The sequence below is a fragment of the Acinetobacter sp. YH12236 genome, from assembly GCF_013417645.1.
Taxonomy (GTDB): domain Bacteria; phylum Pseudomonadota; class Gammaproteobacteria; order Pseudomonadales; family Moraxellaceae; genus Acinetobacter.
Window position 1 is genome coordinate 173,015 of record NZ_VPDM01000002.1, and the last position, 57,671, is coordinate 230,685.

Here is a 57,671-nt window from a genome sequence, read left to right on the forward strand (position 1 = left end):
AATAGAAATAAAAAAAAGCCCCATGCTGAGATGGGGCTTTTTTTATACTTAATATTTTAAACCGATTCAGGCTCACCGAATAAATCACGGAAAGCATGATCTGGACGTGGCTGTTTCATGAAACTTTCACCGACTAGGAAGGCATGAATATCATGTTCCTGCATCATCGAAACATCAGCAGGGGTCGCAATACCGCTTTCAGTGACCAGCAGGCGTGAAGGATCCAGTAATTTTTTCAGACGTAGTGATGTATTCAGGTCGACATCAAAAGTTTTTAAATTACGGTTGTTCACACCCAGCAGACAACGATCAGACAGTTTTAAAGCACGTCCTAATTCTTCTTCATCATGCACTTCAACCAGTACATCCAGATTATGCTCAAATGCGGTTTTAGACATTTCTTCTAACTGCTGATCAGATAGACAGGCCACGATCAGCAAGATACAGTCTGCATGTAGTGCACGCGCTTCAATCACACCATAAGGATCGATCAGGAAATCTTTACGCAGCGCAGGCAAGTCACAGTGCGAACGGGCGATCTGAATATTTTCATCAGCACCCTGAAAAAAATCCACATCAGTCAGTACAGATAAACAGGCAGCGCCGGCATCCTGATATTGCGCCGCAATTTCTGCAGGATTGAAGTTTTCACGAATCACGCCTTTGGACGGAGAAGCCTTTTTAATTTCAGCGATTACACCCGGACGTTTAGACATTAAAGATTGAGCAAAACCACGTACAGGTGTCGCGCCTTGAGCTAACTCTTCTATATCCTTATAGCTTTTCTGCTTCAAACGAAGAGCGAACTCTTCTTTCTTACGATCAACAATTTTACCCAAAATTGTATTTGCAATATCAACCATGATTCAAATTCCTGACCGTATTAAGCTTCATATTGTTTGATGGTTTTGGTGAATTCAGACAGCACGCTCATTTTTTCCAGTGCCTGGCCACCATAAATAATATCGTGTGCCAATGCCACACCTTGCTTATAGCTTGAAGTCAGGCCTGATACATAAATACCAGCACCGGCATTTAGGGCAATCATATTGGCAGCCTTATGACCGATCTCAGATTTCTTCTTGCCTAAGGCATCTTTAATCAGAGCCAGACTTTCTGCTGAACTTTCAATAATTAAGCCAGTTAAGGTTTGCGATTCAATGTCGACCTGTTCAGGAATGATTTCCCATTCAGTGATTTCACCGTTTTTCAGCTCAGCCACATGCGTCGAAGAAGCCAGACTGATTTCATCTAAGCCATCACGTGAATGTACGACCATGACATGTTCAGCACCGAGCTGTTTCATGACTTCTGCAATTGGGCGGCAAAGTTCATTGGAAAATACCCCGATGACCAAACGTTTTACGCCGGCCGGATTCGTAAGCGGGCCGAGCAGGTTGAAAATACTGCGAATACCCAGTTCTTTACGTGGACCAATCGCATATTTCATGGCTTTGTGATGATTCGGTGCGAACAGGAAGCCCACACCAATATCACGGATACAGCGTTCGGTTTGCTGCATATTCAAATCAAGATTAATGCCTGCCTGTTCCAGTAAATCTGAAGAGCCTGATTTGGTAGAAACACCACGGTTACCATGTTTGGCAATCGTTGCACCAGCTGCTGCAATTACAAAGGCTGAAGCGGTAGATACGTTAAACAGGTTTTGTCCATCACCGCCTGTACCGACGATATCCACCAGATGAGGGACATCACTGACATCAATTTTGGTTGCCAGTTCACGCATGACACGTGCTGCAGCAGTAATCTCGTCAATACTTTCGCCTTTCAGGCGTAGACCCATGAGCAGAGCACCGATCTGGGCATCGGTTGCTTCGCCAGACATAATGGTGCGCATCACGTCTTCCATTTGTTCCTGAGTCAGGTGAATGTTTTTAGTAATATTGCTTAAAGCTTGTTGAATATTCATGACTTGCGTTTTGCCCATTATGCGTAAATTTCAAGAAAGTTTTTAAAGATCTGATGACCATGCTGGCTCAGGATTGATTCCGGATGGAACTGCACGCCTTCAATCGGTAGTGTCTTATGTTTAATCCCCATGATTTCTTCCATAGAGCCATCTTCTTCATTGGTCCAGCAGGTCACTTCCAGGCATTCTGGTAAAGTGGCCTGATCAATCACCAGCGAGTGGTAACGCGTCGCAGAGAAAGGATTCGGTAGGTTGCTGAAAATACCTTTATCACTGTGATACATATCAGACAAACGACCATGCATGACGCGTTTGGCACGAATAATATCGCCGTCAAAAGCCTGACCAATACTTTGATGTCCCAAACAAACACCGAGCAGGGGAATCTTGCCGCCAAAATGCTGAATGGCAGGAATCGAAATTCCCGCTTCACTTGGCGAACATGGACCAGGACCAATCACCAGATACTTGGGTTGCCATCGCTCAATATCCTCCAATGTCACGGCATCATTGCGGACTACTTTTACTTCTTGATTCAGTTCGCCAAAATACTGGACGATGTTATAAGTAAAGGAGTCATAGTTGTCGATCATTAGAAGCATGAGCTTAACCTATTGAAATTATTGCACTTAACTGTGCTAAAGTGATCCAGATTGAGCTTTATCGGGACTTGTTGCAAGTCTAGGGAATACACGACTAAATCGTTGATTTCATTGTGTGAAAATAAAGCACGCCTCATCATAGCAAAAAATAGCCACATCGGGCGCAATAATTTTTCAATTTTCAGCCTGGTGAGTAGCTCACAGCCTTTTAAATATTTTAAATGTGCGTATAAGTAATTAACTGACGAAAAGTAAGTTTAAATAAATATCGCAGTTATTATTTTTTTAAATTAAAAATAAATAGGTTTTAAATTATTAAAGTAATGATGCTGAAAAAAACATCATTTGAATAATAATGCATGGGATAAATCAAACGATAAGATCGGCAATTTGAATAAAAGTGACTCAAAATAGTGATATTTTTAAGTACATAAACCTACATATTGCGCTTTGTAACTGGTAAAAATTAACCAGAATTAAACGAAATTGAATATTTTTTAAACTAAATTAGCATAAAAACGCAAATCCTCACTGAAAAGTGCTCCTATTCTTACCTAATATGAAATCGTCGCACTATTTAGGTGCGCTAAAAAAATACCTGCAACAAATCTCAGGAAGAATGCTTGAATATAGTGCATTTAGTTTAAGTCACAGTATAATAGCGACAAGGTATTTTTATCTTCCTATGTTTTCTTATAAAGATTTCAAGATTTTAGATATACTTTTAAAAGTTGGTACGCTAATTGCTTAATAGATACCAACTTCTAACACGCACTTTGCGAGTGCAACAAAAAACATCGGAGCAAAATGAGCATGGCGAACAAGGTCCTTCAACTCATACAAGAAAGTGGCGCGAAATGGGTCGATTTTCGCTTTACTGATACCAAGGGTAAAGAACAGCACGTTACTTATCCAGCAGACAGTATTGATGAAGATACGTTTGAAGACGGCAAAATGTTTGACGGTTCTTCAATCGCAGGTTGGAAAGGCATCGAAGCATCGGACATGATCTTACGTCCAGATGCAGAAACAGGTTTCATCGACCCGTTCTTTGCAGAGCCAACTGTTGTTGTGACTTGTGACGTTATCGAACCATCAACTGGTCAAGGTTATGAACGTGACCCACGTTCGATTGCTCGCCGTGCAGAAGAATACCTGAAATCTACAGGTATCGGTGATACTGCATTCTTCGGTCCAGAACCAGAATTCTTCGTATTTGACGAAGTGAAATGGGACATCGACATGTCTGGCGCGCGCCACACATTGATCGCTGAAGAAGCTGCTTGGTCTACTGGTAAAGATTACGAAGCAGGTAACTCAGGTCACCGTCCACGTGTTAAAGGTGGTTATTTCCCAGTTCCTCCTGTTGATTCTCATCAAGATATGCGTGCAGACATGTGTGCAAAAATTGAAGAAATCATGGGCCCAGGTCGTGTAGAAGTGCATCACCACGAAGTTGCATCTTGCCAGTTAGAAATTGGCGTGAGCTTCAACACAATGGTTCGTAAAGCTGACGAAGTACAACAGTTCAAATATGCTGTTTGGAACGTTGCGCACCAATACGCTAAAACTGCAACCTTTATGCCTAAACCAATGGTAGGCGACAACGGTTCTGGTATGCACGTTCACATGTCGATCTCTAAAGATGGCAAGAACCTGTTTGCTGGTGATGAATATGCAGGCCTTTCAGAAATGGCATTGTACTTCATCGGTGGTGTGATCAAACATGCTCGTTCATTGAATGCGATCACTAACCCATCTACAAACTCATACAAACGTTTGGTACCTCACTTCGAAGCACCGATTATGCTTGCTTACTCAGCGCGTAACCGTTCAGCTTCTATCCGTATTCCTTATGTTTCTAGCCCTAAAGGCAAACGTATCGAAGCACGTTTCCCTGATCCAATGATGAACCCGTACCTAGGTTTCGCTGCATTGTTGATGGCGGGTATCGACGGTATCCAAAACAAAATTCACCCAGGTGAAGCTGCTGACAAGAACCTGTACGATCTTCCTCCTGAAGAAGAAGCGAAAATCCCTACAGTGGCACACAGCCTTGAAATGGCACTTGAATCTCTTAAAGAAGATCATGACTACCTGCTTAAAGGTGGCGTGTTTACTAAAGAAATGCTTGATGCTTACATCGAACTTAAGACTGAAGATGTACGTCGTCTGAACACGACTACTCACCCAGTTGAATTCGACATGTACTACAGCCTGTAATTCTGATCTGAATTTCACTGTAAAAAAGACCCGCCTTTGTGCGGGTTTTTTTGTATGATGCTGTTATTGATCAAAGATATGAAGTTATGGCACAACGTAAAAGACATACCGGCTTTTTTCCCTGGATTGATCCTCAGGATCATAGCAAAGGCTTTAAACTGAATTTTTCTGAAGTGACCTATGTAGAAGTAGCGCGTACACCTGAGGGTTATAAGCAGGTCGAGTTTGTGGCATTACGTCATCCTGAGCTGGCTCTGAACTATGACTATCCACAAAGTTTTTATCTCACCACAGATGGCATGATTTTGAAAAAGCTGCCAAGTGGAAAGTATGAAGTGATTGCCAAGACAGATAATGCCTAATCGTGAAGTTGATAACGTTGTGAGTGTAAAATTTAAAAATCTGCATGGACCGCATATACCCGCCGCGCTTCGAGAATGGCTGTATGCCTCGGGATCATTGACGCAGCAGTTAACAGATCTGGCCGGTGGACAGTTTCGGGTAGAACCACAGCACGAACATTTTCAGCGTCTGGAATTTGTGGATGCGCGGTGGATGCAGATGCCACATCAGCATACGTCCTGGGTGCGAGAAAGTTATTTATATGGCTGTGAAGAGCATCCATGGGTCAAAGCAAAAAGTATATTTCCGATATTAAGCTTGCAAAAACGTGCGCGGATTTTTCAGCACATTGGATCGAAGCCTATTGGCTGGCTATTATTCCAGCGGACCAATCCACAGTGTGAGCGACGTGTGATTTATCTGGAAGAGGGTTGGACCCGTCAGAGCTGCTATACTTGGCATGGTTGTAAATTTATCGTACAAGAAACATTTTTACCGGCATTTGAACACTTTATACAAAATCAACAGGCTTAACTTGATATGGCAACTGCACAAGCAATTACCTGGCGTGAACGTCTGAGCGCCTATTATTATCTTTGTCGTTTTGATAAGCCAATTGGCACAGAGCTGGTCTTTTGGCCGACCATGTGGGCGCTATGGGTCGCAGCAAAAGGTGTTCCTGATCTCAGTATTCTGGTGCTGATGATTCTAGGTGTAATTTTTATGCGTGCAGCGGGCTGTGCCATTAATGACTTTGCCGACCGTAAAGTGGATGCTCATGTGGAGCGTACCAAAACCCGTCCCTTAGCCACCGGTATTATTAGTGCTAAAGAAGCAGTGATGGTCTTTCTGGTGCTCGTCGCAGCCAGTGCCTGCCTGTTATTTTTCCTGCCGATTGAAACCTTTTACTGGTCATTTGGCGCGTTATTTTTAGCGTTCATTTATCCATTTATGAAACGCTATACCCATTTGCCGCAGGTATTTTTGGGAGCTGCGTTTTCCTGGTCCATTCCTATGGCCTATACCGCAGTCGGGCAGACACCGGACTTAACCTGCTGGTTACTGTATTTTGGCAATCTGGCTTGGACTGTGGCGTATGACACGCAATATGCAATTACCGATCGTGAATACGATTTAAAGATTGGGGTAAAATCCACAGCCATTTTATTTGGTCAACATGATATTCAGATCATTAGTGCCTTACAGGCTCTAAGTCTGGTCTTGATTGGCGCAGCATTATGGATTGAGGATTTGCTGATTCCATTTGGCCTGATGGGGCTTCTAGCCGTCGCAATTGATTTTATTTATCAATGGTCAAAAACTCGAGATAAGGACCCGCAGCGCTGTTTCTGGGCTTTCCGTCATAACCGTTGGGTGGGGCTGATGATTTTTCTTGGAATCTTTGCCGCGCTTCTGTAACTGCACCTTGTCGATTCATAACAAAAGCATCCTATAAGGGTGCTTTTTTTTATGCTTAATTCAAGATTCTTCATGAAAATCATAAACAACAATAAGGGATTAGAATATGAATAATGTAGTGAAAAACGGTTTCAAAAAAACCTGTCTGGCACTGGTATGTTCCATGTCATTGTTCATGACTGCGTGTAATGACGATGATAATGATTCGTTCCGACCACAGGAAAGGGTATTTTTAAGTCAACAGTCTTATGATGAGGATACCTTGCCTGAAGCATCGGATATTCAAGTCATACGCTATAATATGCCAAACGTAAATGGTGAACGGGCTGAAGCGACAGCCATGGTGTTTTATCCAAATATACCTCAACCTCAAGACGGATGGAGGGTGGTGGTTTGGGAACATGGCACGGTGGGTAGCGGTGATTCTTGTGCACCAAGTAATAACCAGCTGAATAATAATTTTAGAGGATTGGCCAGCAGCTTGCTTGCACAGGGATATGTGATTGTTGCACCCGATTATGAAGGATTAGGTACTCGGGGGATCCATCCTTATTTAAATTTAAAAAGTGCCGCACAATCGGCTATCTATGCAGTAAGAGCCTTTAAAGAACAGCAAGGAAATCGATTTAATGGTGCCTGGGTCTCAGTGGGACAATCCCAGGGAGGACATGCATCACTTGCCACAGCCCAGTTTGCTGATGAAGATCCAAATTATAAGGCAGCAGTTGCAGCAGCTCCGGCCTCAAGTCTGGGTTATATTATCAGTGAAGTAGCACCGCAAGCGCTTAGTGCTTTGGTTGAGGCTGGACAAGATAATGCTGCGAAAGCGGTCTATGCAGAATTATTGGCATATGCGGCTTATGTGGCTGTAGGGATTAAAGCTTATGAACCAGGCTTTAACTATCGCAATATATTTTCAAGCCGTGCAGGGATTGTGGCTGAAAAGGCAGAAGGCACGACTGGAGAAAATGGACTTTGTTTAGGGCCGCTGATTACTGAATATATGCAAGATATTGATGATTATCTGGTGAATAATCCGGAAAAAACGGTCGTGGACTATCCGGGATTAGTAGAAAACTTCCAGAATAATTCGTCGGTTGAAAAGTTCCTTCAGAATAATCAGCCTGCAACTGAAAAAATTAATGTTCCTGTGATGATCATTCAAGGTACTACAGATAGGGCTGTTCCGTATCCAGTGACAAATACTTTACAACAAGGCTTGGAAGATATGGGAACCGCAGTGACTTTTGTACCGGTACAAGACGCATCACATACCGAGGCCATTGTACAAAGCAGAACCCAGCTGCTGACCTTTATTAATACCTATATGCCTTCAGGTATTTCTGTCAATCCTTAATCCTAAAAGGAGCTTCGGCTCCTTTTTATTCCTTGTGATGCTAGGCCTTGAGCAATCATTTAAGTTTGTTATAGTGGCTTAAGATTATAGGTTATCAGTGTAGGCTCGTTATGTCGGAACAGACAAAACCCCGCAGTATCAAAAAACTGCTTATCTTTGGAACCTTGGCTTTATGTGTTCCGATTTTTTTGGTGACCATGGCATTTCTGGCTGTTAATAGTGATGCGAAAAATCAGGAAAAATATAAACAGCAACAGGCTGACATGATTGCCCGGATTGAAGCACGCGAAGCGGCTGAAAAATCAAAGGCAGAGCAGGAGACTCAAGCAACTCAAGCTGCTTCCGAAGCTGAAACAAATTCCTCTCATTAAACTATTTATCTCAAATCTCTTTGAAGCTGCCGGATCGTTGGAATTTCAGTGTAGCGGATGACTGTGTAGCCGGCAGCAATCAGCATCGCATCGCGTTCCGCATCTTCCTGTTCCTTGCCAATATGGCTAGGGTCATCCAGTTCTATAATCGCCACCACATTATATTCCCGGTCCATCACCACAAAATCGGTCACTTTACGGTTGAACTTGCTGCGCATTTTCATATTGTCATGTGTGATCAAAGCACTAAATGCGACCTGTGCCAGAATGTGATGATGCGGAAAAGCATCTTTCAGGCGAGTAAACATCTTGCTTTCGAAAGCTGTAATGACACGCTTGGGATAGAATTTCGTCTGGCGGGTAAACAGATGAGGGAAGAATAGGCAAATTAAGGCAAAGCTTGCCAGACAGCCAATCACAAAGAATATAAACTGACTCAAATCAAACACGGATCATAAAAGAGAAAAGAATAAAAAAACCCACTTCGTAATGAGTGGGTTTTTTCAGAATCTTGGCTCTCCCACCTGGGCTCGAACCAGGGACCTGCGGATTAACAGTCCGTCGCTCTACCGACTGAGCTATGGGAGAATAGATTGGCTCTCCAACCTGGGCTCGAACCAGGGACCTGCGGATTAACAGTCCGTCGCTCTACCGACTGAGCTATTGGAGAATCTGAAAGCGATTATAGAGAGATTTAAAAAGGGGTCAAGGCACTTTTATAAAAAAGCTGAAAAAACTGAATCAAGTGTTTTAAAAATAATCAAAAATGATTGTAGTTCAAAATGTTATGTTTATGTAAACCTAGATTAAAGGTAGAGGGGAAGCGTGATTATTCTCTGCCATGGTTGCGAGTCGCTAACACTACAAACAAGACACATATAGATATTTAATCCCAAAAAGACAGATATAAAAAAACCCACTTCATAATGAGTGGGTTTTTTCAGAATCTTGGCTCTCCCACCTGGGCTCGAACCAGGGACCTGCGGATTAACAGTCCGTCGCTCTACCGACTGAGCTATGGGAGAATAGATTGGCTCTCCAACCTGGGCTCGAACCAGGGACCTGCGGATTAACAGTCCGTCGCTCTACCGACTGAGCTATTGGAGAATCTGATGCGCATTTTAGGCAGGAAAACAAAGACCGTCAATCAATTCCTGTAAAGAAATGAATCATTTGCTTTTTTAATATGCACCTCAGGCCTAAAAATAAAAAAATCACCCATAAAGGGTGATTTTTTAAGCTGGAAATAAAAATTATTTCTCAACACCAGCAGGTTGACCTGCATATTTCGCGTTTGCGTAGTCCCAGTTCACCAGGCTTTCTAGGAAAGTAGAGATGTATTTAGGACGAGCATTACGGTAGTCGATGTAGTAAGCATGTTCCCAAACATCGATTGTCAACACAGCAATTTTACCGTGCGCCATTGGAGTGTCGGCATTTGAAGTTTTAAGGATAGACAGGTTACCGTTTACTTCATCAGCAACTAACCAAGCCCAACCTGAACCGAACTGAGTTGCAGCAGCAGTTGCGAACTCTTCAGCGAATTTTTCGTAAGAACCGAAAGCTTCGTCAATTTTTGCAGCCAAAGCGCCAGTTGCTTTACCGCCACCGTTTTTAGTCAAGCAGTTCCAGTAGAATGTGTGGTTCCATACTTGCGCAGCGTTGTTAAATACACCTGCTTTAGATGAATCACCAGCAGTTGCTTTGATGATTTCTTCTAGAGTTTTGCCTTCAAGCTCAGTACCAGCGATCAGGTTGTTCAGGTTAACCACATAAGTGTTGTGGTGTTTGTCGTGGTGGTATTCTAAAGTTTCTTTGCTGATGTGTGGAGCAAGAGCGTCGTAGTCGTATGGTAATGGTGGTAAAGTAATGGTTGTCATGTTTTCAATTCCTTGCATTTTGCTGGGTTTTGACAATAAGTGGCGTTATTGTAATAGATTCTTAGGCAAAAATGGGCACTGTGTATAAATAACAATACAGAATAAAGCCTGAAAATTTAAAGATAAAGCCACCAATGTACTTGCCAATCGAAATTAAATCGGATTGTTTAATTCGAAATAACTATACTCAATATTAAATTGTTCTGAAATAGCTTTAGCCAGACGTTGTACACCATATTTTTCAGTGGCGTGGTGGCCGCAGGCATAATAATGCACATCCAGTTCCTGAGCATCATAAAAAGTACGTTCACTGACTTCGCCAGAAATATAAGCATCACAGTCTTGTGCTGCCGCTTTATGAATATAATCCTGTGCACCACCGGTACAGAAACCGACTTTTTGAATCAGGTTTTTTTCGGCAGGTAAATGTAACGCATCATAACCGAGTCTTTCTGAAACATAGGCCTTGAATCCTTCTGGCGTCATGGCCTGCTTTAAATAACCAATATTCCCAATTGGACGGCGCTCATTCGGATCAAGCTGTTCAAGGTTTTCCAGTTCCAGCAGGTCTGCAATCGCAATATTATTTCCCAGCGTAGGATGGCTGTCTAAGGGCAGGTGATAACCGACAAGCGAAATATCATGTTGGATCAGGCTTTTAATGCGTTTACCACGCATCCCGGTAATCGGGTAGGCTTCACCTTTCCAGAAATAACCATGATGTACCAGTAACAAATCAGCACCTTGTTCAATCGCAGCTTCGATCGCAGTTTGGGAGGCAGTAACGGCACATAAAATTTTATTGACTTCAGCTCGGCCTTCGATCTGTAAGCCATTCGGTGCATAGTCCTTAAATTCGGAAGATGCCAAAGTCTGATCGCACCAGCGGATAATATCGTTTAAATTCGCCATAAAATTCCTGTCAGTTTATAAACTTGCCAATTCTTATCTATATGTCCAATTGTAACTAAAGCAGCACAAATCTCTGTGGATTTTTTTGTGTTTAGTTATGTATTTGGCATTACAATAGGATACAAATTAATTAGTCATCAACGAATTAAAATATTTTAGAGGATAGCAAAGTGCGCCGCACCTTTACATGGTTACCTTGGGTGTTACTGATTTTAGTCATTATCGGTTTTTTGGGGTGGCAGCAGCTGCAGAAACCTAAATCACCGATTGCGCCGGATGGCGTAAAAATGCCTGCTGAAAAAGTAGAACCGTTGATTGATACTTCGCGTTCTGGAGGGGTTGTCTCCTATAGTGCCGCCGTGAAAGTCGCAGCACCTGCGGTGGTGAATATCTTTACCACACAAAAAGTAAAACAGCAGGCGCATCCTTTACTGACTGATCCAGTCTTCCGTGAATTTTTCGGTGATCAGTTGCCAGACCAGTTTGGTCAGAGTCCAAATGAAAACAGTTTAGGTTCAGGTGTAATTGTACGCCCTGATGGTTATATCCTGACCAATAACCACGTGATTGCACAAGCAGACCAGATTGTGGTGGCCTTGCATGATGGACGCCGTGCCGAAGCCAAGGTCGTGGGTACAGACCCAGATACGGATTTGGCTGTAATCAAGATCGAACTTGAACAATTGCCAGTTTTGCCATTCAAGCTGAGTGGCAATGAAGTCGGTGATGTTGTTCTGGCTATTGGTAACCCGTTTGGTGTCGGTCAAACCGTGACTCAGGGGATTATTTCTGCGACAGGCCGTTCTGATCTGGGCATCAATACCTATGAAGACTTTATTCAGACAGATGCTGCAATTAACCCGGGTAACTCGGGTGGTGCATTGATTGATGTTGCTGGTAACCTGATCGGGGTAAATACAGCAATCTTCTCTCAAACAGGTGGCTCACTGGGGATTGGTTTTGCGATTCCCGCTAAAATCTGTCAGCAAGTGATGAATGCAATCCTGAAAGATGGCCGTGTCGTTCGTGGCTGGCTGGGTATCAGTCTGTTGCCGACAGAACGTAATGATGTATTGCAACCTAAAGAATCAGGTGTAGTGGTCGCTGAAGTGCTGGAAAATGGACCTGCAGCAAAAGCTGGCATCCAGCGTGGTGATAAAATCATTAAGGTGAATAATGAAGTGATTACTTCTGCCTCACATCTGATTAATTTTGTCGCTTTACAGGCCCCAAACAGTACTGTTCAGATTGAAGTAGAACGCGCTGGAAAAACTATGACACTGGATGTGGTGATTAGTGAACGTAAAACGCAAAGCAGTTCTTCACAATATATTCCTTTACCAGGTCAGTAATTTTTTCTTCAGGAAAATCCCTCCATGTGAGGGATTTTTTATGCACGCTGTATTTACTATAGATACAAAACAAAAATATTTTATGTGAATTAAATCATTTAACTTCATTGAATAAAAATCAAAAAGGGTGAAGAACAATGAGTTTTATGACTGCGGATCAGGCCAAAATTTTATCGGATGTGGCCAATTTAAATATTGAAATGTATAAGCCTCGCTTGGCTCAACTGATTGAAGATAATGCCCGACTGGGCAATACCGCTGTGCTAACGGTATTTCCCAAACATTTGCCCTTGGAAGAAATTCGTGGTCTTTCGGCGGAGTTGACTGAGCTTGGTTATAACGTGCGCTTTGAGGTGCAGGAATTTTATTATAGCTTTAATGTTTACTGGCTATAATTTTATCAATTGTTCAAAAAAAATCCTGTTCAGGCATATATCTTGCTGCATTCATCTCATAGTTAAAATATGAGAGTGATATGTCTTTATCTATTCATCCTGCAGCACAGGCAGATGCACCTTATGCGGTGCTTTCATCCGGACTGGGCGGGCATGCCAGTTTCTGGAATCCTCAAATTAGAGTTTTACAGCAGCATTTTCATGTAGTCACTTATGATCAGGAAGGTTGTCATTCAGATTCTGAACTCTTGCCCATGTCTTATTCGATCGACCATATGGCCTGCCAGATTCTGGATTTATTGATCAATGATGGTATTCGAGAGTTTCATTTTATCGGGCATGCATTGGGCGGACATATCGGCATGCAACTGGCGACCTATCAAACTGAAAGAAAGTTTAAGCTGCTCAGTCTGACCATGTTAAATGCCTGGGGAGAGCTTGATGCCCATACGCAGAAATGTTTCGAGGCACGGACTTCGTTATTGGTGAATAGCGGAGCAGAGGCATATGTGAGAGCACAGGCTTTATTTCTTTATCCGCCGCAGTGGATCTCAACCCATATTGATCAGTTAACCGAAGCAGAAAATAAGCAGTTATTAGACTTTCCACCGATCCAAAATGTTCTGGCGCGTCTACAAGCCGTGCAGGCTTTTAAACTAAACGAAGAGCATCAGCAAGTATTAAAAGATGTTCCAATCCATCTGATTGCCAATCAGGATGATTTTCTGGTGCCTTATCAACGGTCACAGCAATTACAACAATGCCTGCCTCATAGCCACCTCAGTTTGCTTGATACAGGTGCACATGCATCTACCGTGACCGAAACGGATCGGGTGAATCAGCTGATGCTTTCCTTCCTGATTTCCACTTAGTTTGAAGATTTTTTAAAAGCCAGACCTCCTGTCTGGTTTTTTATTTTTTCTAATCAATCATTTTTGTAGCATCAGCATGGTTTTTACTTCGAATTGATGCATGAACTGCAAATGCACAAATTGCTACGAGTGCACTTGAATGAAACAGTATGTGCAAAATTGACTCATAGGTAAAAATAGTTATTTTACTAAAAATTCAAAAAATAAAATATTAAGTATCTGATAAATAATAAATAAATATAGTTGGCACACGCTTTGCAATGTTTATCTTGTAAATAAAATTCCCGAAGTGGAATCAGAATTTTGAATAAGTGTTAAAAATAATGAGGTGTGAAAATGAAAATAGGTGTCTTCTGTCCAATCGGAAATAATGGCTGGTTACTCTCTGAAAATGCACCGCAGTACATGCCGACTTTTGAGTTAAACAAACAAATCGTACAGCGTGCTGAGCACTATGGTTTCGATTTCGCACTTTCTATGATCAAGCTGCGTGGCTTTGGTGGCAAGACTGAATTTTGGGAACATAACCTGGAAACGTTTACCCTGATGGCAGGTCTTGCGGCTGTCACCAGCAAAATTAAAATTTTCGCAACTGCCGCAACTCTGGTGATGCCACCTGCAATTGTCGCGCGCATGGCATCAACCATTGATTCGATTTCAAATGGCCGTTTTGGTCTGAATGTCGTAACTGGCTGGCAGCCACCTGAATATACCCAAATGGGTATGTGGCCAGGTAATGACTATTTTGGCAAACGCTATGAATATCTGTCTGAATATGTACAAATTCTGCGTGAACTTTGGGCGACTGGTAAATCAGACTTTAAAGGCGAACATTTCCAGATGGAAGATTGCCGTGTTAGCCCACGTCCACAAGCCGACATGAAGATTATCTGTGCAGGTCAATCTGATGCAGGTTTAGAGTTTTCTGCACAATATGCTGACTATAACTTCGTGTTTGGTAAAGGCCTGAATACTCCAACAGCTTATGCAGAAATTAATGACCGCCTCAAAGAAAAAACAGATGTGACTGGCCGTGATGTACAGACTTATGTGCTGTTTATGGTGATTGCTGCAGAAACTGATGAAGAAGCGCAAGCCAAATGGCAGCACTATAACGATGGTGCTGATATGGAAGCGATTAACTGGCTGATGAATCAAGGCGGTAAAGATACCACTTCCGGTGCAGACACCAATATCCGTCAAATGGCTTCTAACGTATCTCCAGTGAATATCAATATGGGTACGCTGGTGGGTTCTTATGAAAATGTGGCACGAATGTTGGATGAAATTGGTGAGATCAAAGGTACGGAAGGCGTACTACTAACTTTTGATGATTTTATTCAAGGGGTTGAAGACTTTGGTCAAAAAATCCAGCCGCTAATGAAATGCCGTGATCATATTGTCATTGAAGATGAAGCGCCAGTTTTGGAGAAAAGCGCATGAGTGAATCAGTCGTAACAGCCGGTTTTACGGAAAAACTCGGCACAGGAAAAACGCTTAAAGCGGAACCCGAAGCGATTTGTCTTGCACCAGAACAGACAGCCTTGATTGTGATTGATATGCAAAATGCCTATACCTCTCAGGGTGGCTATCTGGATCTGGCGGGCTTTGATGTCTCGAAAACCAAGCCCGTGGTTGAAAATATTAAAAAGGCCGTTGATGCCGCACATGCAGCCGGTATTCAGGTGATTTATTTCAAAAATGGCTGGGATGCAGAATATGAGGAAGCGGGTGGTAAGGACTCTCCAAATTTCCATAAATCCAATGCCTTAAAGACCATGCGTAAACGTCCTGAATTACAGGGGCAATTGTTAGCAAAAGGTGGCTGGGATTTTGAGCTGATTGATGAGTTAAAGCCACTGCCACAAGACCTAGTGATCGAAAAGCCACGTTATAGCGGTTTCTTTAATACTGCGCTGGACAGCATGTTACGTGTCCGAGGTATCCGTAATCTGGTCTTTGTGGGGATTGCCACCAACGTTTGTGTGGAGTCGACGCTACGTGATGGCTTCTTCTTAGAATATTTTGGTATCGCACTTGCTGATGCCTGCCATCAGGCCGGTCCAGTCGAAGCGCATGAAGCCAGTCTGTATAACATCAAGACTTTCTTTGGCTGGGTATCAGATACCAAAAATTTTGTAGAGACCTTTCAAAAAGAAAGTGAGTCACTAAAAGAAACTAAATTAGCTGTAAGCGCATAAAGAATTAAAGATCAGAATTAAGGAAAAAATAGTATGCCTAAAGAAATCATTATTCCAGCAGGAACATCGAAACCATTAGCACCGTATGTACCGGCAACCAAGGCAGACAATATCGTGTATGTATCCGGTACATTGGCCTTTGATGAAAACAATAATGTGGTGCATGTCGGTGATGCCGCAGCACAGACCCGTCATATTCTGGAAACTATCAAGCGTGTGATTGAGGAAGCAGGCGGCAGTATGGATGACGTGACCTTTAACCATGTCTTTGTCAAAGACTGGGCAGATTATGCTGCGATTAATGCAGTTTATGCAGAGTATTTCCCGGGAGATAAGCCGGCACGGTATTGCGTACAGACAGGTTTAGTCAAACCTGATGCGCTGGTCGAAATTGCTTCGATTGCCCATGTATAAGTCGATCTACCTGATTCAATCTCATTACTAGATGCCCCAGGTCTGAAACTGAATATTGACTTGGGGGCGGGAGAACAGCATGAATGCCAAACTATCTAAAATCATCACAGAAACAGTTGCAGAAAATAACGCATTAAATAAGGTTTTGGCGACTAACGCATCAGATGACATCTTTACCCAAGTTGATCAGCAGATTTTCCGTCAAGGCATGTCCAATCTCGGGGCTGCAGTTAATGTCATTACCACGCAAGGTGAGGCAGGACAGGCAGGATTTACTGCCTCAGCCGTATGTAGCGTGACGGATACACCACCAACGTTGCTGGTGTGTCTGAACCGTTCTGCTTCAGTTTATGAAACCTTTAAAAAGAATCAGGTGTTGTGTGTGAATACCCTGGCATCACATCAACAACATCTTTCCAATCTGTTTGGTGGAAAAACACCAATGGCAGAGCGTTTCAGTCAGGGGAACTGGAAAACTTTGGTGACCCAGTCACCTGTACTTGAGGATGCCTTAGTCAGTTTTGACTGCGAGGTGGTCCAATGTTTATCCGTAGGCAGTCATGACGTGCTGTTCTGTGAGGTGAAAGCGATGTGCCAGAGTCAAGGCAATGCGCTGATGTACTTCAACCGTTCTTACTGTGAGCCACACAAAATGTGCTAATTCAATTCAATCCTAATCAAGGAGGGGAAGCCGATGCAAGAAAAAGAAACGTGGTTTCCAAAATTTAAGCCTTACCAAGGCAATCTCGATACCACACCCGTGCAAACAGATGAATATCTGCCTGCTGGAAAAAGTATTATTCTCGGGTTGCAGCATGTGTTTGCCATGTTTGGCGCAACCGTGCTGGCACCCTTATTAATGGGGTTTGATCCCAATCTCACGATTTTCATTACTGGGATTGGGACCATTTTATTTTTCCTGATCACGGGCGGTCGATTGCCTAGTTATCTGGGATCAAGCTTTGCCTTTATTGGTGCGGTCGTCGCAGTGACGGGTTATTCAGGGGTTGGAGCCAATCCAAATATAGGATTAGCCCTTGGCGGTACGATTGCTTGCGGTATTGTCTATGCCTTGATTGGGCTACTGGTGATGAAAACTGGTACCAACTGGATTGAAAAACTGATGCCGCCAGTAGTGACAGGCGTGATCGTGATGATCATCGGTTTGAATCTGGCACCCGTCGCGATTAAGAGTGTTTCAGCGAATCAGTTTGATTCGTGGATGGCATTAATCACCATTATCTGTATCAGTGTGATTGCAGTATTTACCCGAGGAATGGTACGCCGTCTATTATTATTGTTGGGCTTATTATCTTCCTACCTGATTTACTTTCTTTTCACCAACGTGATGGGCTTCGGACCTGCGATTGATTTTACCAAGGTCAGTGAAGCCGCATGGTTTGGTTTGCCGAATTTCCAGAGTCCGGTCTTTGAAATGAATGCCATGCTGATGATTGCACCAGTGGCAATTATCCTGGTTGCAGAAAATCTGGGGCACTTTAAGGCAGTCTCTGCGATGACCGGTAAAAACCTGTCACCGTATATGGGACGCGGTTTCTTTGCTGATGGGGTGTGTACTTCATTGTCAGCTTCTGTCGGTGGTACAGGCATGACCACTTATGCCGAAAATATCGGTGTAATGGCAGTCACCAGAGTTTATGCAACCACTGTATTTGTCTTTGCTGGTATCTTCGCAATTTTACTCGGACTTTCGCCTAAATTTGGCGCAGTGATCAGTACCATTCCAGTGGCTTTATTGGGTGGTGCATCGATTGTCGTATTTGGTCTGATTACGGTGGCTGGTGCGAAAATTTGGGTAGATAACCGTGTTGATTTCACCAAGAACAGTACGCTGATTATTGGTGCCGTGTGTCTGATCATGGGTACAGGGAACTATAGCTTGCAGATCGGTGGTTTTGATCTGGGTGGTATTGGTACCGCAACCTTAGCTGCAATTCTATTGAATCTATTCCTGAACCGTGGTGAAGATAAAGAATTACCAGCATCTGAACCAGCTGAAACTGTAACCGAAGTTGAGGCTAAGCCAGTCGTTTAAAATGAGGAGCATTTTTTGAGTCATACAATTGCATTTTTAGGACTCGGGGCAATGGGCTGGCATATGGCCTCCCATTTGCCAAAACTCGGACATCAGGTGTGGGTCTGGAACCGTACTGAACAGAAAGCTGTAGCGCATGCCGAAACTTTTGTAACGCAGGCAGTTGGTATTGAGCAGGCGGTTCAGGCAGATTTTATCTTTTCCTGTTTACCGACCAGTCAGGATGTAGAAGCATTAATTGCAGCTCATCCACCCAAACAAGGTGCAATCTGGATTGACTGTACCAGTGGTGTACCGGAATCAGCACAGAAACTGGCGAAGCTCTTGGAGCAACAAAGCAGTTTTTATCTGGATGCACCGGTTTCTGGCCAAACCATTGGAGCGGAACGCGGTACTTTAACTGTGATGGTCGGAGGCAATGAACAAGCCTTTGAACAAGTCAAGCCGATCATTGATGCCTTTGCAGGTTTGATTGAATATGTGGGAGAAAGCGGTTCTGGTTTTGCGGTGAAAGCCGTGAATAATACCTTAATGGCGACTCACTTATGGGCATTGGCTGAAGGGCTGACTGTGCTGAAAGGGCAGGGCGTTGATTTAAGCAGTGCACTAAACTGTATTAATCATTCCAGTGGTAAAAGCAGCATGTCGGAAAATATCATGGCACAGCGTGTACTGAGCCGTGAGTTTCACAAGACCTTTGCGCTGGATTTATTGCAGAAAGATATTGGTATTGCCTTGGAACTGGTGCAGCAACAGCAACTGGATTTAACGGTGATGTCTTTGGTTCAGCAGGAGTTTCAGCAGATTTCCAAGCCACAGGCCAGCCAGCTGGATTTCTCCGCTGCGGTGCAAGGCTTGGAGCAACGTACTCAAATTGAATTAAGAGGATAATCTTTTCAAACAATATTAAAGACGTTATAGCTATAGATATATCATTTTAAAATTTAAAAAGCCGGGAATTTTAATTCCCGGCTTTATTTATTCATTAAGCAGCTCAATAGCCTAAGTAAATCTTAATTCTGCTGATTTGCCTGATATTCCTGAATCACTTCAAGCGCTGCACGGAAGGCTTCCTGAGTAGCAGGGGCACCGCAGTAAGGCAGGCTATGCAGTAGCACTTCCTGAATTTCTTCAACTGTTGCACCATTATTCAAAGCGCCACGAACATGGCCTTTCAATTCAGTTGGGCTTTTTTGCGCGGTAAGAAAAGCAATGGTAATTAAAGAACGGTATTTACGTGGTAAAATCCCTTCACGTTGCCAGGTTGAGCCCCAGGCATGTTCATTAATCCAGTCCTGCAAAGGCTGAGTAAAAGGAACCGTATTGTCCTGAGCACGTTTTACAAAACTTGCACCCATCACTTCAGTACGGACTTTCAAGCCATTTTCATAATCTTGTTGTGACATCATTGACCCTCAATTTTATTATGGGTCTAGCTTAACGTTTAATATCTTAAATACCATCGTGCAATAGTCGTAAAAAAGTGGCTGAATAGCCACTTGAAATATCCAAAGTGAAGTCAAGAAATAACTTCACTTTGGAAAGCAAGATCCGATTTAGATAAAAGTTCTATCTAAGGACTGGTTGAATGTGAAGGTGCACTTTGAACTGAAGTATCGGTACCTGTTGCATCTGCTTTCGAAATATGAGGATTTTCAAGTTCCAATACTTCCTGTAAATGCAGATCGAAGACATCAGTCAACATGCTGTCGTAGCGACGCGCATTATAGTCCAGCAACTTATTGGCTTCTTCTTCATTAATAAAGCCTTGTTCATGCGCATCAGCCACATGATCAGCAAAACTGAGTCCTTTAAATTGACCTTTGTTTTCGGCTTTTTTAAAGCGATCCCAAAGCTGCTCAATCTCCAATAACATGGTGAAGGTTGATTCCATACGACCATTCACATCATCTTCCGCTGTGCTATAGAAAACATGCTTTTTCAGTACTTTCCGGAAAGCGTTATCTTCCATCATGACATTTGCGACTTCCTGTTTAAGTCGGTCAGATGGCTTCGCGACAGGTCGGCCAAATGGGAAACAGATAAGTTTGACCATGCCAGCAGCAACACCCACCGGGAAATTTGCAAACAGGTCATAAAACGCTTCCTGAGCCGTATATAAAGATTTCTCAATTGCCAATTGTGCATGCAGACGTTCAGCTTCAGTTTTTTTGCTATGTTCAAAGAATTTCAGGATTGCCGTCGCAATGAACAGATGGGCATGGATATCAGCCAGACGGCCAGAAAGCATTTCCTTGCGTTTAATATCACCTGCTAATAAACCTAAACACATATCTGCAGTCAGGGCAAAGTTGGCACTGAGCCGGTTGATAATCTTGTAATAGGGACGGGTAAAATCAACTGCACTTTGTGGCGCAGCACTTGAACCACCGCTAAAAGCATAGGCAAAAGAGCGGGCAGTCCGGTTAAAGGTATAACCCAGATGCTTAAACAACATAGTATCGAATGGATTCAGAGCGGCTTTTGGATCTTCAGCTTGCAGAAGCTGTAATTCTTCATATAGATAAGGATGGCAACGCATTGAGCCTTGACCAAAGATCATCAATGAACGGCTGAGAATATTGGCGCCTTCGACTGTAATCGATACTGGAATGGCCTGATAGTTGAGAGCCAGGAAGTTACGAGGTCCCATTTGAATCGCACGGCCACCCACGACATCCATACCGTGATTGACAATTTTACGCATGGTCTCAGTGGCATAGTATTTAGCAATTGCCGTCATGACTGCCGGTTTACCACCTTGGTTCAGACCACAAGTCACTAAATAACGGAAAGCTTCCAGCATATAGGCATCACTGGCAATTTCGCTATTGGCTTCCTGTACGCCTTCAAATTTACCCACCGAAATCTTGAATTGCTGACGGATTCGAGAAAATGCACTGACATTCAGGTAAGTCATTTCGGCACTGGAGGTAGATAAAGCCGGTAGGGAGATACCACGACCAACCGCTAGACATTCCATCAGCATACGCCAGCCTTTACCGGCATTTTTCACGCCACCAATGATCCAGTCTAAAGGAATAAATACATCCTTACCTTCAACAGTACCATTCATAAAAGGGGAGCCAGGATTATGACGTGGACCGACTTTTACCCCTTCATGATTGGCCGGTAGCAAGGCACAAGTAATCCCATAATCTGTTTTATCACCGAGTAAATGATCAGGGTCATACATTTTAAAAGCCAGACCAACCACGGTGGCAATTGGTGCTAGAGTAATCCAGCGTTTGGAGAAATTCATTCTCAGTCCCAAGACTTCCTGACCTTCAAACTGTCCATAGCAGACCACACCGGTATCTGGAATCGCACCGGCATCTGAACCGGCTTCAGGACTGGTCAGACCAAAACATGGGATTTCTTCACCTTTGGCCAGACCGGGTAAATAACGATCTTTTTGTTCATCGGTACCATAATGTAGTAACAACTCACCCGGCCCAAGTGAGTTAGGCACCATACAGCTCACAGCAGCAGTGAGAGAGCGTGAAGAAATTTTGCTCATCACCCGGCTTTGAGCAAAGGAACTAAAGGCACGACCGCCGTATTCTTTGGGAATAATTAGTCCCAAGAAGCCATTATCTTTAATATATTGCCAGATATGTTCAGGCAGCATTTTCTTCTCATGAATTTCCCATTCATCCAGCATGCTACACAGCGTTTCGACTTCGTTATCCAAGAATGCCTGTTCCTCAACGGAAAGTTTTGGATAAGGATAGCTATTAAAGGTTTCCCAGTTCGGCGCACCCATAAAGAGTTCTTTTTCCCACCAGCTGGTGCCGGAATCAAGAGCCTCACGTTCTGTCGGGCTAATGCTCGGCATGGCATCCGCTAATGCCTTATAGGCTGGCCTGGAAATGAAAGACATACGCAAAGGTTCGATCATGACGACCAGACTGATCAGGATCAGGGGAATACCCAGAATCAGTGACCAAGGACTGATAAAGGCACAAACCACTGACATGACAATCAGGGTAATTGCACCAGTGGTACGGGAGAGTTGAAAAAAGAAAATCGCCCATAAACTGGCAATGAGAAGAAGTACGGCGAAAATAAATAGCATTGTTATATTTCTCCAGGGTCATACAATTGTGATGCTGCCGATCTCCCTAAGGTGTCTTCATAAGACTTGATCAATTTTTTTACATCGCTTAAGCAACTGGCAAATTCACAATTGTTGGTGTGAGAACGATCGTTATTAAATATTTCAACGATATATTGAAGTGTTTTATCTGTTTTTGAGATTGTTTGAAAAATGCACAGTCTTCAAGTGAGAACACGCAAAGAAATGTGAAGATAAGTAATAACTTAATCTTTAAGAGAGGGTAGTTAAAATAATTAAAAAGTGAACAAATATAAATTTAGTTAGGCATAAAAAAGCCCTCTACTTGAGAGGGCTTTGATCTAAGTCATTTTAAGCTTCAATTGCCTGTACAGCGATTTTTTTCGCTGGATCAACTTTACGGCGTACTTCCGGAACCGGTTCACCATAGTATTGACGATCTGCAAAGTAACTTGAACGTACCATCGGTGCTGACCAGATATTCTTAAAGCCAAGCTTACGGCCATGTTCTGCATAACGTTCGAATTCTTCTGGCGTTACAAAACGGTCGATTGGCGCATGCTGTTTAGATGGCTGTAGATACTGGCCAATCGTTACATAATCCACGTCATGTGCTTTCAGGTCGTCTAACAGAGCGAGAACTTCTTCTTCAGTTTCACCAATACCGACCATCAAACCACATTTGGTTGGAATTTCTGGGCAATAATCTTTAAACATTTTCAACAGATTTAAAGAGTGCTGATAATCAGAACCTGGACGCATGGCTTTATACAGACGTGGCACAGTTTCAATGTTGTGGTTAAACACGTCTGGTGGACATTCAGTCATGATGCGTAAAGCGATGTCCATACGACCACGGAAATCAGGTACCAGAATTTCCAGCAAAGTCTTTGGACTTAATGCACGAGCTTCTTTAATACAATCGACAAAATGCTGTGCACCGCCATCTAGCAGGTCGTCACGGTCAACTGAAGTGATGACTGCATATTTCAGACCCAGGTTGGCAATCGTTTCTGCCATATGACGCGGTTCATCCGGATCAAGTGCATTTGGACGACCATGTGCCACATCACAGAACGGACAGCGACGCGTACAAATATCACCCATAATCATAAAGGTTGCTGTACCCCCACCAAAACATTCAGGCAGGTTCGGACAGGCAGCTTCTTCACATACGGTATGCAGTTTTTGCTGACGAAGTGTAGTTTTAATACGCTGAACTTCCTCGGGAGCGGCCATTTTCACACGGATCCAGTCCGGCTTACGTGGCGTTTCAACCGTAGGAACAACTTTTACAGGAATACGGGCGACCTTTTCTGCGCCGCGAAGTTTGATACCCTGTTCAGGTTTACGGTTTTCAGACATATATAACTTTTCCACTGTTTTGAAGGAGGGAGATAAATCAAAGTTAACACTTTTTTAATTATAACGAAACTCGGGTGAAATAGGGCGAAAAGGATTATTCATTTAAAAAATGTTCTTATCACACAATATATGTAAGTTAAATACACCAAATTGGCAGCAATTACGTCATAATATAGCGTAGATTAAAGCAAAATTTTTTAATTTTAAGGAGCGTTGAATGCCACGTAAAAAAGAGGTCGTTAGTGGGACTTTCGTTAAGTACGATGCGGTAGTTCTAGGTTCAGGCCCTGCGGGCGAAGGCGCGGCAATGAAACTTGCCAAATCTGGTAAGCGTGTTGCAATTGTGGATATGCGTGAACAGCTGGGTGGTAACTGTACTCACGTAGGTACGATTCCAAGTAAGGCATTGCGTCAAACGGTATCCAGCATTATCCGTTATCAACGTGATCCAATGTTTCAAAAAGTAGGTGAATGGAAACAATTCACCATGAAACAGGTACTGCGCAATGCACATAAAGTGATTCAGCAGCAGGTGGATACTCACTCACGTTTTTATGACCGTAACAAGATTGATATCTATCATGGTCGTGCTTACATTCAAGACGCAAATACGATCTTTGTATTTACACCAGATGGCATAAAAGAAACTATTATGTTCCAGCAACTGGTGATTGCGACTGGTTCACGTCCATACCGTCCAGAGATTCTTGATTTCAATCATCCACGTGTATTTGATTCAGACAAAATTCTGGATCTGGATTTCTCAATCCAAAAAATCATTATTTATGGCGCAGGTGTGATTGGCTGTGAATATGCATCGATCTTTATTGGTCTAGGACATAAGGTTGACCTAATTAACACCCAACCAAAACTGCTCAGCTATTTAGATGATGAAATCTCTGATGCGTTGTCTTATCACTTACGTGAACAGGGTGTATTGATCCGTCATAATGAACAGATCGACTTCCTTGAAACTTCTGATGATTATGTGGTTCTGCATACACAAAGCGGCAAGAAAATTAAAGCTGATGCTATTCTGTGGTGTAACGGACGTTCAGGGAATACTGATGGTTTAGGCCTTGAAAATATTGGTCTGAAACCAAACAGTCGTGGTCAATTAACCGTGAATGAGCAGTATCAGACTGAAGTCGAAAATATCTATGCTGCAGGTGACGTGATTGGCTGGCCATCATTGGCTTCTGCTGCCTATGACCAAGGTCGTTGCGCAGGTGCTAACATGAGCGGTGAGCAAGATGTTGCACCCGTGACTGATATTCCGACTGGTATTTATACCATTCCGGAAATCTCTTCAATCGGTAAAACTGAGCAGCAGTTGACTGAAGAAAAAATTCCGTATGAAGTGGGGCAGGCATCTTTCCGTCATCTGGCACGTGCACAGATTACCGGTGATACAGTTGGCGAATTAAAAATCCTGTTCCATCGCGATACGCTGGAAGTTCTGGGTGTTCATTGCTTCGGTAATAATGCTTCAGAAATTATCCACATTGGTCAGGCAGTCATGAACAGCCCGAACAATACGATCAAGTATTTTGTGGAAACCACATTCAATTATCCAACGATGGCAGAAGCTTACCGTGTGGCAACCTTGAATGGTATGAACCGTTTATTCTAATTTGATTTATTCAGGTTAGATCAAAAACCCGCAGGTTTGGCTTGCGGGTTTTTTATTTTCCAGATTGAAAAAATTCAATCTTGTCAGTAATGCTGGAAATTAGGCTGCCATTTTGCGGCATTCTTCAGCACAGCGACGGCAAGCTTCGGCACATTGCTGGCAATGATCATCCTCATGATGGCCACATTCTTCTACACAATAATCGCAAGCTTTAGCGCATAGCTCGCAAATCTCTTTCATAAATGGAGATTGCTTTTGTTGCATGCGGGCGCAGAGCTGACACAGATCAGCACAGTCCAGACAGCGCTGGATACATTCCCGCATCATTTCTAAATGTTCTTCTTTCAGGCAGGCACTGGCACAGTTGGTACAGGCCAGAGAGCAGGTCATACATGCACGAACACAATCTGAAAACTGAATCTCGTTCATTTTCTTCTCCTTTTTGCAGCTATAGCAATGGCTTGTTTTTTTAATACGCTAAGCAGAAAAGGAAAAATACACTAGGCAGTTTGAGTGAGAAAAAGTAATCCGATTGCCGATTTTGTTAAAAGCTGTATTTTTAAAAAATTTAATTTAAAACCTCTATCCTGATATTCCCAAAATAGGATGACTAAAAATTTAAAAATAAAACCATTGAGGCGGTCATTCCTCAATGGCGGAAAATCTACATGATGAGTCGTTATTGTCGAAGGCTTAAATGACCTTTCTCTTTATTATATTTTTATGGTGATTAAAATGGACGACTACCTGCCAGGCTGATACGTTTTAATAAACAGCGCTGATCAGCAGGGAAAGGACGGCGTGAATGTAGAGTAACCTAATTGTCCCAGAACACGATATCGCCTGCTTCCCAATGGTGCTCATAAGCGAATTCAGGTTTTAAGACATGCTCACGTAATTTTGCAATCAGTTCACTACCTGCCTGATCGTCATAATTCACTAATTCAACTTCGGTATGGGTATTTAACCAAAGTGCTTTACGGCCAGATTCAGGATGGGTACGTACCAGTGGGTGCGGGTAGGCGTGACCTAAAATTGGCTGATCTTTAAAGCGATATTTTGGCATATTACCCGCATAAGCATTACCATCTTTATTGCTTTGGAAGCGCACAAATGGATTATAGGTAATGAGCTGTAACTGGTCGATTTGTGCTTTGGTTTCTTCATCTAATGCTTCATAAGCTTTGATGGTATTGATCCAGGACGTCTGGCCACCGTCTTTTGGCAGTTCAATGGCATAGAGTAAAGAGCCAAAAGATGGTAGGGGTGTCCACTGGTGATCGGCATGCGGTGCAAGTTCACCATGACCGGTGTAATCCCCTTGACCGACTGCATTGGAAACGGGTACGACATCAGGTGGAGTGCCCGTATCTGTTTTAGAAGCCAGCACTGGCGTGTCGGCATCTGGACGGAAGATCGAACCGAAATAGGTGGCAAATGCCAGATACTGTAGATCATCCAGACTTTGATTCTTAAAGATCAGGATCAAATGTTCAGCCAGAGCCTGCTTCAGACGCAGGATGGTTTCGCCAGATTGGGCTTTGCGGGCATCTAGACCATAAACCACTGCGCCTAGGGCTTGATCTGCCTGCGGGACAATTTTGATTTCATCATATTCTGAAACTGATCTTGCTGATGCAAGCGTGGTGCATCGTGAATGGCTTGTGAAAGTTGGGTTAAGCTTGTCATTGGAAAGTCTCTGAATTTTCTTGTTGCAGAAAATCTAAAAAAATCCAGAATAAAAATAAAATCATAAGAAGTGCTAAACTTATGAAAAACCGAATAAAAATATCTAAATGATTAATTTAATATCTTTTAATTAATATGGCAAAACAAAGTCCTAAAGCTGCTGAAAAATGTCAAATATTTGACAATTAATGTGCACAAAACGCCTGATTAAAGTACTCAAACAGTTCTGGAGTCTGGCTCCAGAGCCATAAAGAAATAGCGAGGAGAAGTACCATTGCTATCGCAATGGAAAGCTTGAGCAGAAAGGTCGAATCAGTCATGTACGATTTGCTCCTCATTTACCCATAAGTGCACCAGTACGCCAAAAATACTTAAGGCAATCGACAACATCCATACTGCATTATAGTTACCACTCATGTCATGGTTTACACCGCCGAGCCAGCCGCCAAAGAATGAACCGACCTGATGGGTAAAGAATACAATCCCGCTGAGCATGGTCAGATATTTCACGCCAAACATATTGGCAACAATACCGTTGGTCAGTGGTACGGTAGAAAGCCATAATAATCCCATGATGACACCAAACGCATAGACCGTCCAGGTGCTTAAAGGCAGCATCAGAAAGGCGATAATTGCAATCCCGCGCAGACCGTATAAGCCCATTAGCAGACGTGGTTTGGAATATTTTCCACCGAGCCAGCCAGCCGTATAGGTACCGACAACATTAAACAGGCCCACTAGTGCCAGAAAAATGGTACCAGTTGTAGCATTGAAACCATGATCAATCAGATAACCCGGCAGGTGAATCCCGATAAAGACCACCTGAAAGCCACAGACAAAAAAGCCCATCGCCAGAAACCAGAATGGCTTATGGTTTTTGACTACCACTAAAATCTCTTTAAAGCTGAGTGATACCTTATTCAGTGTAGGAGTCGCATTCGGATCGACATACATCGGGGCTTTTAGCATCCAGGCCAAAGGTACAATCAAAGAGATTAAAATTGAGCTAACGACAAGTGCTGCTGACCAGCCGACATTTTGTAAAAGTAATAATGTTGAAGGCAGCATAATAAACTGGCCGAAGGAGCCTGCTGCACTGGCAATCCCCATTGCCAGACTGCGTTTTTCAGGTGGTGCAGCTCGTCCAACCGCAGATAATAAAACCGGGAAAGAGGTGGCAGACAAGGCCAGACCTAAAATCAGTCCGACGCTGAGATTCAACAATAATCCGGTTGAACTGACAGCCATCAATAACAGGCCAAGCGCATATAAGGCACCGCCAACGGCAACGACAATCTTGCTGCCATATTTGTCAGCGAAGGCACCAGTAATGGGTTGAACAGCACCCCAGATCAAATTCTGCATGGCAATGGCTAAACTAAAGACATTATGACCCCAGCCAAATTCCTCACTCATCGGCACCAGATATAGGCCAAATGCATGACGGACACCTAAAGACAATGCCAGAATCACTGCTGAACCAATGAGCATATAAATAAGTGGCTTGGAAAACTGGCTGCTGGTCATAAAGAATCTGTACTATGAGTATCGCAAGCTATGTTAGTCGATTCGACTTGTTGTCGCGATAGAATAATAATTACTTAAAAGATAAATTTTTTTTATAGATTCGATGTTTATAGAGATAGATAGGTCCAGATTAGAATCTGGAGACTGCGTAAAGTCTTTGCTAATTTGGTGAATTCGGAACTCAAAAAAGCAGAGCTTAGCTCTGCTTTTAAAATTGAACTGTCTTAGAATCGCATACCAATACCTGCATAAGCTAGGATCGGATTAATTTCTACATCGGCTTTAGAGTTGATTAAGGTTTGCCCGGTATTTTCATTGATTACAGTAATCTTAGATTCGTTTTGCAAATGGGCATAAGACACTGAGCCAACTGCAAACCATTTCTCATTGAAATCATAAGTAAAGCCGGCAGTCACCACAGGAGCAAAAGCATCGGTAGCTTCGAGATCCACTTTCATTCTGCCATTACTGTCCTTCATTTCAAGAGAAGCACCAGCATTCTGATTAATAATATTCTGGATCATATGACCTGCAGCAACCAGATCAGCTTCAATGCCTTTATCCATTTCAAGTTCATTGAAATAGGCATACATTAAGCCTACTCCTACATATGGACGGAATTTATTTACTCCTGTTTTACCAAAATGGTACTGGAATTCAAAAGCAGGCGTCCATGCACGAGCTTCGGCGGCTTTGTTAGACTGCGCCAGGTCTGTAATTCTAATGTCATTGGCAAGATTTAAATTGCCTGCAATCCCACCCAAAGGCGTTGCTACAGCGGCGAATGGAGCATAAATTGTACCTTTACCTTTGATATCTACTTTGGGGGGAATACCAGCCTTCATTTCAAATGAAACGTTATCAGTGAAGAAATAGTTTGTCATGATGCCAAGCGTAGTGACATCATCTGCTTCAAGACCTGTTCCCGGGTTATCCCATTCTGAAAGACCATATACATAAGAATCTCCAGAAAGGCCACTAGATACTTGCCCCCCAAATGCACCAATTAATCTTACTAATCCTTCAACAAAACGATTTGGTCTACGGTCGGGATCAAGGTTATCTATGACGGTTTGTGCCTGAATATTTCCAACTTTGGATTGATAGCCTTCATTAATAGCAGTATTTACACGAACGGGCTGTGCTTTACCTTGTGGCATGACATGCAGTGCACCGACTGAAACGGAAAATCGCTTAAAGCCATCGCCATCCTGTAGGCTGAAATATGGGGATTCTGCATGTGCAAGCAGGGGTAGTGTGGCTAGACCTGCCATGCATACCATGATTGTCTTCATTGTTCAGAGGACTCCTTGTCCGTGCTAGTTATTTGTTTTTCTATTGAACAATCTAGTTAAATCTCACCAATTTACACAGTTACAGAACGAGTAGTGAAAAGTTAACAGAAAGTAAAAAATGCCAAAATTTGTATAAATTGTATTAATAAAATATATATTTATGTAAAAATTATTATGAATAGTGAAGATAAATAGGATATTAATTTTTATAAAATTTTCAGTTTTATCGAGGTAATAGAATAATAAGTGGGTAACATTTTTCTCATTAATCTAAGTTTTAAATAATGATTTAAGCTTTCTATCATGGACGTGATTTGTACAAGAAATCAGAAAATTTTCTGCTCAAAACCTACTAGAAAAAGCTTGAATAAATTTAGCCAACCGGTGGTACACAGCAGATAGAGTTTTTTTGTACAATAGCCGCATAAATTATTGAGTATTGCGCATGAGCTCCCAAAATTCTCCCAAGAAAAAGCCCTTGGTTAATTTACCGTTTCCATTAAAACAAGCAGAACAATCTGCTTCAGATGAGGTTCTGGAAGATCTACGACCTAAACCGCAGCGTTATGCCGACCGGACTTGGATGCCACCTCGTGGTACACGCCGTTCAATGGGCAAACGTTAAAAAATAAAAAAGCCATGAAGTTCATGGCTTTTTTATGAGTAAAATTTGGGAGCTACCTTAGCGAACTGTTTTACGTGCTTTATTTTCAGGTTTTGGTGGGGCAATCTCACGATCACCTTTCCAGACATCAATAAAGTCTTTTTCATTGATATTATAAAGTTCCAGAAGTGCCAAAATCACAGCACCAAACAGCATGGAACCTTCAGAATTATTCTGGAAATCAAAAATCTTGCCATTCAGGTTATGCAGAATATCTTCAATCTCAAATACACGATCACGGCCATTGCTGTCGACCGGATAAATCTGAGTGTTAAGCAGAATCTTGGCCAGACTCTTTTCATTGTCGGTCAGTGCCAGAACATCAATCAGCTCATCTGTTGCCGGAGTAAAAATCACCGAATCCCGAAAGATGGTATGCAGGAATTGCGACGTAATTTTCGGAAGCGCTTTTTCTACAAAAGGCCGGAAAGATTGCGGAAAAATGACATTGTGAGAAATGCCTTTGAACATTGGAGCGATCTCTTCGACTTTATAACCAGCAATGCCACAACCGACCGAAGTAATAAAATATTTAATTTTAGGATGGTTCTTGGTGTAAATCTTGAAGTCATCAATATAGTGCTGGATCTGTGAGAGAGGCATCTGTTGCAAATGCTCATTCATAGTCGGAATGGCATAACTTTGACCTGCCCAGCCACGACCAACCCCCATGACCGCCCCAAAATGCTCATAAGCTGTTCTGGCTGCTCCTCCGGCATGTTGTCCAGCCAAGTTGCTTCCGAAAACAAATACCGTATTTTCTGGCAGAGATTTAACAATACTTTCATCGTGATAATGGTAAGTCATGGCTTTTTTATTCGATGTCCTGATTAGCTTCATGTTGCCTTTGAATTGAATAAGGGTCAAGGTATTGTTATGCAGGACTAGCCAAACAGATAGGACAATATTCCACCCATGATCCAAAACAGCATACCGAGTAAACCTAAATAAAGTTGTTGTCTGAAAATGCTTAATTTATTCTTTTGCACAAGTGATACTCATGGGTGAGTTTTAAAAAAAGTGTTTTTGAATAAGAAAGTAAATAACGCTAACTAAATAGAAAAGGCCCAAACAAAATATGATTGTGCCCATATAGCGAAACTGATTCTTAGTCACGATTTCACGATACTCTTTATCTTTCATTATCCTGCCAATTTTTTATAATTTTTAAAGATCTCAATTTTATATTGATTGTTGCATAATTCAAAATTGATTTGGATTGATCTGTACCTTATTCATTAAATCTAAGTAAAGTAAAGCACTATAAAATAATGACAATGATACTGTTTTATTTTACCAAACAGAAACCTGGATAGGGATTGAGTAATTCAGTTTTACCCCCATAATAAATTGAGTCGATATCCGCAGTGAAATGATTAAAGCTATGAGTGATAAACAACCCTTTGAACTGGTGACCAATTATCAACCTGCTGGCGATCAGCCACAGGCCATTGAAAAGCTGGTCAAGGGTATAGAAAAAGGCTATCACGATCAGCTTTTGCTGGGGGTTACCGGTTCAGGTAAAACCTATACTATGGCCAATGTCATCGCCCGTACCCAGCGTCCGACTATTGTCATGGCCCATAACAAAACGCTGGCTGCACAGCTCTACGGTGAATTTAAAGCATTTTTCCCGAATAATGCGGTTGAATATTTCGTCAGTTATTATGACTACTATCAGCCAGAAGCCTATGTGCCATCTTCAGATACCTTTATCGAGAAAGATGCGGCAATTAATGACCACATTGACCAGATGCGTCTTTCGGCCACCCGTGCACTTTTAGAACGTCGCGACGCAATTATTGTCGCTTCAGTGTCTGCGATTTACGGTCTGGGTGATCCGAATGCCTATATGAGCATGTTGCTGCATGTGGTCGAAGGCGACCGTATTGGACGTGATGATATTATTCGCCGTCTGGTTGAAATGCAGTATTCGCGTAATGAACTGGAATTCCTGCGCGGTACCTATCGTATTCGTGGTGAGATCATTGATATTTTCCCAGCCGAATCGGATCAGGATGCCATCCGGATTGAGCTGTTTGATGATGAAGTCGACTCCATTCGCTGGTTTGATCCTTTAACCGGGAAAATGATCCGTAAAGTGCCGCGTGTCACGATCTATCCTAAAAGTCACTATGTAACACCGAAAGACAATTTGGCTCGCGCGATTGAAACCATTCGAGATGAATTAAAAGAACGTCTGGTCTTTTTCCGTGAAAATGACAAGTTGCTGGAAGCTCAGCGGATCGAGCAGCGTACCCGTTATGATCTGGAAATGATGCAGCAGCTCGGTTATACCAACGGGATCGAAAACTATTCACGTCATTTATCGGGTCGTCCGGCAGGCGAAGCACCGCCGACGCTTTTTGATTATGTACCCGATGATGCCTTGCTGATTATCGATGAATCGCACGTGACTGTTCCACAAATTGGAGCCATGTACAAAGGTGACCGTTCCCGTAAAGAAAATCTAGTGAATTACGGTTTCCGCTTGCCAAGTGCACTGGATAACCGTCCAATGAAATTTGAGGAATGGGAACGTATTGTACCGACGACCGTGTACGTCAGTGCCACACCTGCACGATATGAACTGGAAAAATCTGAACAGGTAGTCGAGCAGGTGGTTCGTCCAACCGGTCTGATTGATCCGGAAATTGAAATCCGTCCAGTCTTGACACAGGTCGATGATGTATTGTCTGAAATCAATATTCGTAAGGAAATGAATGAGCGTGTGTTGGTGACGACCTTGACCAAGCGTATGGCGGAAGACCTGACATCCTATTTAAAAGAATATGGAATCAAGGTTGCCTATTTGCACTCCGATATTGATACTGTTGAGCGTGTGAAAATTATTCATGAGCTGCGTACCGGTGTGCACGATGTTCTGGTCGGCATTAACCTGCTGCGTGAAGGTCTAGATATGCCAGAAGTTTCACTGGTTGCGATTTTGGATGCGGATAAAGAAGGTTTCCTGCGTTCAGAGCGTTCACTGATCCAGACCATTGGTCGTGCAGCGCGTAACTTGAAAGGTAAAGCGATTTTGTATGCGGATCGCATTACCGATTCTATGCAAAAAGCTATTGATGAGACTGAACGCCGTCGTGCCAAACAGATCCAGTTTAATGAAGAGCATGGCATTACACCACGTAGTGCAGTACGTCAGGTGATTAAGGAAATTGATACAGGCGAAGTGCTGGATGATGAAACTATTGAGCTGAAAGCTTCCGATCAGGCCCGTGCGATCAGTGCAGATGAACGCCATATCATGGCCGATCCAAAGATGTTCGCGAAGCATATCAATAAACTGGAAAAAGAAATGCTCAAGGCTTCAAAAGAACTACAGTTTGAGCAGGCTGCACGTATACGGGATGAAATTTTACGTTTAAAAGCGCAGATGTTAAGTTAGGTCTGTGTGTAAATTACAGATTTAAATTACGTAAAATCAATCACAAACCTAACATAATGCTACAAAATATGTCTGCGGATGCCGCTATTGTAAGTACGAAATATTCATGTTGAAAATTTTGTCCTGATCAAATAGGTATCGTATGACAACTAAAAATAATCTCCCTCATGCGGGATTGAAACTTGCAAAAATTGCAGTGGGTAGTGCAGTTCTACTTGGACTCGGGGCTGCAACCATGGCTTATGCCAAGAACGATTCTTTACCCACTGTAGAGAAAGTTGAACTGGACCGTTATTTGGGCACCTGGTATGAAGTGGCTCGTAAGCCACTTACATTCCAGAACAAGTGTGATCGTGACGTTACGGCGACGTATACATTAAATGAAAATGGTAACGTTAATGTAGATAACCGCTGTATCCAGAAAAATGGTCAGGTGACTCAATCCGTAGGTGAGGCATACATTCAGAATGCACCTTATAACACCAAGCTTAAGGTAAGTTTCTTGCCAGAGTTTATTCGCTGGTTACCAGTGGGCCGTGGCGATTATTGGGTATTAAAACTGGACGATAATTATCAAACCGTACTGGTCGGCGAGCCTAAACGTAAATATATGTGGGTATTGTCACGTGATCCTCAACTGGATCAGAATGTGGTGAATGAATACCTGCAATATGCGCAATCTGTGGGTTATGATTTGAGTGATGTAATTCATACTAAACAGACCCAACAGGCAAGAAAATAAAAGGCCACTCGGGTTATTTATAAAAACCATGCTTCGGCATGGTTTTTTTAATCCTTCTCTTTTTTAAATTATGTATTTTGCCTTGTAATTACCTTTGGCCTTTGGGCAGATGAATCTTCAAGCTTTATTTTAGACTAATCGTTATAATGCGCTGGAATGATCTTGGGTTTGAAGCATGTATAAAGGCATTGCATTATCGGTATTGGCATCAGTAGTATTTGGTGTTCTTTATATATCCACGCCATTTTTGCAGCCTTTAGACAGTGAACAGACCTTTGCCTGGCGGATGTTGGCGACCATTCCATTTTTGACTGCGTTCATGTGGTGGTCAGGTGACCTCAGCCATATCACTCAAATTTTAAAACGCATTCTCAAACAACCTGCTTTTCTGCTCTGGTTGATCATCAGTTCCCTGTTATGTACGACACAGTTGTGGCTCTTTTTATGGGGACCAATTAATGGCCGCGGTTTACAGGTATCCCTGGGATATTTCCTGTTGCCCTTAGTCATGGTGCTGGTCGGATGTGTGCTTTATAAGGAAAAACTATCGCGCTGGCAGATGGCAGCAGTCGCACTGGCCATATTAGGTGTGGGACATGAAATCTGGCGAATCGGTTCGATCGCCTGGGAAACGGTCTATGTGGCTTTGGCTTATCCACTGTATTTCTTCCTGCGCCGTCGCTTTGGTACGGATCACTTGGGTGGATTCTGGTGGGACTTGTGTCTGATTCTGCCAGTGGCTTTCTATCTGGGCTTTGTACATAGCGATTCTCTCAAGCTTATGGTCAGTTTCCCTCATCTCATCTTGGCAGTGTTGGGTTTGGGCTTCTTAAGTGCTTTAGGCTTAGGTAGTTATATTCTGGCAAGCCGTTATCTGCCTTTCGTAATTTTTGGTCTGCTGAGCTATCTGGAGCCAGTACTTTTGGCTTTTGCGTCTATGGCATTAGGGGAGCGGGTTGAAGCCGGCGAATGGCTGACCTATCTTCCGATCTGGCTGGCCGTCGTATTGTTGGTAATTGAAGGTATACTACACATTATTGAACAACGAAAAAGACGCCTGACACTAGCACAAAATTTAGAGCGTTATCAGAAACGTTTAGATTCTTGAATGATAAATTTGGCTGAATAAACAACATTTAACAAAAATCTGGTTTTTACAGGGAATAGATGATTTTTCAAATTTTAAATGCAAAATCATCTGACTAATTACAATTATTTTCAAAATTTATAGTGAATATATCGGATTTTCGGCCAGAGTTAATCAGCTTTTGATTCAAACTTGCGGCCAATTCCATTACAATTATCGGGTTTTGAAATTTATGCTTAGATTTACAATTAATTAGAGGACGTATCTGTGAGCAAAGACACTATCGTTGCCCTCCATGCAGAGCACCAAGGTCGTTGGAAAAACCGTGAAGAACTTGCGGAACGTATGATTGCCCTAGTAGGTCAGTTATATCGTGAAAAAAATATCGTAGCTACAGTTTACGGTCGCTCTTTAATTAACCGTTCTGTAATCCAGATCCTTAAAGCGCATCGTCGTACTCGCGTATTAGACGTTGAGCTTTCTGTTGTAGACACTTTCCCAATCCTTGAAGCATTGGCAAAAGTGGAAAACATCGGTACTGCTGAAATTGATCTAGGCAAACTTGCTGTTGAATTCAAAGCAAAAGGTGGTGATGTTAACGCATTCGTTGCTGACGCTGTGAAATCACTTGAAGGCAATGCAACTTCTGTAGAAGGTAAAGACGTGGTGCTTTACGGTTTCGGTCGTATCGGTCGTATCCTGGCCCGTTTGATGATCAGCCAGTCAGGTCTAGGCCGCGGCTTGAACCTGAAAGCAATCGTAGTTCGTAAATCATCTGACGGTGACCTTGAAAAACGTGCGTCTTTATTACGTCGTGACTCAATCCACGGTCCATTTGCGGGTACGATTTCTGTAGACGAAGAAAACGAAGCAATCATTGCAAACGGCCAGTTCATCAAAGTGATCTATGCATCTAATCCATCTGAAGTGGATTACACTGCATACGGTATCGAAAATGCTTTAGTGATCGACAACACTGGTAAATGGCGTGATGCTGAAGGTCTTGCTCAACACCTGAAATGTCCAGGCGCTGCTCGCGTAATTCTGACTGCACCTGGTAAAGGTGACATGAAGAACGTTGTATTTGGTGTGAACCAGGCTGACATCCTTGATGAAGATCAAATCATCTCTGCTGCAAGCTGTACTACCAATGCGATCACTCCAACACTGAAAGTGTTAAACGACAAATACACAGTGATCAATGGTCACGTTGAAACAGTTCACTCGTTCACAAACGACCAGAACCTGATCGACAACTACCATAAAGCTGATCGTCGTGGCCGTGCTGCAACTTTGAACATGGTTATTACTGAAACTGGTGCTGCTAAAGCGGTTGCGAAAGCACTTCCAGCTCTTCAAGGTAAATTGACAGGTAACTCTGTACGTGTACCTACACCAAACGTATCTCTTGCAATTCTGAACCTGACTTTAGGCCAAGATGTTGATCGTGACGAAGTAAACGAATACATCCGTCAAATCTCAATCAACTCTAACCTTCAAGGTCAAATTGGTTATACCAACTCGACTGAAGTTGTATCTTCTGACTTTATCGGTTCACGTACTGCAGGTGTATTTGACGCGCAAGCGACAATCACTTCAGGCAACCGTTTAACTGCTTATGTTTGGTACGATAACGAAGTAGGTTATAGCTGCCAGGTACTTCGTATTGCTGAACAAATGGGCGGCGTAAGCTATCCAAAAGTTCCTGCTGAAACAAATGCATAATTTGTAGAAGTTATCTAAAAAAGAGCCTCTTTTGAGGCTCTTTTTTTATTGTGGAAGATAAAGGTGACAAATCAGCTTTATCAAATCATATCCTTTAATTGATGGAAAATTCACCTTGATACGTCCATATGAATCTGTTAGCTTACAAATGGTAAGTACATTAAAAATAGTAAGTAATAACTAAAATTGTGATCAAGAAAGGAACTCTTCAATGACCAAATATGCAATCAGTCCATTACTGGGGCAGGTGCTATCCAATGAATGTCCATCCCGTGAAATACTGGAACATCTCACCAATAAATGGTCGATCTTGGTTTTACGTTGCCTGAGTGAAGGTGTGCATCGCTTTAGCGAGTTGAAACAGCGCATTGAAGGTGTCAGTGAAAAGATGCTTTCCCAGACTTTAAAAATGCTGGAACAAGATGGTTTTATTCTGCGTACTGTCTATCCGGTGGTGCCACCTAAAGTAGAATATCAGTTGACGATTACTGGCTCACAAGCAGCTGAAAAAATAATGAATTTGATTGGCTGGATTGAGAAAAGCCTGCCTGAGATTTTGGAAAATAAAGAACGTATATAACAAATTTAATTTAGATTAAATTTAGAAGAGACAGTAAATGGATATATCTAATTGGGACTGGGGGGCAACGGCCACGCTTATAGCGGCTGGGGTGGCATGGCTGATTTCAAAGGAATGGAAGACTCAGAAAAGTAGTGAAGTAATAGCTAATGAGGCTCAATCATTATTAATGTTAATAAATGATTATGATAGTCAATGCTTAGAAGTTCATAGTGCAATTATGAACCAAAGAAGAGCTATAGTAGAACTCGAAAATCTTAAGAATATAGCTTTAAAAATAAGATCGAAAGCCCAGTTTTTTTATGAACTCACCTTCAATAAGCATGATGAGCTATTAGAGTTAAAAGATGAGATTACAAGAGTATATAAGACATTAGAAAAATTTGAAGGAGCTGAGTTTAAAAATATCATTCTAGATAATAATTTTCCTTACCTAGTTGAGGTAATGCGTGAAGTAATTAAAGAATCTAAATATTTACTTATGGCATATTTTAAACACCAAAAATAAATTTCTTTCATAAATCATTTTTTAATGACTATAAGTAAATTATATATCTAAAATAAACAATAGATTTGAGTTGGTATTGGATTCATAAGTGTGGCAGGGATGCCACACGTTTCCCATCACAACAAGGATGTTGTGTATGGGAAACAAAAGGTTTTTTGCTACTTTTGACCTTTCAAAAGTAGAGCGATGGCCCACTCAAAGGTATCAAAATAAAAAAATGCAATGTGAGGCAGTGCTGATTTTATAAATTTAATATGGAGTATTCTCTGACTTATGAAAGAAGTCTATTATTTATTACATATAAAATTATTCCATCCTCTTAAAATCCCACCGATCAATCAGCAAAATCCCAATCGAGAAAACAAGGCCAAGTACCACACAACCAACCCATTCAAAGTGCTCCCAGGCATAAACCGCACCGAGTGAGCCTAAAGCTGCACCACTAAAATAAATGGTCATATATACTGCATTAATTCTGGAACGTGATTTCAGGTCAATCCGATAAACCAGATTCTGATTTAATACATGGAATGCGGTCAGGCCAAAATAAGCCATCAATACGCCAATCGCATAGATCACAATATTCTGCTGGGCAAAATATAAGGGCAGTGTAGAGCTGAGCATTAAAGCAATACATAGCTTGGCGACCAGATTTTCTCTGCCTTGTCCTACGGTTTTGCCTGACCAGCTTGATGAATAAATTCCAATCACACCGAGTAAGCCGAACAGGCCAATTTCAAAATCAGTGAAATGGTAAGGTGCGCTACCTAGTACGAAGGTCATGGAAGTAAAGACCATAGATAGAATACCGAAGCCTAAAGCACCTGCGCAGGCACGACGAATCAGATGCGGGTTCTGCTTAGCGATGACAAATAAAGAGCGATAGATACTGCCAATGGTCAAACCCGCCTGCGGTTGAGTATCCGGTAGTTTTCTCCACATGAGAGTGGCAAAAAGCAGGGTAATGATTCCACTAAATAAGTAAACACCTTCCCAAGACCAGTAGGTCGAAACAAAGCCAGCAAAAGTCCGCGACAGAATGATGCCCATCACCAAGCCACTCATCAGTTTACCGACAATGGTAGCACTGGATTCAGATGGACTAATCGTAGAAGCAAAAGGGATTAAAACCTGAGCCGAGATTGCGCCAAATGTCGCACATAAGGTAAACACATAAAGCGTTGATAAAGTCGTGCTGAATGAAAGCAGAATCTGCGAAATGGCTGCAAAGACCATCAGACTGACAATCAGCTTACGTTTATTCAAGAAATCTCCCAATGGTACTAACAGCATTAAGCCCAGTACGTATCCAATCTGGGCGATTACTACCGTTAAGCCAGCCTGACTGGTTGTAATTCCTAAACTTTCCTCGATTGAATAGATTAAGGGCTGATTAAAATAAGCTGATCCGGCACAGAGACCACATGCCATTGCCATAAGTAATACAAATTGTGATGACAATGGGCTGACAGAATTCTTTTCTGTGGTCATAGCTATACCATGGGCTCTTTTTCGACGTTGAGCACTATAGGCAGCTCGATGCCAAATCAGAAATAATAAAAAACGATCAATTAAGCTTTAAAAACTATATTTTGAATTTTTATAGGTCTGAATATTTTTCAGACGGTTTTGTATTTTGAGACAAGCTGAATGAAATTACCCTTGAAATGAGCGATCTTCATGGAATAGTGCATAAATGTAGTCGAGAAATGCTTTAAAATATGGCAGAATAGGCGGTTTTTAAAGTTTTTAGAGGATTGGCATTATGCGCTTTGTTGATGAAGCAGTCATTACCGTAGAGGCTGGCGACGGTGGCAATGGCGTAGCCAGTTTTCGCCGTGAAAAGTTCGTACCATTTGGTGGTCCAGATGGTGGTGATGGTGGTCGTGGCGGCAGCATTTATATTCAGGCTGACGACGACACGAGTACCCTTGTAGATTATCGTTATACCCGTAAATTTCGCGCTGAACGTGGTAAAAACGGTGCTGGCGCAAACTGTGCTGGTCGTGGTGGCGAATCAGTTATTTTAAAAGTTCCTGTGGGAACAACTATCGTCGATTCAGAATCTGGCGATATTATTGGCGATCTGGTTGAAGACGGCCAGAAAGTATTAGTGGCACATGGCGGCCAAGGTGGTTTGGGTAATACCCACTTCAAATCATCGACCAACCGTTCTCCGCGTAAATGTACACATGGTACTAAAGGCGAATTCCGTGAAATCCGCCTTGAGCTGAAAGTACTGGCTGATGTGGGCTTGCTTGGCATGCCAAACGCAGGTAAATCAACCTTTATCCGTGCAGTTTCTGCAGCAAAACCAAAAGTGGCAGATTATCCGTTTACGACCATGGTACCTAATCTGGGTGTAGTGGATGCGGATCGTCACCGTTCATTTGTAATGGCGGATATTCCAGGTCTGATCGAAGGTGCGGCAGAAGGTGCAGGTCTCGGGATTCGCTTCCTGAAACATTTGGCACGTACCCGTATTCTGCTTCACATTGTCGATGTTCAACCGATTGACGGTTCAGATCCAGCTTACAATGCCAAAGCGATTTTGAATGAGTTGCAAAAATTCTCCCCAACACTTTCAAAATTACCGGTGGTATTGGTTCTGAATAAGGTCGATCAGCTTGCTGTAGATACTCGCGATGAATGGTGTAATCACATTCTTGAAGAATTGCAGTGGGAAGGTCCTGTCTTTAAAACTTCAGGCTTAACGGCTGAAGGAACTAAGGATGTGGTGTATTACCTGATGGATCAAATCGAGCAGCAACGCGAACGCGAAGTTGAAGATCCTGAATACGCAGCAGAGATGAAAGAATTCCGTGATCAGCTTGAAGCTGAAACACGTGAACAAACGATTGCTGCGAAAGAAGCTTATCGTGAAATGCGTCGCGCTCAACGTCTGGGCGGCGATGACTTTGATGATGAAGATGATGACGACAGCGACGTAGAAGTATATTACGTACGTTAATCTTTTAAAGATAAGTCTGAGGACAAGATGATAGAAGTGGTAGATGGGCAACGTCAGCTCAAGGGTTGTAAACGAATCGTTGTTAAAATCGGATCATCTTTACTCACAGCAAACGGGCAAGGTTTAGATTTAGATGCGATCTCGCATTGGGCGGGACAAATCGCGGATCTACACAATGCCGGACACGAGATTATTCTCGTTTCTTCCGGAGCTGTGGCTGAAGGTATGGTTCGAATGAAACTTGAGAATCGACCCACCGATCTACCCAGTCTTCAGGCTTGTGCTGCCATTGGTCAGATGGGTTTAATCCAGACCTGGTCAAGTGTGCTGGAAAAACACAGCATTCAAACTGCTCAGGTGTTATTGACTCATGATGACCTGGCAGACCGTCGTCGCTATCTCAACTCTTGTGATGCTTTGCAGCACCTGATTGATTGGCATGTGATTCCGGTCATTAATGAAAATGACACGGTTTCTACTGACGAAATTCGCTTTGGTGATAACGATACCTTAGCTGCGATGGTGGCGGGACAAGTTCACGCAGATCTGCTGATTATCCTGACTGATCAGGAAGGCATGTTTGACTCGGATCCACGTTCTAATCCGGATGCCAAACTGTTCCATACCGTGCGTGCCATGGATGAAAGCCTGTTTGATATGGCAGGCGGCGGCGGAAAATTTGGTCGTGGCGGTATGCTGACTAAAGTTCGTGCTGCACGTCTGGCTGCGAAATCTGGTTGCCCAACCTTGATCGCTAGTGGTGATAGTGACAATGTTTTATCGCGCCTGATGGCAGGTGAAATGTTGGGTACGTTATTTATCACTGATGATGATCGCATGACTGCACATCAGCAATGGTTGGCAGCGCATCTGCAAACCGCAGGTCGTTTGGTAATTGATGATGGTGCGGTTAAAGCCATTAAAGAGAATCACCGTAGCCTGTTGCCGGTCGGTGTCAAAGCGGTAGAAGGACATTTTGACCGTGGTGATGTGGTTGAATGTGTTGACCGACAAGGTCACCGCATTGCTGTAGGACGTGTCAACTTCAGTTCACGTTCAGCGGAAATCGTGAAAGGTCTGGCCTCAGATAAAGTGCATCAGGTCTTGGGTGAAGCGCGTTCTTTAGAGATGATTCATCGCAATCATATGGCAATTTACTAAATTATTAAGATTAAAAAAATCCCGCTTTCGAGCGGGATTTTTTATGTCTGGAAATTTACTTCACCCAGCCCATCCGAATAAATGGCATAAACAGGAATTGATGAATACTGAGAATAAAGTTCATGATTTTATTCTCATATTTCCACCAGAGCGGTAAGCCAGCAAGATTGACTGCCAAAGCAATCAGGAATGCTCCCACCATATCAATCGGAAAATGCACACCTACATAGACCCGTGACCAAGCGACTAGCCAGGCAGTCCAGAGTAGGATTCGACCCAAATCACGTTGTGCTGAGAAATAATAGGCAAAGGCAATCCCGCTAAAAATACTCATATGATTGCTTGGGAATGAACCTGTAGGTGCGTGCTCAATCAGGGTTTGACCAACCTCCATGACAAAAGGGCGGGGTGTGTTTAGAACGGCAGATAATACCTCGCTAATCGACAAGGTGATTGCTGTGAAGATCGCAGCTTTAATAATCCCTGTTTTGATTTCACGACTGCTACGCAGCCAGGTAATAGCAAAAATCAGCAGAAATAAATACACCAGATCATGCGCTATCAGACTGGCATAGTTAATCATCCAGATCGAGGCTTGGTCAGGTACATTGAGAAGATGAAACAGATACAGGTTTAGTTGATCGAGTGACATGAGGAGAGAGAGGGCTGACACAAATGTCCGTTACTCTAAACCGATCAAAGCTCAATTCATATCTGAGTTTGTATGAATTTGTAGCATTGATTTTTCACAGAATATTCAAGTGATAAAAAACCACCCAAAAGGGTGGTTTTTAAACATCTAAATAATTTTATTAAGACTTATTTAAACTGAATAGAACCATTGGCGCTCACGGTCATTTTGGATTCACCCGCTGCCATTTCCTGTTCTGGAACTGCTTCGGCATAAGCAGATTTGGCCATCGCCATGCGTGGCACAGGTGGATAACCCGAATTATTGGTGTTAATATTCAGATTCACCAGTTGATAGCCTGGTTTGTTCCAAGCTTGAGCCAGACTTTGCGCACGTTGCTGGAAGTTTTTCGAGGCTTCAAGCATCAGCTCGTTTTCTACTTTCTTGCGTTTTGCTTCAGATACTGTGAAGTTAATCGATTCAGTCTGGAAGTTTTGCTGTAGCTCAGCAATCAATTGCGAGGCGGCTTTAAAGTCAGTCGATTCAATCCGTACCTGCGCACGAGCACGCCATTCTCTTAACTTGCGGTTGTCGTTGTCATAGACTGGATAGGTATGCTGTGAACCGGTTTCAATTTTTACCGTAGGATATTTTTTAGCAGTATTAATGGCCTGCGTCATCAACTGGTTGATTTGTGCTGCCAGCTCAGCCGGCTGTTTATTAGATTTTTCAACAAATAAATTGGCATTCATCAGGTCATTGGAAATATCGCGGCTGGCTTCTGCCGAGATATTCACCACATTATAATTCAAGGTTTCTTCAGGAGCTGCGAAAGCGGCAGAAGATAATGCGCCGAGCAAAGCAAGCGCTGAAAAAGAAGAAAGACGCATTTTGTTGTCCTGTTTTAGTGGAATTGTTGGCCTTGTGCTGATCATAAAATACTAAGGTGGAAATGTGTTGATATTCCGAAATTATTGTCGTTGGATTGTTAAAAATATATTTTATTTATTATAGGTATATAGAAACTAAATGTGATAAAAATTATATACTTATTGAGATAATTGTTTGATAATTACACTGTTGTATTCATGACAACAAAATTGCATAAAATGTTTAGGGTTCCTTGTCATTGCCATGCATAAAGTTGATAATTTAGACAGCAACATTTTTTGATATATTTTTTCAATAACAGCCGAGGCAAATTGATACTAAAAGTTGTTTATTTTCCTGAAAAAAACTGTATCATCCGCCTCTCCTAGTTACTGAATAGAAAATTGTCTAACTAGATTATATAAAGCACCGAGTCAAACGACCGCAAGTCACCAGACTTATTTCTTTCAACCCATATCAGAGATGGTAATTCGATATGAGCGTTTCTTCTGTAAATCCTGCCACCAATTCCACAAACGAATACTACTTGACTCGCCAAAGTCAGATGGAATCGAATGTGCGTAGTTATCCACGTAAATTACCGTTAGCGATAGCGAAAGCACAAGGTTGCTGGGTTACCGATGTTGAAGGTACGGAGTACCTTGATTGTTTAGCTGGGGCAGGGACATTGGCATTAGGCCATAATCACCCTGCGGTCATTCAAAGTATCCAGGACACACTTGCAAGCGGTCTTCCATTGCATACGCTGGATCTCACCACTCCTTTAAAAGATGCTTTTACTGAAGCACTTCTGGCTTACCTGCCAGGTGGCAAAGAAGAATATTGCTTACAGTTCTGTGGTCCATCTGGTGCAGATGCGACTGAAGCAGCGATTAAACTTGCCAAAACCTTTACTGGCCGTAGTTCAGTGATCAGCTTCTCTGGTGGCTATCACGGTATGACTCACGGTTCTTTGGCAATGACAGGTAACCTGTCTGCGAAGAACTCGGTGAATGGTTTAATGCCAGGCGTTCAATTCATGCCATATCCGCATGAATACCGTTGCCCATTGGGTCTAGGCGGTGAAGCGGGCGTTGATGCTTTGACTTATTATTTCGAAAACTTCATTGAAGATGTCGAAAGCGGTGTAACCAAGCCAGCAGCTGTGATTCTTGAAGCGATTCAAGGTGAAGGTGGGGTGGTAACAGCACCTGTAAAATGGTTGCAGAAAATCCGTGAAGTGACTGAAAAACACAACATTGTGTTGATTCTTGACGAAGTTCAAGCAGGCTTTGCGCGTTCAGGCAAAATGTTCGCATTCGAACATGCTGGTATCGAACCTGATGTGGTTGTAATGTCTAAAGCCGTTGGCGGTAGCTTGCCACTTGCAGTACTGGGTATTAAACGTAAGTTCGATGCATGGCAACCTGCTGGCCATACCGGTACTTTCCGTGGTAACCAGCTGGCAATGGGTACAGGTCTTGCGACGCTACAAACCATTAAAGAACAAAATCTTGCGCAAAATGCACAAGAACGTGGTGATTTCCTGCAAGCTGAACTGAAAAAACTGGCTGCTGAATTCCCATGTATTGGTAACGTACGTGGTCGCGGTCTGATGATCGGTGTTGAAATCGTCGACGAGCGTAAACCAGCAGACCATATGGGTTCTTTCCCTGCTGATGGCCAATTGGCTGCAGCAATTCAAACCGCTTGTTTCAACAACAAACTGTTGCTGGAAAAAGGTGGTCGTAACGGTACAGTAATCCGTTTACTTTGCCCATTGATCATCACTCAAGCTGAGTGTGAAGAAGTTCTGGTTCGCTTCAAGAAAGCGGTTGCTGAAGCTCTAATCGCAGTTCGAGGCGCATAATTCATGGTAGATTTTGCAGAACACCGTAAAGCGTTACTCTGCAATGATGCTGCATCTATCGCTGACTATGAGTCGGCGATGGATCAGGCGACCAAAGCGGTTGCAGCATGGTTGCAAAACGACAAGATGTATACTGGCGGTAGCATCAAGGAATTGCGTAGCGCAATTGCTTTCAATCCTTCTAAAGAAGGTCTGGGCGTACAAAAGTCTTTAGAGCGTATGGTTGAGCTATTCCTCAACAAGAGCTTGAAAGTACATCACCCGCATTCGCTTGCGCATTTGCATTGCCCGACGATGGTAACCAGCCAGATCGCGGAAGTGTTGATTAATGCCACTAACCAGTCAATGGACTCTTGGGATCAAAGCCCAGCGGGTTCTTTGATGGAAGTGCAGCTAATTGACTGGCTACGTCAGAAAGTTGGCTATGGTTCAGGTCAGGCGGGTGTATTCACTTCTGGTGGTACACAATCCAACCTGATGGGCGTATTGCTGGCGCGTGATGCCTGTATCGCAAAAAACTGGAAAGACGAAAACGGTAATCCGTGGTCTGTTCAGCGTGATGGTATCCCAGCGGATGCAATGCGTAACGTTAAAGTCATCTGTTCTGAAAATGCACACTTCTCTGTGCAAAAGAATATGGCGATGATGGGCATGGGCTTCCAGTCTGTCGTGACTGTTCCTGTTAACGAAAATGCTCAGATGGATGTTGATGCTCTGGAAAAAACCATGGCGCATCTTCAGTCTGAAGGTAAAATCGTGGCATGTGTGGTGGCAACTGCTGGTACAACTGATGCTGGTGCAATTGATCCCCTCAAACAGATTCGTGAAATCACCAATAAATATGGTGCGTGGATGCACATCGACGCAGCATGGGGTGGTGCACTGATTCTGTCTAATGACTATCGTTCTATGCTGGATGGTATCGAGTTGTCTGATTCTGTGACACTGGATTTCCATAAGCATTACTTCCAGACGATTTCATGTGGTGCGTTCTTGCTGAAAGATGAAGCGAACTATCGTTTCATGCACTATGAAGCAGAATACCTGAATTCGGCATATGACGAAGAGCACGGTGTTCCTAACCTGGTATCGAAGTCTCTACAAACGACTCGTCGTTTTGACGCGTTGAAATTGTGGATGACCGTAGAAGCGCTGGGTGAAGAGCTTTATGGCTCGATGATCGACCATGGCGTAAAATTGACTCGCGAAGTGGCAGATTACATCAAGGCAACTGATGGTCTGGAACTTCTGGTTGAGCCACAATTTGCATCGGTATTGTTCCGTGTGGTTCCAGCAGGCTATCCAGCTGAGTTTGTCGATGCCTTGAATCAGAACGTCGCGGATGAACTGTTTGCGCGTGGTGAAGCGAACATTGGTGTCACTAAAGTCGGTCAGGTTCAATCTCTGAAAATGACGACTTTAAGCCCGGTTGCAACGCTTGAAAACGTGAAGAACCTGTTGGCACTTGTGCTTGCAGAAGCGGACCGTATCAAAGATTCAATTGCTGATGGTACTTATACACCGCCAATCGCATAAGCTGTGATGGTGTGAAAAAGGAGATCGTTAAGATCTCCTTTTTTATTGGAATTTGGCTGACACATAGATAATGATTTTTAAATAAAATTAAGCTGCAAATAAAGGACTAAAGCCTTTTTTCCTTAACAGTTTGCGGTACATGCTGGAGCTGCGATCTGCCGGGAAATGTGCTTCCAGAGATAAGTCCAGCGGTAAAAACTCAGGCTTCTGATTTTCGACAATCAGACGATCTTCTTCAAAAATCTTCAGATTAAAATCATAGGCTTCTTCGACAGGTAAGCCTTTATCATAATTACGACAGATAGGAGCAAACAGTCGGGTTTGACGGGCGGTCATCGGTGAAGCAGCATTCATAATCACCTGTTTGGCATCATTAGGGAAATGGATGGTCAGGGTTGCGGTAAAGGGCAGACTAATTTCAAAATGCCGTAGCCATTTAAAATCTTCCTGACCGCGCTGATCTAACCCAATCGGATAACGGCCGACACTGCTGATATAGTCGGCATTAAAACCATATTCAGTTTCTGTTGTAGTGTAATTCGGGACTTCAACATCATTCGGATCACCGAAGGTATCCGGATGTACCCAGGCAAAATGGGCGACATCAATAAAGCCTTCTAGCTGTCTACCCGCAAAACATTTGATGTCAACTTGTGGGCAAACCAATTGCTGATAATCTGCATCATTCCAATAAGGCATCACTGGAATATTCGGTTCAGCATCTTTGTCAGCTGTCAGTGAACACCAGATCAGACCATAACGTTCAACCGCGGCATAGGTCCGTAAATGAAACCGATCTGAAATTTTATGCTGTGGATGGGCAGGGATACGGTTGCATTTACCTTGTGTACCAAAACGCAAGCCATGATAAGGACAGACGATGCCTTGACCATCATTTTTTCCCAGACTTAAAGGCACACCACGATGCGGACAGGCATCTTTGGCCACAACTAGTTCATCCTGCATCTTGTAAATGACCAGTGGCATATCTAACAACATTGTCCCTAGCGGCTGTTCAGAGACATCACGGGCTAAGGCCACTGGATACCAATATTGAGCCAGGAGATGCCAGTCATGTTCTTCAAATGTCATGTGAATCGGTAAATCGGGATTGAAAACTGGAATGGTTGTGCTATTCATGACGCTATCACTGTGATTCTTTATTTCCAATATAGGCCAATGTGATGTTCTACGAAATTTCAAAGATCAGGACATCCTGTTGCATAAATTCGAACAGGATGTAAGGAAGAATGAGCTATAGGCAAAAAATTAAAGGAAGCAATATTTAAAGTTCCAAAAAAGCATCCCGAAAGATGATTCTTCTATTTTCCATGCACAAAATGTGCATTCAGGACTTTATGCCTAATGTGATATGCAAGCTCCATTCAGACAAAATCAGCTAATGTCAGGGAACAACAAAAATATCTGATTCAGGATGAAGAGATGACTAATTTGCATGTATCCCAACCCGTTGGCTGTATTATTCAAGGAAAAATGGTACAAGGCGCTGCCGAAAGTTTTGTAGTGATCAATCCTGCTGATGAGCAGGTATTGGCCCTATGTTCCTCTCCCTCGGAAGCACAAATTGAAGATACCATCCGTAGTGCCGAGCAGGCATTTCAACACTGGAAAAATACGGATGATGCAACGCGACAGTCAATCCTGCATCGTATTGCAGATCGTATTGAAGAACATCGGGAAGAGTTAGCGCGTTTAGTGGTGCAGGAGCAGGGCAAACCTTATGCACTGGCTGAATTTGAAGTCGGTGGGGCCATTGCCTGGACCCGCTATCAGGCAGAACTCAAGATTGAAACTGAAATCTTACAGGATGATGCTAATAAGCGGATCGAACTTCATCATCGGCCTTTAGGAGTTGTAGCATCGGTTACTCCATGGAACTGGCCTTTAATGATTGCTGTCTGGCATATCATGCCGGCAATTCGCGCTGGCAACGTAGTGATCAATAAGCCTTCAGAATTTACCCCATTGTCGACCCTTCGACTCGGTGAGTTGATTCAGCAAGAAGTTGCACCTGGAGTGGTCTCTATACTTACAGGAGGCGGTGAGGTCGGTGCCAATCTGACCAGTCACCCTGCAATTGCCAAAGTGGTATTTACCGGTTCAACTGCGACTGGGCAAAGAATCATGCAAAATGCAGCCGCGACTTTCAAACATCTGACACTGGAACTTGGTGGCAATGATGCAGGCATTGTTTTGCCAGATACCGATATCCAGGCAATGGCAACCCGAATCTTTAATGGAGCTTTTATCAACATGGGCCAGACCTGTGCAGCGTTGAAACGGCTGTATGTGCATGACAGCCAATATGATTCACTGGCACAGGAATTAGTAAAAGTCGCACAGCAACAATCTCTGGGAGATGGTTTAGCCGAGACGACTACTTTTGGCCCAGTGCAAAACATCAAGCAATACCAAAAAGTTCAGACCATGATTCAGGAAGCTCAGGATGAAGGTGCAATAGTCATGACATCTGGTCAGAATCTACCGGATACAGGCTATTTTATTGCACCAACAATTGTGACCAATGTGAACCCAGATAGCCGTCTGGTGCAGGAAGAGCAGTTTGGTCCGGTGTTACCTTTGATTCGTTATCACGATATTGAAGAAGTACTGACTGAAGCCAACAATACGGATTTTGGCTTAGGTGGTTCGATCTGGTCATCCAATCTGGAGCAGGCGCAGCAGTTTGCTCAACGACTGAGTTGTGGTACGGCGTGGATCAATACGCATGGTGAGATTTTCCCGCATGTACCTTTTGGTGGATGGAAACATTCGGGCATCGGCGCACAGTTTGGACTGAGTGGCCTGCTCGAAAATACGATTCAACAGGTTGTTCATATCAATAAAAATTAAATCAAAAAAAGCTCAAGTTTAACTTGAGCTTTTTTCTTTTACTTAAAATATATCAACGTAGTAAAGGGCGGGCAGCCTGAAAATCAAAATGTAATTGCTTGAATTTATTTAAGACAATATAAGATTTGATATGGCCGATAAAATTACAGCTTAGTAATTTTTCAGTCACAAAATTTGCCAGCATTTCCAGATTTTTAGCGCCTACTTTTAACATGAAATCTGCATCACCACTTAAAGAAAAAGCTTCCTGAATAGCTTCTTCTTCTTCAATCAATTGTTGAAAAGCGATCTTCGCTGCTGCGTCATGTGTTTTGAGATTGACCTGTACCATAGCCAAAACTGCAACTCCCAAAGCTTCAGGATGAATGCAGGCGCTATAACCTAAAATAATTCCTTTTTGCTCTAGCAGCTGACGCCGTCTAGAACATTGAGAGGCTGACAAACCGATTAAATCTCCGATTTCCTGATTCGTCAGGCGCCCATTTTTTTGCAAAGCCTGGATGATTTTCCAGTCAAATTTATCCATTGCATCCATTGCATTGAATCCTTATCCGATACACGTTTTATGTGTTTTTGAATCATTGTGACTTGCATTATGCACGAAATCAGAAAATGAAATGCAATATTCTGTAATTGAAGCATAATAAGTGATAGGGAAAATAATAATGTTTATGGAAATTGGTCAGTACCTTAATCAGCGCCTGCAAGAGCTAGGAATTCAGCATATTTTTGGTGTGCCAGGCGACTTTAATCTCTCCTATTTAGAACAGATCGAAATTGATCCGAAACTGGAATTTATTGGTAACTGTAATGAGCTAAATGCAGCTTATGCAGCGGATGGTTATGCCCGTCTGCATGGTGTCGGCGCTTTACTGACCACTTATGGGGTTGGTGATTTGAGCGCGATTAACGGCATTGCAGGTGCATATGCCGAGCAGGTTGCCATGGTGTATATTTCCGGTATCCCGCCTTTGCATGCCGTAGAGCAGGGTGCTTTGTTACACCATACCCTGATTGATGGCGATTATGACAATATCATGAACTGCATGCGCGAATTTACCGTGGCACAGACACGTTTGACTCCAGCCAATGCAGTGAGTGAAATTGACCGGGTATTAAAGCAATGTATATTGATGCGTCGACCGGTTCATATCCAGCTTCCATCGGATATTACCCATCTTCAGATTAAAGTACCTAAGCAGCCTCTGGATCTGAGCCGTCCACAGAGTGATCCAAAACTTCTGCAAGAAACTGCGGCACGGATAGCCAAACGCATCAAACAGGCACGTCAGCCAGTCCTGCTCATTGACAATGAAGCAGAAATTTTCCAGCTTACCGATATGCTGCAAAATTGGGCTGAGCGCATGCAGATTCCCTATACCTGTCTGTCTACTGCCAAAAATATCATGAATGAAAGTCACCCCTTATATGCGGGCGTTTATGCAGGTGCAGCAAGCGCAGCATCGACTTGTCAGCTGGTGGAACAGTCGGATTGCCTGATCGCTATTGGGCCACGTTTTACCGATGTTGCCACCGCATTTTTCTCACATCGTGTATCCGTACAAAATATGTTGTATCTGGCGGATTCCTGTCTCTGTCTGGATGGGCAGATGATCAGTGGACTGGATTTAGCTCAATTGATCCAAGCTATCTCAAAACAGACTTTAGATGATCAACCACGTACTTTTAATCCTGCACCGAAACCATCGTTACAAACTCAACAGATCGAAGAAAATACTGCGCTGAGCCAAACTGCACTCTGGCAGCAGATTTCTGAATTCTTACAGGAAGATGATGTGATTGTGGCAGAAGTGGGCACCGCCAATGCGGGGTTGTCTAGACTAACCTTGCCAGTGACCGCCAAGTATCTGGTACAACCGATCTGGGGTTCAATCGGCTATACCTTGCCTGCCTTGCTTGGCAGTATGCTTGCTGCACCACAGCGCCGTCATCTGCTGTTTATTGGTGATGGTTCGATTCAGCTGACCATTCAGGAGCTTTCTACCTTATTAAGAGAAGGCTTAAAACCCGTAATTTTTATTTTAAATAATGGCGGCTATACCATTGAACGTTTGATCATGGGTGAAAATGCCAAGTACAACGATATTCAGAACTGGCAATACAGCCAGTTTGCTCAAGTCTTTTCTGCTGATACTCCGCATCAGGCTCATATAGTGAAAACCCCGGCAGAATTAAAGCGTACACTCGCACAAGTTCATCAGGCTGAGGAATTATGTCTGATTGAACTGCAACTCCCACGTATGGATGCACCACAACGTTTAAAACAGTTTGCTGAAGTCGTGGCACGCTATGACTATGGTGAATATGGTTATAAGCAGCTGGTTGAGCAGAATACACCTCCCTACAAAAAGGCAATCTAGCAAAATGTAGAAATTAAAAAAATTGTTCACAAGGAGTGACAATATGGATGTTGAAGATCATCAATTAAAAAAACAGCTTTCCAACCGGCATATCCAGCTAATCGCCTTAGGTGGAGCGATCGGTACAGGATTATTTTTAGGTTTATCACATACAATTCAGCTGGCAGGCCCATCAGTGCTTCTGGGCTATGCCATCGCTGGCATCATTGCATTTCTGATCATGCGCCAATTGGGTGAAATGGTGGTGCATGAACCGGTCAGTGGTTCATTCAGTTATTTTGCCAATAAATACTGGGGCAAAAAAGCAGGCTTTATTTCAGGCTGGAACTATTGGGTGCTCTATGTCTTAGTGAGTATGGCTGAGTTGAGTGCAATTGGTACTTTTATTCAGTTCTGGTGGCCGGAGATTCCGACCTGGCTCACGGCACTGGCATTCTTCCTGCTTATGAATGGGATCAATCTGGTCAATGTCAAATTCTTCGGTGAGAGCGAATTTATATTTTCCATGGTCAAGATCATTGCCATTTTAAGCATGATCGGATTCGGGATCTATCTGCTGTTTAGCGGTTCTGCAGGAAGTCAGGCCAGTGTGACCAACTTGTGGCAGCATGGCGGATTTTTCCCTGAGGGCTGGTCGGGTTTTATGATGGCACTTGCCGTGATTATGTTTGCATTTGGTGGGCTGGAGCTGATTGGTATTGCTGCTAGTGAAACCAAAAATCCAGAAAAGACCATTCCAAAAGCAGTCAATCAAATTGTCTACCGTGTACTCATTTTTTATATTGGCGCCATAGGTGTGTTGCTATGTCTCTATCCATGGAATCTGGTGGCGCAAGGCGGTAGTCCGTTCGTAATGATTTTCCAGTCATTGAATAGTCACGGCGTGGCCAATGTTCTTAATTTTGTAGTCTTGGTCGCTGCACTTTCAGTCTATAACAGTTGTATTTACTGTAATACCCGTATGTTATTGGGTCTGGCTCAGCAGGGTAATGCACCGGCATTCTTAAAGAAAATTAACCGCCGTGGTATCCCGGTGAATGCTGTTCTATTCTCGGCAGCAGTCTCCGGTATCTGTGTATTAATGAATTACCTCATGCCGGGTGAAGCTTTTGGTATTCTGATGCTACTGGTGGTTTCAGCTCTGGTGATTAACTGGCTGATGATTTCACTGACCCATCTGAAATTCAGAAAAGCCATGCAGGAACAGCAGCAGACGACCGCATTCCCAAGTCTGTTTGGCCGCTGGAGTAATTACCTGACGATTTCATTTATCATCATGATTTTAATGATCATGAGCTTTACCAAAGAAATGCAGATTGCTGTTGCATTAGTGCCGGTCTGGTTGCTGTTTTTGACGGTGATGTATGTGATGAAATATCGCAGGAAACCTGTGCTCTTGCCTGAATCTACTGAACCCACCACTTAAATAAAAAGGCCCTGAACAGGGTCTTTTTTCTATTATATTGTCTTGATCAGGTGACGGATTAATTATCATAAAACCGTCATAAAGCTGTAACCCGGCTGTCATATTCCAAAATCAAAATGTGAGTATCGAAAACAGGTACTCAACTGAATCAAAAGTGGTGTACTCGAAATTTTAATAAATGAGAGAGATCCAGAATGCGCTTAACAAATATAGCAATCTTAATTGCAGCGGGGGTAGCGGCATCCACGACAGCGAATGCAGCACGTGACACTATTCAAATCGCAGGTTCTTCTACTGTTTTACCTTATGCCAGTATTGTCGCTGAAGAATTTGGCAATACTTTCCCTCAGTTTAAAACACCAGTCGTTGGTTCAGGTGGTTCATCTGGCGGCCTAAAACAGTTCTGTAATGGTGTAGGGGACAATACCATTGATATTGCCAATGCCTCGCGTCAAATCAAAAGTGCCGAACTGGCAGAATGTAAAAAGAATGGTGTCAACAAGGTACTAGAAATCAAGATCGGGTATGACGGGATTGTCTTTGCATCTAATTCGAATAAAGCCGCTTATAAATTACGACCTCAGCATGTTTATGCTGCTTTAGCTGCGCAGTTACCTTCTAAAGGGAAAATGGTGGCTAATCCATATACCCGCTGGAACCAGATTGATCCAGCTTTGCCGAATGAACCCATCACTTTAGTGATTCCGGCTTCAAATCATGGCACACGTGAAGTCTTCCAGGAGAAGATGGTGGATGCAGGCTGTGAAACGTATGCTGCAATTAAGTCTCTAGATAAAGATGCCAAGAAAAAGGCGTGTAGCACCTTCCGTAAGGATGGACGCGTCATTGAAATATCAGGTGACTATACTGAAACTTTGGCACGCTTAAAAACCTCACCGAGCGCTGTTGGCGTATTCGGCCTGGGCTTTTACGATCAAAACCGCGACAAGCTACGTGTAGCAACCGTCAATAACGTTGCTCCTTCTGAAAAGACCATTTTAAATGGGGCTTATCCAGTATCTCGCCCGTTGTTCTTCTATGTCAAAGGCGAACACCTGAAATCAATCAAAGGTTTGCAACAGTTCACAGAGTATTTCCTGAATAAAAAAGTATCAGGTAAGGGTTCCAAGCTAGAAAAAGCCGGCTTGATTTCAATGTCAGACAAAGAACGTGCAGCAGTGCTGGCAAATTTTAAGGCTGCAAAAGCCGTAGTAGTGAAATAAAACAGGATTTAGGGAAATGCTGGTGACAGTCGACCTGTCATCGGCTTTTCATGGCAAGCAAGTTTTTTCACAGACTAAAATCCTGAAAAGAACCATGGAGAATACATGAATCTGCTACTTATAGGTGTGTTACTGGCTTTAATTGCCATCGCCTATCAAATCGGATTAAGTAAAAGCCGGAAACTAGCAGGTCAGGGCAATAATTCTGCGATGCTACATTCACGTCCTGGATATTATGGCGCGCTCGTAGCTTTGTGGTGTGGACTTCCTGCATTTTTGATTCTGATGGCATGGAACATTGTTGAACCTAGCCTGCTGGAACAGGTCGTAATTAAACACCTGCCTCATGATGTTTTGACTCATCTGGATCAAGCCAGTCTGAGTGTGGTCATAGATCGTGTACAGGCATTGGCTTCCGGTTTCGGTGTCAGTGATCAGCCGGCTGCTTATGAACTTGCAGCAGCAGAACAATTAGCTAAATTTTCTACCATCGGTACTTTTGCCAAACTGGCAGTTGTCATTTCTGTGGCTTTGGCCGGTCTGGTCTGGGCAAAAAAACGGATCAGCCAGAATTTTCGTGCACGGAATCAGGTCGAAAAGATCATGAATATCGGGCTGGCCTTGTGTTCTGGAGTAGCCATCCTGACCACACTCGGCATTGTGATGTCGATGTTTGGCGAAGCCATGCGATTCTTCAGCTTTGTCAGTCCACTGGATTTCTTCTTTGGCACCGAATGGGATCCGGGTTTTAGCACCACGGGTCATGCCGAAGGCAGTTATGGATTATTGCCATTGCTGTGGGGAACATTGATGGTCAGCGGGATTGCATTACTTGTTGCAGTCCCCTTAGGACTGATGATTGCGATTTATCTGGCCGAGTACGCATCACCACGCTTCCGAGCTTGGGCAAAGCCGACCATTGAGGTTTTGGCTGGAATTCCAACGATTGTCTACGGTGTTTTCGCCTTAATGATTCTGGGGCCATTTCTTAAAAATCTAGGTGCTTTGGTCGGTATTGATATTAATGCCACCAGTGCGCTTACTGCTGGCTTCGTCATGGGCATCATGATTATTCCATTTGTTTCCTCTTTATCAGACGACATTATTACCCAGGTCCCACGTGCCTTAAGGGATGGTTCTTTAGGTCTGGGCGCGACCAAATCAGAAACGATTCGTCAGGTTGTCTTACCAGCCGCTTTACCCGGCATTATTGGCGCTTTTTTGCTGGCTGCATCGCGGGCCATTGGTGAGACCATGATTGTGGTACTCGCAGCAGGAAACAGTCCGCAACTGCATGCCAATCCACTGGAAGCAGTTTCAACAGTGACCATTACCATCGTCAATCAGTTGACGGGTGATACTGACTTTGCCAGTCCGCAGGCGCTGGTGGCTTTCGCCTTAGGTCTTACTTTGTTTGTCATTACTTTGGGGCTGAACATTGTTGCACTGTACATCGTGCGTAAATATCGAGAGCAATACGACTAATGAGTATTTCAAATACAACGCCTGTAGATCAGCCTATTGATCCATCTGTGGCTGCTGAGCAACGTGAAAAGCGCAGGAAGACCATTCAGAGCTCTCTTGCACGACGTCATCGTAAAGAAAAAACCTTTCGTGTCATGGGGCTTTCTGCTGTATTAGCCGGTTTATTTTTTGTAGTAGTGCTTTTCGGCAGTATTTTGGGCAAAGGTTTGCCGGCATTCTGGCAAAGCAGTATGAGCTTGCCGATTCATTTTGATCCAACCATTGTCAATATTGGTCCCAAGCCTAAACAGGCTGCGGGAGAGTCCCAGGCACAATTTGAACAGCGTATGGTGGATTGGCAAATGCAGGTCGGTCTGGTCGACTGGGATGCCTTGATTGTAAATGGCATGATTGCCAAAAACAGTAAGCTGGAAAGCCAGCGTGATGAACTGGGCTATTTATATACCAGTTCAGAAGCGTATCGTCTGCGGGATATGGTACTGAATAATCCGGCTCTGGTCGGTCAAACCAAAGACGTGAAAATTCTGGCAGATGCCAATGTTGATGTCTGGCTGGCTGGCAATATTGACCGCGATCTGCCCGATGAACAGCAACAACTCAGTCCTGAAGTCCGTCAGC

General features: G+C 43.1%; 52 protein-coding genes, 4 tRNA genes and 1 pseudogene (1 of these 57 cut by a window edge). 33 read left to right on the forward strand and 24 right to left on the reverse strand.

What is annotated here, in order from left to right:
• Positions 1 to 56: 56 nt before the first annotated feature.
• The 3 genes from trpC to FTV14_RS01945 are packed head-to-tail and all read right to left on the reverse strand — an operon-like array spanning position 57 to position 2,532.
• Positions 57 to 863: an indole-3-glycerol phosphate synthase TrpC gene (gene trpC, locus FTV14_RS01935; protein WP_159124402.1), complete on the reverse strand. Its 807-nt coding sequence runs from the start codon at positions 861 to 863 to the stop codon at positions 57 to 59.
• Positions 864 to 883: 20 nt separating this feature from the next.
• Complete coding sequence (trpD, locus tag FTV14_RS01940) at positions 884 to 1,930, reverse strand: anthranilate phosphoribosyltransferase (protein ID WP_034590018.1); 1,047 nt, start codon at positions 1,928 to 1,930, stop codon at positions 884 to 886.
• Between the two features lie 17 nt (positions 1,931 to 1,947).
• On the reverse strand, positions 1,948 to 2,532 hold the full coding sequence (locus FTV14_RS01945; protein WP_218948144.1) for an aminodeoxychorismate/anthranilate synthase component II: 585 nt from the start codon (positions 2,530 to 2,532) through the stop codon (positions 1,948 to 1,950).
• Between the two features lie 807 nt (positions 2,533 to 3,339).
• On the opposite strand from FTV14_RS01945, the gene glnA reads away from it, so the two are divergent.
• The 6 genes from glnA to FTV14_RS01975 all read left to right on the forward strand — a co-directional run bounded on the left by glnA (position 3,340) and on the right by FTV14_RS01975 (position 8,244).
• Entirely contained in the window at positions 3,340 to 4,755 is a 1,416-nt protein-coding gene (glnA, locus tag FTV14_RS01950) for a type I glutamate--ammonia ligase (protein WP_171064793.1), read from the forward strand.
• An 86-nt stretch (positions 4,756 to 4,841) separates the two neighbouring features.
• On the forward strand, positions 4,842 to 5,117 hold the full coding sequence (locus FTV14_RS01955; RefSeq protein WP_179992003.1) for a hypothetical protein: 276 nt from the start codon (positions 4,842 to 4,844) through the stop codon (positions 5,115 to 5,117).
• Positions 5,110 to 5,631: a chorismate lyase gene (locus FTV14_RS01960; RefSeq protein ID WP_257219740.1), complete on the forward strand. Its 522-nt coding sequence runs from the start codon at positions 5,110 to 5,112 to the stop codon at positions 5,629 to 5,631. The genes FTV14_RS01955 and FTV14_RS01960 overlap by 8 nt, the downstream gene beginning before the upstream one ends.
• A gap of 6 nt (positions 5,632 to 5,637) precedes the next feature.
• The gene (ubiA, locus tag FTV14_RS01965) at positions 5,638 to 6,516 is read left to right on the forward strand and encodes a 4-hydroxybenzoate octaprenyltransferase (RefSeq protein ID WP_180053201.1); all 879 of its coding nucleotides are present in this window, start codon (positions 5,638 to 5,640) and stop codon (positions 6,514 to 6,516) included.
• Positions 6,517 to 6,622: 106 nt separating this feature from the next.
• Positions 6,623 to 7,873, forward strand: coding sequence for a lipase family protein (locus FTV14_RS01970; protein WP_180053202.1), 1,251 nt, complete (start codon positions 6,623 to 6,625; stop codon positions 7,871 to 7,873).
• A gap of 110 nt (positions 7,874 to 7,983) precedes the next feature.
• Positions 7,984 to 8,244 carry a hypothetical protein gene (locus FTV14_RS01975; protein ID WP_034702851.1) on the forward strand — a complete coding sequence of 87 codons (261 nt, stop codon included), beginning with the start codon at positions 7,984 to 7,986 and terminating at the stop codon, positions 8,242 to 8,244.
• A 5-nt stretch (positions 8,245 to 8,249) separates the two neighbouring features.
• Here FTV14_RS01975 and FTV14_RS01980 read toward each other — a convergent pair whose 3' ends face one another.
• From FTV14_RS01980 to FTV14_RS02010, 7 genes are all read right to left on the reverse strand, one after another.
• Entirely contained in the window at positions 8,250 to 8,693 is a 444-nt protein-coding gene (locus tag FTV14_RS01980) for a DUF2726 domain-containing protein (protein ID WP_180053203.1), read from the reverse strand.
• A gap of 63 nt (positions 8,694 to 8,756) precedes the next feature.
• Positions 8,757 to 8,832 (reverse strand) — tRNA-Asn (locus tag FTV14_RS01985).
• Positions 8,833 to 8,838: 6 nt separating this feature from the next.
• Positions 8,839 to 8,914, reverse strand: a tRNA-Asn gene (locus FTV14_RS01990).
• A gap of 279 nt (positions 8,915 to 9,193) precedes the next feature.
• Positions 9,194 to 9,269 (reverse strand) — tRNA-Asn (locus FTV14_RS01995).
• A gap of 6 nt (positions 9,270 to 9,275) precedes the next feature.
• Positions 9,276 to 9,351 (reverse strand) — tRNA-Asn (locus FTV14_RS02000).
• 146 nt (positions 9,352 to 9,497) lie between these two features.
• Positions 9,498 to 10,124 (reverse strand): superoxide dismutase, encoded by a 627-nt coding sequence (locus FTV14_RS02005; protein WP_004782758.1) that lies wholly within the window; start codon positions 10,122 to 10,124, stop codon positions 9,498 to 9,500.
• 153 nt (positions 10,125 to 10,277) lie between these two features.
• A complete protein-coding gene (locus FTV14_RS02010) occupies positions 10,278 to 11,036 on the reverse strand; it encodes a Nif3-like dinuclear metal center hexameric protein (protein ID WP_125278371.1) in 759 nt (252 codons plus the stop codon).
• A 170-nt stretch (positions 11,037 to 11,206) separates the two neighbouring features.
• Here FTV14_RS02010 and FTV14_RS02015 point away from each other — a divergent pair, with 170 nt between their 5' ends.
• The 9 genes from FTV14_RS02015 (at position 11,207) to FTV14_RS02055 (ending at position 19,217) form a co-directional block, all read left to right on the forward strand.
• The gene (locus tag FTV14_RS02015) at positions 11,207 to 12,388 is read left to right on the forward strand and encodes a S1C family serine protease (protein ID WP_004782756.1); all 1,182 of its coding nucleotides are present in this window, start codon (positions 11,207 to 11,209) and stop codon (positions 12,386 to 12,388) included.
• A 137-nt stretch (positions 12,389 to 12,525) separates the two neighbouring features.
• On the forward strand, positions 12,526 to 12,783 hold the full coding sequence (locus FTV14_RS02020) for a hypothetical protein (protein ID WP_005234869.1): 258 nt from the start codon (positions 12,526 to 12,528) through the stop codon (positions 12,781 to 12,783).
• Positions 12,784 to 12,863: 80 nt separating this feature from the next.
• Positions 12,864 to 13,655, forward strand: coding sequence for a pyrimidine utilization protein D (gene rutD / locus FTV14_RS02025; RefSeq protein ID WP_180053204.1), 792 nt, complete (start codon positions 12,864 to 12,866; stop codon positions 13,653 to 13,655).
• A 336-nt stretch (positions 13,656 to 13,991) separates the two neighbouring features.
• Positions 13,992 to 15,098, forward strand: a complete 1,107-nt coding sequence (gene rutA / locus FTV14_RS02030; protein ID WP_180053205.1) for a pyrimidine utilization protein A — start codon at positions 13,992 to 13,994, stop codon at positions 15,096 to 15,098.
• On the forward strand, positions 15,095 to 15,856 hold the full coding sequence (gene rutB / locus FTV14_RS02035) for a pyrimidine utilization protein B (RefSeq protein ID WP_180053206.1): 762 nt from the start codon (positions 15,095 to 15,097) through the stop codon (positions 15,854 to 15,856). Before rutA ends, rutB begins: the two co-directional genes overlap by 4 nt.
• Before the next feature lie 33 nt (positions 15,857 to 15,889).
• Positions 15,890 to 16,270, forward strand: coding sequence for a pyrimidine utilization protein C (gene rutC / locus FTV14_RS02040; RefSeq protein ID WP_004646493.1), 381 nt, complete (start codon positions 15,890 to 15,892; stop codon positions 16,268 to 16,270).
• 145 nt (positions 16,271 to 16,415) lie between these two features.
• Entirely contained in the window at positions 16,416 to 16,931 is a 516-nt protein-coding gene (gene rutF, locus FTV14_RS02045) for an NADH-dependent FMN reductase RutF (protein ID WP_373683632.1), read from the forward strand.
• 33 nt (positions 16,932 to 16,964) lie between these two features.
• A complete protein-coding gene (gene rutG, locus FTV14_RS02050) occupies positions 16,965 to 18,326 on the forward strand; it encodes a pyrimidine utilization transport protein G (protein ID WP_004782746.1) in 1,362 nt (453 codons plus the stop codon).
• Between the two features lie 51 nt (positions 18,327 to 18,377).
• Positions 18,378 to 19,217, forward strand: coding sequence for an NAD(P)-dependent oxidoreductase (locus FTV14_RS02055; protein WP_373688470.1), 840 nt, complete (start codon positions 18,378 to 18,380; stop codon positions 19,215 to 19,217).
• A 122-nt stretch (positions 19,218 to 19,339) separates the two neighbouring features.
• On the opposite strand, the gene FTV14_RS02060 is transcribed toward FTV14_RS02055, so the two are convergent.
• The 3 genes from FTV14_RS02060 to lipA form a co-directional block, all read right to left on the reverse strand.
• Positions 19,340 to 19,732 (reverse strand): carboxymuconolactone decarboxylase family protein, encoded by a 393-nt coding sequence (locus tag FTV14_RS02060; protein ID WP_004782744.1) that lies wholly within the window; start codon positions 19,730 to 19,732, stop codon positions 19,340 to 19,342.
• Positions 19,733 to 19,899: 167 nt separating this feature from the next.
• The gene (locus FTV14_RS02065) at positions 19,900 to 22,404 is read right to left on the reverse strand and encodes an acyl-CoA dehydrogenase (RefSeq protein WP_180053208.1); all 2,505 of its coding nucleotides are present in this window, start codon (positions 22,402 to 22,404) and stop codon (positions 19,900 to 19,902) included.
• 351 nt (positions 22,405 to 22,755) lie between these two features.
• Positions 22,756 to 23,769, reverse strand: coding sequence for a lipoyl synthase (gene lipA, locus FTV14_RS02070; RefSeq protein WP_004782741.1), 1,014 nt, complete (start codon positions 23,767 to 23,769; stop codon positions 22,756 to 22,758).
• A 217-nt stretch (positions 23,770 to 23,986) separates the two neighbouring features.
• Between lipA and sthA the strand changes: the two genes are divergently transcribed.
• Complete coding sequence (gene sthA, locus FTV14_RS02075; protein WP_004782740.1) at positions 23,987 to 25,402, forward strand: Si-specific NAD(P)(+) transhydrogenase; 1,416 nt, start codon at positions 23,987 to 23,989, stop codon at positions 25,400 to 25,402.
• Positions 25,403 to 25,501: 99 nt separating this feature from the next.
• Here sthA and FTV14_RS02080 read toward each other — a convergent pair whose 3' ends face one another.
• The 5 genes and pseudogenes from FTV14_RS02080 to FTV14_RS02095 all read right to left on the reverse strand — a co-directional run bounded on the left by FTV14_RS02080 (position 25,502) and on the right by FTV14_RS02095 (position 29,913).
• Positions 25,502 to 25,831 carry a four-helix bundle copper-binding protein gene (locus FTV14_RS02080; RefSeq protein WP_180033336.1) on the reverse strand — a complete coding sequence of 110 codons (330 nt, stop codon included), beginning with the start codon at positions 25,829 to 25,831 and terminating at the stop codon, positions 25,502 to 25,504.
• A 301-nt stretch (positions 25,832 to 26,132) separates the two neighbouring features.
• Positions 26,133 to 27,091: pseudogene (locus FTV14_RS02085) on the reverse strand (TauD/TfdA dioxygenase family protein).
• A gap of 185 nt (positions 27,092 to 27,276) precedes the next feature.
• Positions 27,277 to 27,411, reverse strand: coding sequence for a hypothetical protein (locus FTV14_RS15970; RefSeq protein WP_257219742.1), 135 nt, complete (start codon positions 27,409 to 27,411; stop codon positions 27,277 to 27,279).
• Entirely contained in the window at positions 27,404 to 28,618 is a 1,215-nt protein-coding gene (locus tag FTV14_RS02090; protein WP_180053209.1) for an MFS transporter, read from the reverse strand. The genes FTV14_RS15970 and FTV14_RS02090 overlap by 8 nt, the downstream gene beginning before the upstream one ends.
• A gap of 224 nt (positions 28,619 to 28,842) precedes the next feature.
• Complete coding sequence (locus FTV14_RS02095) at positions 28,843 to 29,913, reverse strand: OmpW family protein (RefSeq protein ID WP_180033333.1); 1,071 nt, start codon at positions 29,911 to 29,913, stop codon at positions 28,843 to 28,845.
• Between the two features lie 445 nt (positions 29,914 to 30,358).
• Between FTV14_RS02095 and FTV14_RS02100 the strand changes: the two genes are divergently transcribed.
• Positions 30,359 to 30,538, forward strand: a complete 180-nt coding sequence (locus tag FTV14_RS02100; RefSeq protein ID WP_004782731.1) for a hypothetical protein — start codon at positions 30,359 to 30,361, stop codon at positions 30,536 to 30,538.
• A 57-nt stretch (positions 30,539 to 30,595) separates the two neighbouring features.
• On the opposite strand, the gene FTV14_RS02105 is transcribed toward FTV14_RS02100, so the two are convergent.
• The gene (locus tag FTV14_RS02105) at positions 30,596 to 31,384 is read right to left on the reverse strand and encodes a hypothetical protein (RefSeq protein WP_034580895.1); all 789 of its coding nucleotides are present in this window, start codon (positions 31,382 to 31,384) and stop codon (positions 30,596 to 30,598) included.
• A 577-nt stretch (positions 31,385 to 31,961) separates the two neighbouring features.
• Between FTV14_RS02105 and uvrB the strand changes: the two genes are divergently transcribed.
• The 6 genes from uvrB to FTV14_RS02135 all read left to right on the forward strand — a co-directional run bounded on the left by uvrB (position 31,962) and on the right by FTV14_RS02135 (position 38,625).
• Positions 31,962 to 33,983: an excinuclease ABC subunit UvrB gene (gene uvrB / locus FTV14_RS02110; protein WP_034170047.1), complete on the forward strand. Its 2,022-nt coding sequence runs from the start codon at positions 31,962 to 31,964 to the stop codon at positions 33,981 to 33,983.
• Between the two features lie 142 nt (positions 33,984 to 34,125).
• Positions 34,126 to 34,725, forward strand: a complete 600-nt coding sequence (locus FTV14_RS02115) for a lipocalin family protein (protein WP_179992245.1) — start codon at positions 34,126 to 34,128, stop codon at positions 34,723 to 34,725.
• A 175-nt stretch (positions 34,726 to 34,900) separates the two neighbouring features.
• Complete coding sequence (gene rarD / locus FTV14_RS02120; protein ID WP_180053210.1) at positions 34,901 to 35,833, forward strand: EamA family transporter RarD; 933 nt, start codon at positions 34,901 to 34,903, stop codon at positions 35,831 to 35,833.
• Positions 35,834 to 36,079: 246 nt separating this feature from the next.
• Positions 36,080 to 37,537, forward strand: coding sequence for a glyceraldehyde-3-phosphate dehydrogenase (locus FTV14_RS02125; protein WP_180053211.1), 1,458 nt, complete (start codon positions 36,080 to 36,082; stop codon positions 37,535 to 37,537).
• Between the two features lie 211 nt (positions 37,538 to 37,748).
• Positions 37,749 to 38,117, forward strand: a complete 369-nt coding sequence (locus FTV14_RS02130) for a helix-turn-helix domain-containing protein (protein ID WP_180016739.1) — start codon at positions 37,749 to 37,751, stop codon at positions 38,115 to 38,117.
• Positions 38,118 to 38,154: 37 nt separating this feature from the next.
• A complete protein-coding gene (locus FTV14_RS02135) occupies positions 38,155 to 38,625 on the forward strand; it encodes a hypothetical protein (RefSeq protein ID WP_005107387.1) in 471 nt (156 codons plus the stop codon).
• Between the two features lie 306 nt (positions 38,626 to 38,931).
• On the opposite strand, the gene FTV14_RS02140 is transcribed toward FTV14_RS02135, so the two are convergent.
• Positions 38,932 to 40,116, reverse strand: coding sequence for an MFS transporter (locus FTV14_RS02140; RefSeq protein ID WP_180016737.1), 1,185 nt, complete (start codon positions 40,114 to 40,116; stop codon positions 38,932 to 38,934).
• A 274-nt stretch (positions 40,117 to 40,390) separates the two neighbouring features.
• Here FTV14_RS02140 and cgtA point away from each other — a divergent pair, with 274 nt between their 5' ends.
• Together cgtA and proB are read left to right on the forward strand one after the other, a co-directional pair.
• Positions 40,391 to 41,596, forward strand: coding sequence for an Obg family GTPase CgtA (gene cgtA, locus FTV14_RS02145; RefSeq protein ID WP_004782712.1), 1,206 nt, complete (start codon positions 40,391 to 40,393; stop codon positions 41,594 to 41,596).
• A gap of 27 nt (positions 41,597 to 41,623) precedes the next feature.
• Positions 41,624 to 42,757, forward strand: a complete 1,134-nt coding sequence (proB, locus tag FTV14_RS02150) for a glutamate 5-kinase (RefSeq protein ID WP_005234922.1) — start codon at positions 41,624 to 41,626, stop codon at positions 42,755 to 42,757.
• A gap of 55 nt (positions 42,758 to 42,812) precedes the next feature.
• Here proB and FTV14_RS02155 read toward each other — a convergent pair whose 3' ends face one another.
• Both FTV14_RS02155 and FTV14_RS02160 read right to left on the reverse strand, forming a co-directional pair.
• Positions 42,813 to 43,409 (reverse strand): phosphatase PAP2 family protein, encoded by a 597-nt coding sequence (locus tag FTV14_RS02155; protein WP_180053212.1) that lies wholly within the window; start codon positions 43,407 to 43,409, stop codon positions 42,813 to 42,815.
• Positions 43,410 to 43,576: 167 nt separating this feature from the next.
• The gene (locus FTV14_RS02160; RefSeq protein WP_004782671.1) at positions 43,577 to 44,278 is read right to left on the reverse strand and encodes an SIMPL domain-containing protein; all 702 of its coding nucleotides are present in this window, start codon (positions 44,276 to 44,278) and stop codon (positions 43,577 to 43,579) included.
• A gap of 476 nt (positions 44,279 to 44,754) precedes the next feature.
• Between FTV14_RS02160 and FTV14_RS02165 the strand changes: the two genes are divergently transcribed.
• Together FTV14_RS02165 and FTV14_RS02170 are read left to right on the forward strand one after the other, a co-directional pair.
• A complete protein-coding gene (locus tag FTV14_RS02165) occupies positions 44,755 to 46,128 on the forward strand; it encodes a diaminobutyrate--2-oxoglutarate transaminase (RefSeq protein WP_034703655.1) in 1,374 nt (457 codons plus the stop codon).
• Positions 46,129 to 46,131: 3 nt separating this feature from the next.
• Positions 46,132 to 47,664 (forward strand): aspartate aminotransferase family protein, encoded by a 1,533-nt coding sequence (locus tag FTV14_RS02170; RefSeq protein ID WP_125278393.1) that lies wholly within the window; start codon positions 46,132 to 46,134, stop codon positions 47,662 to 47,664.
• A gap of 87 nt (positions 47,665 to 47,751) precedes the next feature.
• Here FTV14_RS02170 and FTV14_RS02175 read toward each other — a convergent pair whose 3' ends face one another.
• Complete coding sequence (locus FTV14_RS02175) at positions 47,752 to 48,804, reverse strand: aromatic ring-hydroxylating dioxygenase subunit alpha (protein WP_180053213.1); 1,053 nt, start codon at positions 48,802 to 48,804, stop codon at positions 47,752 to 47,754.
• A gap of 303 nt (positions 48,805 to 49,107) precedes the next feature.
• Here FTV14_RS02175 and FTV14_RS02180 point away from each other — a divergent pair, with 303 nt between their 5' ends.
• Positions 49,108 to 50,538: an aldehyde dehydrogenase family protein gene (locus FTV14_RS02180; protein ID WP_159123118.1), complete on the forward strand. Its 1,431-nt coding sequence runs from the start codon at positions 49,108 to 49,110 to the stop codon at positions 50,536 to 50,538.
• Between the two features lie 52 nt (positions 50,539 to 50,590).
• Here the strand turns inward: FTV14_RS02180 and FTV14_RS02185 are convergent, their stop codons facing one another.
• Positions 50,591 to 51,064 (reverse strand): Lrp/AsnC family transcriptional regulator, encoded by a 474-nt coding sequence (locus tag FTV14_RS02185; RefSeq protein ID WP_180053220.1) that lies wholly within the window; start codon positions 51,062 to 51,064, stop codon positions 50,591 to 50,593.
• 139 nt (positions 51,065 to 51,203) lie between these two features.
• Between FTV14_RS02185 and FTV14_RS02190 the strand changes: the two genes are divergently transcribed.
• The 5 genes from FTV14_RS02190 to pstA all read left to right on the forward strand — a co-directional run.
• Complete coding sequence (locus FTV14_RS02190; protein ID WP_180053214.1) at positions 51,204 to 52,919, forward strand: alpha-keto acid decarboxylase family protein; 1,716 nt, start codon at positions 51,204 to 51,206, stop codon at positions 52,917 to 52,919.
• A 43-nt stretch (positions 52,920 to 52,962) separates the two neighbouring features.
• Positions 52,963 to 54,345 (forward strand): amino acid permease, encoded by a 1,383-nt coding sequence (locus FTV14_RS02195; protein WP_159123120.1) that lies wholly within the window; start codon positions 52,963 to 52,965, stop codon positions 54,343 to 54,345.
• A gap of 194 nt (positions 54,346 to 54,539) precedes the next feature.
• The gene (locus FTV14_RS02200; RefSeq protein WP_180033328.1) at positions 54,540 to 55,568 is read left to right on the forward strand and encodes a substrate-binding domain-containing protein; all 1,029 of its coding nucleotides are present in this window, start codon (positions 54,540 to 54,542) and stop codon (positions 55,566 to 55,568) included.
• Positions 55,569 to 55,673: 105 nt separating this feature from the next.
• Positions 55,674 to 57,053, forward strand: coding sequence for a phosphate ABC transporter permease subunit PstC (pstC, locus tag FTV14_RS02205; RefSeq protein ID WP_180053215.1), 1,380 nt, complete (start codon positions 55,674 to 55,676; stop codon positions 57,051 to 57,053).
• Positions 57,053 to 57,671: the 5' portion of a phosphate ABC transporter permease PstA gene (gene pstA / locus FTV14_RS02210; RefSeq protein ID WP_180053216.1), read on the forward strand. 773 nt of this gene lie beyond the right edge of the window; only the first 619 of its 1,392 coding nucleotides appear in the window; the start codon lies at positions 57,053 to 57,055; its stop codon lies beyond the right edge, outside the window. Before pstC ends, pstA begins: the two co-directional genes overlap by 1 nt.

Coding starts and splice junctions, on each gene's coding strand:
- trpC (WP_159124402.1), bottom strand. CDS start 863: ATGGTTGATATTGCAAATACAATTTTGGGTAAAATTGTTGATCGTAAG.
- trpD (WP_034590018.1), bottom strand. CDS start 1,930: ATGAATATTCAACAAGCTTTAAGCAATATTACTAAAAACATTCACCTG.
- FTV14_RS01945 (WP_218948144.1), bottom strand. CDS start 2,532: ATGCTTCTAATGATCGACAACTATGACTCCTTTACTTATAACATCGTC.
- glnA (WP_171064793.1), top strand. CDS start 3,340: ATGAGCATGGCGAACAAGGTCCTTCAACTCATACAAGAAAGTGGCGCG.
- FTV14_RS01955 (WP_179992003.1), top strand. CDS start 4,842: ATGGCACAACGTAAAAGACATACCGGCTTTTTTCCCTGGATTGATCCT.
- FTV14_RS01960 (WP_257219740.1), top strand. CDS start 5,110: ATGCCTAATCGTGAAGTTGATAACGTTGTGAGTGTAAAATTTAAAAAT.
- ubiA (WP_180053201.1), top strand. CDS start 5,638: ATGGCAACTGCACAAGCAATTACCTGGCGTGAACGTCTGAGCGCCTAT.
- FTV14_RS01970 (WP_180053202.1), top strand. CDS start 6,623: ATGAATAATGTAGTGAAAAACGGTTTCAAAAAAACCTGTCTGGCACTG.
- FTV14_RS01975 (WP_034702851.1), top strand. CDS start 7,984: ATGTCGGAACAGACAAAACCCCGCAGTATCAAAAAACTGCTTATCTTT.
- FTV14_RS02005 (WP_004782758.1), bottom strand. CDS start 10,124: ATGACAACCATTACTTTACCACCATTACCATACGACTACGACGCTCTT.
- FTV14_RS02010 (WP_125278371.1), bottom strand. CDS start 11,036: ATGGCGAATTTAAACGATATTATCCGCTGGTGCGATCAGACTTTGGCA.
- FTV14_RS02020 (WP_005234869.1), top strand. CDS start 12,526: ATGAGTTTTATGACTGCGGATCAGGCCAAAATTTTATCGGATGTGGCC.
- rutD (WP_180053204.1), top strand. CDS start 12,864: ATGTCTTTATCTATTCATCCTGCAGCACAGGCAGATGCACCTTATGCG.
- rutA (WP_180053205.1), top strand. CDS start 13,992: ATGAAAATAGGTGTCTTCTGTCCAATCGGAAATAATGGCTGGTTACTC.
- rutB (WP_180053206.1), top strand. CDS start 15,095: ATGAGTGAATCAGTCGTAACAGCCGGTTTTACGGAAAAACTCGGCACA.
- rutC (WP_004646493.1), top strand. CDS start 15,890: ATGCCTAAAGAAATCATTATTCCAGCAGGAACATCGAAACCATTAGCA.
- rutG (WP_004782746.1), top strand. CDS start 16,965: ATGCAAGAAAAAGAAACGTGGTTTCCAAAATTTAAGCCTTACCAAGGC.
- FTV14_RS02055 (WP_373688470.1), top strand. CDS start 18,378: ATGGGCTGGCATATGGCCTCCCATTTGCCAAAACTCGGACATCAGGTG.
- FTV14_RS02060 (WP_004782744.1), bottom strand. CDS start 19,732: ATGTCACAACAAGATTATGAAAATGGCTTGAAAGTCCGTACTGAAGTG.
- FTV14_RS02065 (WP_180053208.1), bottom strand. CDS start 22,404: ATGCTATTTATTTTCGCCGTACTTCTTCTCATTGCCAGTTTATGGGCG.
- lipA (WP_004782741.1), bottom strand. CDS start 23,769: ATGTCTGAAAACCGTAAACCTGAACAGGGTATCAAACTTCGCGGCGCA.
- sthA (WP_004782740.1), top strand. CDS start 23,987: ATGCCACGTAAAAAAGAGGTCGTTAGTGGGACTTTCGTTAAGTACGAT.
- FTV14_RS02080 (WP_180033336.1), bottom strand. CDS start 25,831: ATGAACGAGATTCAGTTTTCAGATTGTGTTCGTGCATGTATGACCTGC.
- FTV14_RS15970 (WP_257219742.1), bottom strand. CDS start 27,411: ATGACTGATTCGACCTTTCTGCTCAAGCTTTCCATTGCGATAGCAATG.
- FTV14_RS02090 (WP_180053209.1), bottom strand. CDS start 28,618: ATGACCAGCAGCCAGTTTTCCAAGCCACTTATTTATATGCTCATTGGT.
- FTV14_RS02095 (WP_180033333.1), bottom strand. CDS start 29,913: ATGAAGACAATCATGGTATGCATGGCAGGTCTAGCCACACTACCCCTG.
- FTV14_RS02100 (WP_004782731.1), top strand. CDS start 30,359: ATGAGCTCCCAAAATTCTCCCAAGAAAAAGCCCTTGGTTAATTTACCG.
- FTV14_RS02105 (WP_034580895.1), bottom strand. CDS start 31,384: ATGACTTACCATTATCACGATGAAAGTATTGTTAAATCTCTGCCAGAA.
- uvrB (WP_034170047.1), top strand. CDS start 31,962: ATGAGTGATAAACAACCCTTTGAACTGGTGACCAATTATCAACCTGCT.
- FTV14_RS02115 (WP_179992245.1), top strand. CDS start 34,126: ATGACAACTAAAAATAATCTCCCTCATGCGGGATTGAAACTTGCAAAA.
- rarD (WP_180053210.1), top strand. CDS start 34,901: ATGTATAAAGGCATTGCATTATCGGTATTGGCATCAGTAGTATTTGGT.
- FTV14_RS02130 (WP_180016739.1), top strand. CDS start 37,749: ATGACCAAATATGCAATCAGTCCATTACTGGGGCAGGTGCTATCCAAT.
- FTV14_RS02135 (WP_005107387.1), top strand. CDS start 38,155: ATGGATATATCTAATTGGGACTGGGGGGCAACGGCCACGCTTATAGCG.
- FTV14_RS02140 (WP_180016737.1), bottom strand. CDS start 40,116: ATGACCACAGAAAAGAATTCTGTCAGCCCATTGTCATCACAATTTGTA.
- cgtA (WP_004782712.1), top strand. CDS start 40,391: ATGCGCTTTGTTGATGAAGCAGTCATTACCGTAGAGGCTGGCGACGGT.
- proB (WP_005234922.1), top strand. CDS start 41,624: ATGATAGAAGTGGTAGATGGGCAACGTCAGCTCAAGGGTTGTAAACGA.
- FTV14_RS02155 (WP_180053212.1), bottom strand. CDS start 43,409: ATGTCACTCGATCAACTAAACCTGTATCTGTTTCATCTTCTCAATGTA.
- FTV14_RS02160 (WP_004782671.1), bottom strand. CDS start 44,278: ATGCGTCTTTCTTCTTTTTCAGCGCTTGCTTTGCTCGGCGCATTATCT.
- FTV14_RS02165 (WP_034703655.1), top strand. CDS start 44,755: ATGAGCGTTTCTTCTGTAAATCCTGCCACCAATTCCACAAACGAATAC.
- FTV14_RS02170 (WP_125278393.1), top strand. CDS start 46,132: ATGGTAGATTTTGCAGAACACCGTAAAGCGTTACTCTGCAATGATGCT.
- FTV14_RS02175 (WP_180053213.1), bottom strand. CDS start 48,804: ATGAATAGCACAACCATTCCAGTTTTCAATCCCGATTTACCGATTCAC.
- FTV14_RS02180 (WP_159123118.1), top strand. CDS start 49,108: ATGACTAATTTGCATGTATCCCAACCCGTTGGCTGTATTATTCAAGGA.
- FTV14_RS02185 (WP_180053220.1), bottom strand. CDS start 51,064: ATGGATAAATTTGACTGGAAAATCATCCAGGCTTTGCAAAAAAATGGG.
- FTV14_RS02190 (WP_180053214.1), top strand. CDS start 51,204: ATGTTTATGGAAATTGGTCAGTACCTTAATCAGCGCCTGCAAGAGCTA.
- FTV14_RS02195 (WP_159123120.1), top strand. CDS start 52,963: ATGGATGTTGAAGATCATCAATTAAAAAAACAGCTTTCCAACCGGCAT.
- FTV14_RS02200 (WP_180033328.1), top strand. CDS start 54,540: ATGCGCTTAACAAATATAGCAATCTTAATTGCAGCGGGGGTAGCGGCA.
- pstC (WP_180053215.1), top strand. CDS start 55,674: ATGAATCTGCTACTTATAGGTGTGTTACTGGCTTTAATTGCCATCGCC.